Source organism: Lactococcus sp. S47 (assembly GCF_016517475.1).
Classification (GTDB): domain Bacteria; phylum Bacillota; class Bacilli; order Lactobacillales; family Streptococcaceae; genus Lactococcus; species Lactococcus lactis.
Map to the genome: position 1 here is coordinate 115,343 of NZ_JACVUB010000004.1, position 57,671 is coordinate 173,013.

The window sequence follows — 57,671 nt, forward strand, 5'->3', positions numbered from 1 at the left end:
TCAGTTTTCTGTAGAATTAGCAGAAAGTCAACCAGTCCAAATTGATGGAGAAATTCATGAGTTAGTTGCTGCTGACAGACTTTCAATCAGTACTGAAAGAAGAATGATTATTTACTGACAGAATAAAAAAACTCCAATTATGGAGTTTTTATTTATTTTCAATTAATTATTATACATTAATTGTTGTATTTTTATACTTTTTATATTATAATTATGCTATTGTTTTTTTATAAAAATAGAAATTATAAAACAGAAAAGAGAAAATATGAACTTTGATTTTTTACCGAAATATCTGCCCTATTTTAATGATGGGATGATTGTCACAATTTTGATTTCAGCTTTCGTGGTTTTGATTGGAACACTCTTAGGGATTGTCACAGCCCTTGCCAAGATTTCTAAAATTGCTCCATTGCGCTGGTTGGCAAATATCTATATTGAAATTTTCCGTGGAACACCAATGCTCGTTCAAATTATGCTTGGTTTTGGCTTAATGGGAAGTCTATCTTTACCAACCTTTCAAGTTGGGATTTTACAACAAGATTTGGGGCGCTTGATTCCAGGGATAATTGTAATCTCATTGAATTCGGGGGCTTATATGGCGGAAATTGTTCGGGCTGGAATTGAAGCTGTTCCTCTTGGTCAAAAAGAAGCCGCCTATTCATTAGGAATTCGGCCAAAACAAGCGATGGCAACCGTTATTTTACCTCAGGCTTTGAGAAACATTCTACCAGCCGTCGGCAATGAATTTGTGACAATTATCAAGGACAGCTCGCTTCTTTATACAATTGGGGTAATGGAAGTTTTCAATGGTGCACAAACAGTAGCAAATTTGACTTATCAAACCATTAGCCCGATGTTATTTGTAGCTCTCTACTATTTTGTAGTCACTTTTGTTGTCAGTCGCTTACTTGTTTTATTTGAAAAGAAACTCGGGAAAGGATATGCAAAATAATGAATGAATATTTAATCGAAATAAAAAATCTGCATAAATATTTTGGAAAAAATGAAGTCTTAAAAGGACTTGATATCCAAATAAAAAAAGGTGAAGTTGTTGTGATGATTGGCCCCTCTGGCTCTGGGAAATCAACTTTTTTAAGAACGATGAACTTATTAGAAAAGCCAACAGATGGTCAAGTCTATTTTGAAGGAGTTAATATTGCTGATAAATCAGTGGATGTCTTCAAACACCGAGAAAAAATGGGGATGGTTTTTCAACAATTTAATCTATTTCCTAATATGACAGTCCTTGAAAATCTATGTTTGGCTCCAGTTAAAACGGGTAAAATGACCAAAGAAGAAGCTAAAAAAACGGCGGAAGATTTACTTCAAAGAGTTGGACTCTCAGATAAAGCAGAGGCTTATCCACAAGCATTGTCAGGTGGGCAACAACAAAGGGTAGCTATTGCTCGTGCTTTAGCCATGAACCCAGATGTGATGCTTTTTGATGAACCAACATCAGCACTTGACCCTGAAATGGTTGGTGAAGTTTTAGCCGTGATGCAAGAACTTGCCAAAGAAGGAATGACAATGGTTGTTGTAACCCATGAAATGGGATTTGCTAAAACAGTTGCTGACAGAGTTTTGTTCATGGCTGATGGGACAATTGTTGAGCAAGGAAAACCTGCACAAGTTTTTGATTCTCCAAAAGAAAAAAGAACACAAGACTTTTTAGCAAAAGTCCTATAATTTAAAAGCTTATAGTTAAAGAGAATATCAAAAAAACGGCATGTCTGCTGTTTTTTTTCTGGTCTGTGGTATAATACTAATAAGACTGGTAAAGTGATAGAAGACAAATTATAGAAAAGAGAAAACAAAATGAAATATGAGGATATAAACGAAAATACTATAAAAATCACCTTGTCTTTTGATGATTTGACAGATTATGATATCAAATTATCAGACTTTTTCGGAAATCAAGAAGTCATTGAACAATTTTTCTATGAATTGGTTGATGAGCTTGGTTTAGAAAATCGCTTTGGAAATGTGGGAATGTTAACTTTCCAAATCCAACCTTTTCCTCAAGGTGTTCATATGATTGTTCATGAAGAAGCGATGCTAGGTGAAGGTGGAGAAATTCCAGATGACCCAGAAGAGTTTGAAGAATTGATGACTGGTTTTTATAATAAATTAAATGAAATAGGGGCAGATATGGCGCGCGAGCGAGGAATTACTGATTTTAAACCTGGGCTTGGTTTACCAGGAACAAAAAAAGACGAAGCTGAACAAGAGCCAGATTTTATTTATTACTCTATTCGTTATGAAGATATTATGTCTGTCTTAACAGGAATAAAAAATGTGAAGTTTGCTGATGAAGAATCAGAGTTTTATCGTTATGATGGCAATTTTTATCTTGTTGTTTTGGATAATCAAAAAGAAAAAGGCAAGATGCATGTTGAAAGTACCCGTTCACGAATGATGGAATATGGGGAAGCAACAAAAATGAGTCGAGAATTTTTGCAGGAGTATGGTGAATGTCTTATCGCGACACGTGCTTTAGATGTTCTTAGAAAAATCTAAATATGGTTGATACATTAAAAGAAATCCCCTTTGCACTTAAGTTTCTAATTGTTATTATTATCACTTTTGGTATCTCTGTGATTTTAACGCCAATTATGACTTTTGTGTCCAAAGCAATTGGTGCGGTGGACAAGCCTAACGAGCGTCGTGTGAATAAAAAACCAATGCCCTCTGCTGGAGGTCTGGTCATTTTCATTGCTTTTGCGATTGCGACCTTGTTTATTCTGCCACATATTGTTCATAATCAGCCTCCCATTCATTCGCAACCTCCAGTACATGGCGCAAGTCATCAGCCAATTCAGCTAGTCAGCTATTTTAGCTACATTTGGCCCTTTATTGTTGGTGCTGGAATTGTTGTTTTGACTGGTTTGATTGATGATATAAAAGAAATTTCACCTAAAATGAAACTTTTAGGATTGACAGTTGCGGCGAGTTTTATCTGGTTCTTTACCAACGCCCGCTTTGATAATTTAAAAATTCCTTTCGGGGGACCTTTACTAATCTTTCCTGCTTGGTTATCCTTTATTTTTACCGTTTTTTGGATACTTGCGATTACTAATGCAATAAATTTAATTGACGGATTGGACGGACTAGCAAGTGGAGTATCAATTATTTCACTGACAACAATGGGAATTGTTTCTTACTTTTTCTTACCAAGTCCAAATGTATTTTTACCGATTACCATTTTTATAATGGTGGCTGCAATTATGGGATTCTTTCCTTATAATTATCATCCAGCGATTATTTATCTGGGAGATACGGGAGCCCTATTCCTTGGTTTTATCATCTCGGTTGCTTCTTTGCAAGGATTAAAGAATGCAACGGCTGTAGCCGTTTTGACTCCTTTACTAATTTTAGGAGTACCAATTACGGATACAATTATGGCAATGGTTCGTCGGAAACTTAATCGTCAATCGATTGCAACGGCTGATAAACGACATCTTCACCATCGCCTAATGGCACTTGGTTTTACTCATCGTGGAGCTGTTCTAGTCATTTATGGAATTGCATCAATATTTGCATTTATCTCCATTCTTTTGCAATTTTCAAGTCGTATCGGTGGGATTCTCTTAGTGATTGCTTGTCTCTTTGGATTGGAAATATTTATTGAACTTGTTGGAATTCTAGGCGAAAATCGGCAGCCAGTCTTAAAAGCACTGAAATTTGTTGGAAATTCTAGTTATCGTGATAAAGTTCTCCATTCTGATGAAGATGCAGATATAGATGAAAATGAAGAAGATATTGAAAATCATTCAATGATAGATGAGGAAATTGATGAACCAACACAAGAATTCCCAATTCAAAATTATCGTAGAAGTCGAAATAAAAAATAAGAAAAACCTCTAATTTTAGAGGTTTTTTGATATATAAAAATGCCTGTTGTCATTTATTATTTATATTGCGATTAATAAAAATAATGTATGCGAAAATAACAAATTTTGTCAATTTTTTGTTAGAATAGAGACTATAAATGTCAAATACAATTGACAATTCAAAGGAGCGAAAAAATGGCTACACTTGAAATTAAAAATCTTCATGTGGCGATTGAAGATAAAGAGATTCTCAAAGGGGTCAATCTAGTCATCAACACCAATGAAATCCATGCGATTATGGGACCTAATGGGACTGGTAAATCAACATTATCTGCTGCAATTATGGGAAATCCTAATTATAGCGTGACACAAGGAGAAGTTCTTTTTGACGGTCAAAACGTTTTAGAAATGAGCGTTGATGAAAGAGCTCGTCTTGGACTTTTCCTTGCCATGCAATATCCATCTGAAATTCCAGGAATTACGAATGCAGAATTTTTGCGAGCAGCAATGAATGCTAAACGTGCTGAGGATGACAAAGTTTCTGTTATGGAATTTATCAAAAAATTGGATAAAAATATGGAAGTTTTGAGCATGAAAGAAGAAATGGCTGAGCGCTATCTCAATGAAGGCTTTTCTGGTGGTGAAAAGAAACGTAATGAAATCCTTCAACTTTTGATGTTAGAACCAACTTTTGCCATTCTTGATGAAATTGACTCAGGACTTGATATTGATGCTTTAAAAGTTGTTGCTAAAGGTGTTAATTCAATGCGTGGTGAGAAATTTGGGGCATTGATTATTACCCACTATCAACGTTTGCTTGATTATATTACACCAGATGTTGTCCACATTATGATGGATGGTCGTGTTGTGAAAACAGGTGGCGCAGAACTAGCTAAACGTCTAGAAACTGAAGGATATGTCAATATCGCTGAGGAACTTGGATTAGAATATAAAGAAGAAGTTTAAGGAAAGGAGATAGTAAGTTATTTTTGCTTACTGACAGAGCTGTCAGTAAGTCTAAAGTTCATTAATTTACTGACAGAATGTTTTGTCTGCAATTAGTGAACTCAGTTAAGAAAATGCAAACTTGCTAATATTAATTATGAATCAAGAAATCTTAAACTTTTCACAAATGCATGCTGAACCAGCTTGGTTATCAGATTTACGTCAAAAAGCTGCACTTGAATTTGAAAATCTAGAATTACCTAATATTGAACGAGTAAAAATTAATCGTTGGGGCTTAGACCATTTAACAATTTCTGAAAACGAAGAAATTGGATCTGTTCCTACTTTTACGGAAATTCCAAATCATCCTTTGCTTGTTCAAGTCGGAAGTCAAACAGTTATGGAACAAATGACACCAAATTTGGCTGAACAAGGCGTAATTTTCACAGATTTCAATTCAGCTTTAACCGAAATTCCCGAACTACTTGAGGAAAATTTTGGTTCTGTGGTTCCATTTAATGAAAGTCGTTTAACAGCAGCAAATACTGCGACATTTAATTCTGGATTAGTTCTTTATGTTCCAGATGGTGTGGAAGTTCTTGAACCCATTGAATCAATTTTGATGCAAGAGGGTTCATCAGAAGTTCCTTTTAATAAACGAATTTTAATTATCGTTGGAAAAAATGCCAAAGTTGACTACCTTGAACGTTTGGAAACAAGTGGCGAGCAAAGCTCAAAGGTAAAAGCAAATATTGTCGTTGAAGTAATTGCAAAAGCAGGGGCTCAAGTCAAATTTGCAGCCATTGACCGTTTAGGAGAAAATGTTACAGCTTCAGTTGTTCGTCGCGGATTGATTGGTGATAATGCAACAGTTGACTGGTCCGTTGGTGTCATGAATGACGGAAATGTTGTTGCTGACTTTGATAGTGACCTCAAAGGGAATGGTTCTCATTCACAAATTAAAGTGGTTGGGATTTCAACAGGTCATCAAACGCAAGGAATTGATACAAGAGTGACTAATTTTGGTCTAAATTCGGTTGGTCATATCTTGCAAAATGGTGTAATTCTTGATAAAGGAACTTTGACATTTAATGCCATTGGTCATATTATCAAAGGGGCGAAAAATGCGGATGCCCAACAATCTTCTCATGTTTTAATGCTTTCTGATAAAGGACGAGGAGATGCAAATCCAATTCTCTTGATTGATGAAAATGAAGTAACTGCGGGTCACGCAGCTTCTGTTGGTCAGGTAGATGAGGAAGATTTATTCTATCTTCAATCTCGTGGACTTGACGAAGAAACTGCTAAACGACTTGTTATTCGAGGATTTCTCGGTTCAGTTGTCAGTGAAATTCCTGTCAAATCAGTCCAAGCAGAATTTATTGAAACTATTGAAAGAAAGCTGGGCATGTAATGCTTGAAGGCATCAAAAAAGATTTTCCAGTATTGAATCAAATTGTTAATGATGAACCTTTGGTCTATTTGGACAATGCGGCAACGACTCAAAAACCTTTGAAGGTTTTGGCTGCGATAAAAGATTATTATGAAAATGATAATGCTAATGTCCACCGTGGTGTTCATACTTTGGCAGAACGAGCAACTGAAAAATACGAAGCGGCGCGTGAAAAAGTCCGTCAGTTTATCAATGCTAAATCAACAAAAGAGGTTTTGTTTACTAGAGGAACAACGACTTCAATCAACTGGGTTGCTCAATTTGCTGGGCAAATCTTAAAAACAGGGGATGAAATTGTCATTTCGATTATGGAACACCATTCTAATATTGTTCCCTGGCAAGAGGTTGCTAAGAAAACCGGAGTAATCTTAAAGTTTGTCTATCTTAAAGATGGTCAGCTAGATATGGATGATTTACGTAAAAAAATCACTAATCAAACTAAATTTGTATCGATTGCTCATGTTTCTAATGTATTAGGGACAATTAATCCAGTAGAAGAAATTACCAAAATTGCTCATGAACACGGTGCTTACATGGTGGTTGATGGTGCACAATCTACACCACATATGGCGATTGACCTTCAAAAAATGGATGTCGATTTCTTTGCTTTCTCAGGTCATAAAATGATGGGACCAACCGGAATTGGCGTTCTTTATGGCAAAGAAGAACTTCTAAATCAATTTGAACCTGTCGAATTTGGGGGAGAAATGATTGATTTTGTTTATGAAAGTCATTCAACATGGACAGAACTTCCTTGGAAATTTGAAGCTGGCACACCTAATATTGCGGGTGCTATTGCTTTAGGAGCTGCGATTGATTATATTCAAGAGCTTGGAATTGACCAAATTCATCAGCACGAAATTGAATTGATTGATTACCTAATGCCAAAACTTCAAGAAATTGAAGGCTTAAAGATTTATGGACCGAAAGATAATGTAAAAAGAGGCGGTCTAATTGCTTTTAATATTGAAGGACTTCATCCACATGACGTCGCAACTGCCCTTGATATGGAGGGGGTAGCTGTAAGAGCTGGTCACCATTGTGCTCAACCTTTATTGAATTATCTCGAAACTCCGGCAACTGCTAGAGCAAGCTTTTATCTTTATAATACAAAAGCAGATTGTGATAAATTAGTTGAAGCACTTAAAAAAACAAAGGAGTTTTTCAACCTTGATTAATATGCTTAATTGGGTCGCCTCCCTCCCACTTTGGTTGGCAACCACATTTCTATTTGTTGTTGTTTTCTTTAGAGCTCAATGTACTTTTTGGTTAGGAAAATTGAGTTATCATGGAATTTTGAAAACGAAGTGGGGCAAAAAACTTGAGAAAAATTCAGAGACTTCCGCTGGAATTTTAGCCATTCAAAAAATGGGTTGGCCAATTATTCCTCTGTCTTTTTTAACGGTCGGTTTTCAAACTGCTGTTCAATTTGGCGCTGGCCTAACAAATTGGTCTTGGTATAAATACACATTGGCTGCGATTCCAGGTTACTTAGCTTGGGGATTTATCTATGCCTCAGGAGGACTAAGCCTATTTCGTTCACTCGTTCAGGGTTCGATTGGCTTACTCATTCTATTTATCATCATCATTTTAGCTGTGGTAATTGCAGCAAACCTCGTCCTTCGTTATATTCGTAAAAATGGAATAAAAACGGATGATTAGAGAAAAAGAATAATCAAAAAGTTACTGACAGAAATTTTATAAGTCATTAAAGAAGGCTGTCAGTAACTTTTAGAATTTATTTTTATCAATATTAAAATAAAGAAAGTGTGAAAATGTGGCTTTATCTAAATTAGATAATCTATATCGTGCAGTAATTCTTGACCACTCATCAAATCCACGTCATGCTGGAGAATTACAGACAGGATGTATGGTTGACCTCAACAATCCAACCTGTGGTGATGTGATTCGCCTGACTGTTGAATTTGAAAATGATGTCATTTCAAACATTGCTTTTAGCGGTCATGGCTGCACAATCTCAACAGCTTCAGCTTCAATGATGACCGTTGCTGTTCTTGGAAAAACAAAAGAAGAAGCAAAAGAGTTGGCAACTATTTTTTCAGCAATGGTGACCGGTGAAACTGACGAACGACAAGAAAAACTTGGAGATGCTCAGTTTCTTGCAGGGGTTAGTAAATTTCCAGCTCGAGTAAAATGCTCCACTCTGGCTTGGAATGCCCTAAAAAAAGCCATTGATGTTGGTGAAGCACAAGAAACAGTAATTCATGGCGAATAGCTAAAAATTACTGACAGATTTTTTATCAGCAAATAAAAACTCGTCAGTAAAACTGATGAGCTTGTCAGTAGCGGCTCAAAAAAGCTTTTTATCAATGGATAAAGGACTTGTTAGTAAGGCTGACAAGTCTGTCAGTAAAAAGCGATTGAATTGAGCTTTTTATCAATGGATGAAGGATTTGTCAGCAAAGCTGACAAGTCTGTCAGTAATAAATATGCCAAAGAGGAAGAAAAATGACAGAAAATAGTACACAAGAAGTCGTCAAAGACCTCGAAGAATATAAATTTGGATTTCACGATAATGCAGAACTTGAATTCACAACAGGTTTAGGTTTGACCGAAGAAGTTATTCGCGAAATTTCTGAAACAAAAAATGAACCTGAGTGGATGTTAGAGTTTCGTCTGAAATCTTTTGAAGCTTTTAAAAAATTGGACATGCCAAAATGGGGCCCAGATCTTTCTGGTATTGATTTTAATGATATTGTTTATTATCAAAAACCATCAGCAAAAGCTGCGCGTTCTTGGGAAGACGTTCCTCAAGAAATCAAAGACACTTTTGAAAAAATTGGTATTCCAGAAGCGGAACGTTCATATTTGGCAGGAGCTTCTGCTCAATATGAATCAGAAGTTGTTTATCATAATATGAAAGATGAATTTGAAAAATTAGGAATTATTTTCACTGACACTGATTCAGGATTACGTGACTATCCAGAAATTTTCAAAAAATATTTCAGCAAACTCGTTCCACCAACGGATAACAAATTGGCAGCCTTAAATTCTGCCGTTTGGTCTGGTGGGTCATTTGTCTATGTTCCTAAAGGAGTCAAATGTGAGATTCCGATTCAAGCCTATTTCCGTATTAACAACGAAAAATCAGGACAGTTTGAGCGGACATTGATTATTGTTGAAGAAGGGGCATCTATTCAGTACGTTGAAGGATGTACTGCACCAACTTACTCCGCAAGTTCACTTCATGCAGCAGTGGTTGAAATCTTTGTTGAAGAGGGTGGTTATATGCGCTACTCTACTATTCAAAACTGGTCAGATAACGTCTATAATCTGGTTACCAAACGTGCTGCTGCAGAAAAAAATGCGACGGTTGAATGGATTGACGGAAACTTAGGGTCAAAAGTATCCATGAAATACCCAGCCGTTCATTTGAATGGACCAGGAGCGCGTGGAACAATGCTCTCAATCGCTTTTGCTGGAGCAAACCAAAATCAAGATACAGGTGCTAAAATGATTCATAACGCACCAAATACTTCAAGTTCAATCATTTCTAAGTCTATTGCCAAAAATGGTGGAGCAGTCAATTACCGTGGACAAGTTACTTTTGGAAAAAATTCTAAAAAATCTGCTTCTCATATTGAATGTGACACAATTTTAATGGATGATTTATCAAAATCAGATACCGTACCATTCAATGAAATTCATAATTCACAAGTTGCCTTGGAACACGAGGCGAAGGTGTCAAAAATTTCAGAAGAACAACTCTATTATTTGATGAGTCGTGGACTCACAGAAAAAGAAGCAACTGACATGATTGTCATGGGCTTCATTGAACCCTTTACCAAAGAATTGCCAATGGAATACGCTGTTGAATTAAATCGCTTGATTTCTTATTCAATGGAGGGTTCTATTGGGTAAGTTTCTCTAAAACTTTAGGAAAAGTCGAAATAAAAACGTTTCTGAATAAAGAAACGTTTTTTTGTTTATTAATGAGCATGAGAGCTCAATAAAATCGGGTAGAATAGGGCAAAATATTAGGTTTGTGAATACAAAGAAAAAAGCAAGTAATCAAAATGAAATTATTCTTTTGTTTTAATACTTATATTTTTCAATTATAGGTCAATTGAATTATTGACATAACAAAATCGTTGTGATAAAATATATTTGTAAAAAGTTAAGGTCTATATATTATAAAATTAAGGTAATAAGTTTCATTAATTACATATATATTAAAAATTTAAGGAGATTTAAAATGGGAGCTATTTCTGTAACGCCAGCTGAGCTAAAACAACAAGCACAAGTTTACATTCAATCTAAAGAGCAAATTGAACAAGCGATTCAACGTGTGAATTCTATGAATTCAACAATCGCTGAAGAGTGGAAAGGTCAAGCATTCCAAGCATACTTAGAACAATACAATCAATTAGAACAAAATGTTCGAAAATTTGAAGAATTGCTTGAAAGTATCAATCAACAGTTGAATAAATACGCAGATACTGTTGAAGAACGCGATGCACAAGATGCTCAAAGTTTTGGATTTTAATGATGAGCACCCTCTGCGGTGCTCTTTTATTTTGAGACTTTCTAAGGGTGAAGCGGAGAAATACAAGGAGTATAAGGAATCATAAGCCTTATTTTATGGAGATTAAATGAAAAAACAAAAAGTATTTTTTATTTTCAGTGGACTATTATTTCTATTTTATAGTCCTTTTGCTGTTTCTGCCGATAGTGACGGAAGCTTGCAACTTAATTCTGATATGATTACCACTCAGTCAGGAGCCGGTTCAAGCACTTCTGATTTCGCAATACGCTCTCAACTTTTCTCAAAAGATTTAGATAAAAAAGCACAAGAAAAAGTAAAAAGTGGCGAGGAAGCAACTAAACACATTGACGAAATAGATTTCAACAAAGAAAGTCAAAATAAATTATATAAGGCAAATTATCAAAGCCTTAAAACAGAATTATTTAAAAATTACAGTCAAACAAATGTTGCGTCAAATGATTCAAAGGAAACTTCCAAAAATAATGGAATGCTCATTCTTTTAATTATGGCACTACCATTAATGATTTTAACTGGAGTTGTTGCTAGAAGTTTGACACGTAGGAAGAGAAGGAAATAATGAAAGACCACATTGAAATTAGTTTGGAGTGGCTAGGAAAACAAGTGGATTTAGCTGTTCCCTCAAATGTTACATCAACACGTTTGATTGAATTATTAGCACAAGCCTTTAAAGTTAATGGGCAAAACTTGCCCGAACACTGGAATTTTATTGTTAAAGGAAAATCAGTTGCACTAGGGAGTGGATTGACTTTGAAAGAATTAGGGCTGGGAAATGGCGATATTTTACAGCTCATTGTAGGAGAAAAAGATGAAATTATTTGATGGACAGAACACCCTCACAGCTGAGAGAAAAGACGAACAATTTATTGTCTATTTAACAGGAACACAAGTCAATCAGCAAGAACTAGAATTTATCAAAAGTAAGACAAATCTTGTGAGTTCAGAAGATGAAGAGTATGCTTTTAAAATTTCTTATCCTTTATCAAATAAAGAAAAAAGTTTGAAATCGCTGATGCTTGAAATGAAATCAGAGCTTGAACGATTAGAATTAGTCTTAAAACTCAAAACTTTAAGCACTAAAAATTCAGGTTATAAAGTCCCTTTTGTTCATCCAGAAAATATCTTTTTCATTGATGGCGACCTGGCTTTTATTCATATTGGAATAAGAGATGGAATTGCTCCAATGAACATTGATGATACTCTTGCTCTTTCTCAATATAAAGCATTAACTTTAGCAATCTTGAATCCTAAAATATCATATGATAATTTCGTCAATGGCGAAATGAGCCTAAGAGATAAATTTAGTCAAGCGCTCTCTAATTGTGATTCTTTTGAAGAGGTCCTACATTTAGTAGAAACAAAGCTGACTAAAGAAAGACAAAAAGAAGAAGCAGCCTTAGTTAAAGTTTCTAAAGGCCGTTACAGATTTTTTAAATATGCTGGTTCAGTGGCAGTAGTAGCTGCAATTGCTATGGGAGTTTTGACAATTATTGACCAAAAAACAACTATTCCTAAACAAAAAGCGATTATGACTGCGCAAGCAGATTTCATTACTAGCCACTATGACAAAACTTTGGATGACTTGAAGTCTTATCAACCCAAACAACTTTCTAAGGATGCTCGTTTTGTTTTAGCTTCTTCATCAATTAATTTAGCAAATTTGAGTCAAACCCAAAAGGCGGCCGTTTTAAATAATATTTCATCCACAACGGATGATAATACTTTGAATTATTGGATTTATCAGGGACGTGGTGAATTTGAAAAAGCGCTAAACTTAGCCAAAAATATTGGAGATGACCAATTAACCTTGCTTGCTTATACAGATTTGTACCAAGCTACAAAATTGAATACTTCAATGAATGGTGATGAGAAACAGAAGAAACTTGAAGAATATAACAAACAAATTCAAGAGCTAAGTAAGAGTTTAGGAAAATAATATGAAAGAACTATTTGAATTAGAAAATTCCCAAAATGAGAATCAAAATTTCCTCTATGAAGTGCGCCACCCTGAAGAAATTCTCTATGTTATTTTCATTTTAAAAGACCAGTTAGAACGTGTAACTCTAACCGAATCACAAATGACTAGCGCTTATGAAAACTTGATGTTTGGGATTGTAAATGATCATGTTTTAGTAAATGGTGGCAGAGTTTCCACAGGGAAAAATGAAATTGATGGAATAACTTTTCTTGTTTTAGCGGCCCAAGATTTACATACTCACTTCTTAGTTTTGGATAATCAAGAACTAGTCATTAACAATAAAAATGAACATCGTGCAATTCAAACATTGGATGATTCTCTTGTAATTATTGATAACGAAGACGAAAATCATCCAAAAGCCCTTATCAAACCTCTTGGTGATTTTGCTTATTATAATAATGAAAGATTGACTCAGAGCGGTAGTCGAGAAATAAAAGTTGGAGATACTATTCTCACGCCTGATCTTATGGTGGAAAGACGTTCTGAACAATGGAAAGTGACCGCTTTTTCACAAGAAATTATTTTTAATCCCGAATTTTTCTTAGAACAACATCGTAAACTCGAAAAACCACAAGATTTTCCAGAGTATCGTCGTTCACCACGTTTAAATTTAGAAATTCCTGAAGAAAAATTTAAGTATGAAAAGATTGAAGATAAAGAACAAGCACCTAAAGGTGGATTATTAAAAGCAGTTTTGCCACCAGTGGGAATGTTGGCTGCTGGTAGTATCACTACTCTTATGTCTGGCCGTAATCCATTGATGATGATGGCAACCGCTCTTGCCAGTTTGATGACAGTAACCTTTACAGTTACACAATATCGGACCGAGAAAAAAGACCGTTTAGAAAGAGAAAGTCATCGGGAAGAAGACTACCAAGCTTATCTTGCCAAAACAACCTCTAAAATAGGTCAAGCTCATCGCCAAGAAAATGAAATTATTCATTATCAACAACCCTCTCCTCAAGAATTATTGGAGATGATTGAAAAATATGATTCTCGTCTTTATGAACGAATGGTTAATAATAAAGATTTTCTACAAGTTTCATTAGGAACTGGAACTCAACCCTCAGGATTGAAAGTTGAAACAGACTATACTTCGCGTGATGAAGATGAATGGGCAACCCACGTTAAAGCTTTAGTTGAGAAATACAGCCAACAGGAAGATGTTCCTGTCGCTTTGGATTTAAGAAATCAAACCCTAGGTTTAATCGGAAATTATGATGTTTTAAAAAATACGATTTCCAATCTCTATCTGCAAATGGCTTTCTTCCAATCTTATCGTGACCTCAATTTCATTACTCTAGTTCCTGAAAAATCTTACGCAAAAGATTGGCAACAATGGCGTTTCCTTCCACATTTTAAAGTACAAGGGATTAATACACGTGGAATTGTACACAATGCAAAATCACGAGATATTATTCTATCAAGTTTTTATCAAATTATTAACTCAAGAAAACAAGAATTAAATGCGGCTGGTCGTGAAAAACCAACTTTCCTCCCTCATTTCGTCTTTACAATATTTGATGATTCTTATCTTGCAGGTCATGGACTTAATGAATTCCTCGCTGAGGATATGTCTGATTTGGGTGTGACAGTAATTTGGGCTAAAGAGGATAAAAAACTATTACCTGAAACCATCACAGCTCTTGTTGAGGTCAAAAATCAACAAGCAGGTGTTTTGATTCAAGATAATGGACTTCATTTAGACAAAGTATATAAACCCTATCCTCAACTTGAAAGTAAAGAAAACTTTGAAGTCGTTCTTCGTCAAATGTCCAGTTTAGAGCATATGGAAGTAGAAAAAAATGCCATTCCTGAGCGCTTAAGTTTGCTTGAACAATATCTTGTCGAAACGGTTGAAGATTTAAATATCTCTGAGCGTTGGGCACAAGCGGAACCAAGTAAATCAATTGCATCTATGATAGGATGGAAAGGGAAAAAAGAATTCGCCTTTTGGGACTTACATGAGCAAGTGCATGGTCCACATGCGATTGTTGGGGGAACTTCTGGTTCTGGTAAATCTGAATTCTTAACAACTTTCTTAATGGGGCTTGCCATTAACTTTTCACCAGAAGACATCGGAATGTTGATTATCGACTGGAAAGGGGGAGGAATTGCGGATACTCTAGCTGACCTTCCTCATTTCATGGGTTCAATCACGAACTTAGACGGTGCCGGAACAGCAAGAGCCTTAGCCTCTATCAATGCCGAACTCAAAAAACGTCAACGTGAATTTAGAGAGTACGGAGTAAGTAATATTGCTGGCTATACCAAACTCTATCGTGAACGTAACAATCCACGCGAGGGTGTGAATTATCCACACAAACCACTGCCACACTTGATGCTTGTTTCCGACGAATTTGCGGAATTGAAAGAAAATGTTCCAGAATTCCTAGATGAATTGACCTCAGTTGCACGTATTGGACGTTCTCTTGGAGTTCACTTGATTCTTGCAACTCAAAAACCGGATGGTGTCGTCAATGACCAAATTGACGCCAATGCCAAATCTAAAGTTGCCCTCAAAATGTCAGACGAGGCCAATTCTAAAGCCTTGATTAAAACAGGCGATGCTGCTCACATTACTAATGCGGGGCGTGGTTATCTTCGAGTGGGGGAAAGTGAAGTTTATGAACTCTTCCAATCAGGTTATGGTGGTGTAGACTACAACCCTCATGCAACAACAGAAGAAATCAAAGATGAACGGATCTACCGCGTCAATGAATCTGGACAATGGGAATTGCTTTATGACCCACGTGAAGACCTTATTGACCAAGGAGCGGTCAAAGAAGATTTACCGACACAATTAGAAGCAACCATTGATGAAATCGTCAAAAACTTTGAGCATTCAAGTTATACGAAACCTGATAAACCATGGTTACCAAACCTTGGTGAAGCCATTATCACAACAAAACCAAAAGCTAAGAAAAAACGAAATCTTTCCATTCCTTTGGGATTATTGGATATTCCAAGTATGCAAGAACAAAAAGAGTATTTCTATGACCTAGAAAAGAGTTCTCATACGGTTATTTTCGCTAGTCCTGGATTTGGTAAATCGGTTACTCTTCAAACAACGGTGATGAACTTGGCTCGGCAAAACACACCTGAACAAGTACAATTCAATTTATTTGATTTCGGAACAAATGGCCTCTTACCACTTAAAAATCTCCCTCATGTCGCAGATATTGTAACTTTAGAAGAAAATGAAAAGTTACAAAAAATGCTCCATCGTTTAGAACAAAATTTAGCAGAACGTAAAGCACTCTTCAAAAAAGAAGGAGTGGCAAATCTCAATCAATATCAAGCTAAAGCAAAACGAGAACTTCCAATTCTTGTAAATGTTCTTGATTCATATGATGGATTGAGCCAAAACGACAATCGAAAAGACAATATTGACAATCTGTTGATGAAAGTCTTGCGTGAAGGTGCCGCCGTCGGAATTTATTTGGTTATTACTGCTGGACGTTACAATGCTATTCGTATGAATATGATGGCAAATATCCAAACTAAAATGGCGCTCTTTCTTAATGAAGATGGTGATTTAAGTAATTTATTTGGACGTGATAAGCTTGAGCAAGTAGAGCTTCCAGGACGTGCTCAAATTAAATTAGACCAACCACTTGCCCTCCAAATTTACTTGCCAGTAAAAGGGGAAAGCGAAGTAGAAGTTTTAGCTGCACTTGAGCAAGAAATCACAGCAATGAACAACTCTTGGACTGGAAGTTTGCCAGATGAAATTCCAATGGTGCCAGATGAGCTAACGCCAGAAGCTTATGCAGCTAATATAAATAAAGAAAAAGATTTGATGCCTCTAGGACTTAATAAATTGAGTGCTCAAGCAGAATTCTTTAAACTCTTTAATGCTAAGAGTTTAGGGATCTTCCCAGCTTCAGCTAAACAGTTTAAGCAAGTAATGCCTTTCTTAATGGAGCAACTCTTTGAATCTATTGAAAATGCGGAAGTAATATTAATCGATGCCTCAAAAAATATGGAGCAATATGCTTCAAAAGCATCAGTTTATATTTCAAAAGCATCAATTATTGAGCAAAATATGAATCTCCAAAAGGCCATTCAAGCATGGTTAAGTGAGGAATCAGATACACCACGTGTGTTAATTATGAATGGTTTGGCTGACCTAGTAACACAGCTTAATATTCAACAAGCTCAACTAATTTCTTTATTAACTCAGAATAATCCAAACAAACAGTTAATCGTTATGGACTACTTCACACGTGTAGGAAATAGTTTCAATATGCCTACAACAGTTGTTCGAGAAAATGCTTATCAAATTCTGTTTGGTGGAGATTTAAATGCTCAGCATTTCATTGAGACTCTTTCTCCAGAAACCAAAAAAGAAACCTTCAATAAAAATGTGTTACACATGGTAAAAGATGAAGAATTCTTTAATGTTGTTATCCCTATGGAAAGTGAGGAAGTTTAATTAATATGGCTCAAAAAGATGAGAAACTTCAATTCTTAGGATTAGGTTCAATGGTTGAAATTGACCATATGGACGCCTTAGCTGATACTTTATATACGATTGTGGCTCGAGCGGTAGGTAAAGACGGAGATGGAAAGACAATCTTACGTTACCAAGTTGCCCCTCATCCGCAAGGTGGTTCAGCAAAGCAGGCAGATGATATTATCACATTGGCTGAATCTAGTATTACAAAAGTTGTTCATGAAGGTTATCATGATGAAAAAGATGAGGTCTTTTTATCTAAGATGATAACTGGAATGGAAAATGCAATAAAAAATATGAGTTCAAATCCTAAAAAAGAAAAAACTGTCACTCTGAAGAAAGAACCAGAAAAAATTGAGGTTCCATTACCACCAAAAGTGGAAGATGAAAAGGAGTTACTCAAAAAAGACCCCTTCTACAAATTTAGATCATAAAGGAGATAAAAATGGCAGGAAAAATAAGTTCTGACTTAGGTTCAGCCAATGCAGCAGTTTCACAATTTAAAACAGGAAATTCCTCAAGTCAGCATTTTTCTCTTGGGGAAAGTAATATCACGGGAATGAAAAGTGCCGAAAAAATATCTAATTCGATTATTGGAGATCTATCCAAACTTGAATCGGGTATCAAAAAACAAGCGGATAAATTTCCTAAATTGGCGGAAATTATTGAAGAACGTGATAAGCAGGATGCCGCTGATTTGACGACAATGAACTGGGGATTTTAAGCGATGACTAGAGATAAAAATGCGGATAAGCGTTTAGAGTTCAATCGAAAAATAGCGTCAAAAGAGCAAGAAAGTGATGAGTTACATCTTGAAGAGCGGAAGACTCAAAATCGAATTGAGAATTTTGAAGCTGTGATGATGAAAAGTTTTAGGAATCTTCAAGCAATTGAGGAGGAACTCAACAGAAGAAGTCATATTCAGGCTGCTTACGATGAAACTGCTCAAAAACAAAAATATATGTCAAATGTTATTAGTCAACAAAAAGAGGGATTGAAACAAGTTTACCAGCAAAGAAGTTTGAAACTTGAAGATGAACGCGAACAACTCCAGAAAGAAAGGGATAGTCTATCATGGGATTAATTTATAACCCAACTGACTCGCAAGGTCTAGTGTCTGCACTTAATGCAAATATTAGAACAGCAGATGAAATGATTGAGAGTCTAAATCGAGCTAGCAAGCACTTAATTGATGCATTAGGCAATAAAACATTATCGGGAGCTGCTTTTACCGCGGGTAAGGGTATGTTCTCACAACTTGTTATTCCAACGATATCAAAGGCTTCACAAGCACTTGATAAATTGAAATCCGAAGCTAAACAATATGAAGGCTTTGCCTCGAATGCCGGTGAAGAGCTTTTAGATGAGGATAAACTCAATGAGCAACTTCAAAATCTTCAAACTCAACAAGCAGCTCTCAGTTCACAAATCAGTTTTTATAACCAGCTCGCAGCATCACACTCGGATGATAATGCTTTGAATACCAGTTATTCGGATTTTAGCAGACAACTTTCTTCATTTATGGGGACAACAGCGAGTGATATTCAGAAGATTCAAGATAAACTTAAGAAATTGCATGAGTTTAATACGAGTGTGAGCCCGCTTTTCACAACTTCAGACCAAGATTTTAAAGCAATTTTACAGGGAATATCACTTATTACTAGTGTCACATTTACTAAAGATGGAAAATTTAGCATTGATAAAATTAAAGATGGATATGAGTTGTTAAAGGGAGGTCTTCAATATAGGGATGGCAAACTATTTCTTGGAGGAGAAAAGATAGTTGAAACAGTCAATTCAAATGGAGAAAAAGTACTAAAGTTTGGAAATAAATTTCTCTCAAAATTAGAAAACGGCCACATCTATAAAAATGGTAAAGCTTTTGAAAATTTAACTAAAATTGATTTAGCAAATTATAAACAGTTTGGAAAGACTTTTAAATCTGAATTTAAAACAAGTATTAATATTACCGAAGATTTTAAAGCATGGAAAGGAGCAACTAAGTTTTCTAAACTTGGGAAAGCACTAGGAGGTCTTGGTACAGTATTAACTATAACTGATAATGCTACCGAAGATTTCAAGGGCGGAGTTAATGGTGAATCTGTAAAAAACTTTGTGGTTGATACAACAGTTGATGTAGGGTCTGGTGCAGCATCAACAGCCGCCGGGGCTGCCCTTGGTTCACTCATTCTTCCCCCTCTAGGTACTGTAGTTGGTGCAGGACTTGGTGTTGCTTTTAATTTTGGGTTAAATTATAAATATGGTAATCCACCTAAAAGTACGGTTGATCATATAAAGAGCGGTATTAAAGATGGAATTAATAAGGTAGGGAAACTGTTTTCTCATAAATTTTGGTGATTTTAATGGTAAAAGAAAAAACAATCGAAGAAAAAAATATATATTATTTCCAGTCTCTTGCAAACTCTAGGGCTTCACTAAAACAGCTCAAAATATCAACTGCTGCACTTCTCGTTATGGGAATTATTTTACCAATGTTTTATAACGAAATAGAGATTGGAAGAAAGATATATACTATCCCATTTTATATTTTCATTACTTTAACAATACTATTAGTTTTCATAGCTTTTTCTTCTTTATTTGAAAAAATGCTATATAAGTTTCAGATTTTCTTTTCATATATTTTGACTATATTCATTGGAATACTAATTTCTGGAATAATGGGGTTGGGATATTTTTTGGCAATTGCCAATTATACAGAGGGAGCGGGCTTTATAGCACCAGATAAGTATACAAAACTCATATTCTATATTGGTATTGTATCAATAACTGCATATTTGATTGTAAATATCGTTTTACTTTATTATAGATTAAGGATGGGTTATTCTGATAAACGTATTAACAAAAATTTTTTAGCTGCTTCATTTAGAAAAAAATCAGGGACTATCTGGATAATTTTTGGAGTTGTTATGATTGCTTCTCAAATATTTACACAAGGTAAATATATAATAAATATAATTGGGATAATTTCTCTCACAATTTTGGGACCTGCTTTTTCAAGTCCATTAGTAGAATTTTTTTATCTAGCATATCTTAAAACAAAAAGTGAAAAATATTTTGAAAAACGGCCAAAAATAATTCCTATAAAATTTGACGAAAAGCAAAAATTGAGAAATAGGATAATTATATGGGGATACATAGCATTATCAATATTATATTTTTACTTAATTGATAACATTTACGGTGATCGAACCTATCCAATAATAATTAGAATTTTTGGTTTATTAATTTTAATTAGTTATGTGATTTTACTAAGTGCATGGATTATAAAAAAAATAAAAGAGAGAAAAAATAAATGAAGCTAGAACATAGACTATTAAGTTTGCATAATGTGATTCAATTCTCTACAGATTTGGATAAATCAAAATCGTGGTTTGAACAAATTGATGAAGCAGGAGAATATTTCAAAAAAATATTGATGAGTAATGGTTATTATACAAGTGGTCCTGTTGTCTTTTCATACAATCCAGAAAATGTCGATAGTTCAGTAAATATTATGACAACTATAGGGAATAAAGTTGAGATATTAGAGGATAGTCTGGAACATTTTGGATTTATTGAAAATTTCATATTAGATACGAATTATTGGTATCGTCATTTTGATATTACTGAAGAAATTCCTTACAAGGCTATAGAAGAGCAGATAACTAGTCAAAATAAAAAAATTAATGCTATCTACCATGTCATCCTGAAATTTTATGGTGAAACTATGCTTGATTTATACTATGATGTGGAGGATATTTAATGAAAATTCCATTTCAAAACATTAAGTTAGAAGAAAAAATTGCATTTCAGAATGTGGTAAGTCAGAGAAAAAAATTTCATTATAAAAAAATGGGTGAAGAGTTTCAAAATTTTGTTTCTTCAATTGTTGATTCTGGTTATACATTAAAGGGGCCATATTTTTACAGCTTAAATAATACTCCAATGGATGAAATAGTAGATATTGAAATGTTTTTTCCTATCTACGAAAATATCTTTGATGTTTATAAACTTCCACAATTCAGTTATAATTCATATTTTGAAATTGGGCCTGTATTTAAAAATATTGCTACAGGAAACTTTGAAAAAAATACAGAACAAACGTATGCAGAATTAATTGCAACTTTAGAAATTAATAACTTGGAAATTAATACCCCTTTTTTCCATGTTTTATCTGAAGATGGAGCGAACTACACTTATATTTTCTTAGGATATTCTTCAAACCTTATATTTGAGGAGAATGAGGATGATGCGCAGGATAAAAGTATTAATTTTGGATTTTAATATGCAAATTTATAGCCATAGCAAGAAGAAATTGGTCAACTGTTAGATTAAGAGAGAAATAATGGGGATTTTCCTATAGTTTCGTTATTTTCTTCTAAATGAGTTTAAAAAATAATAATTGGTAGAATTTATTCTACTAATTACTAGTGGTGACTTGAATAGCCATTAGCAGTAATTAGTTGAAATAAAAAGGAAAATTTATGAATAAAAAACTAGAAAAAAAATTTAAGAAAACACGTTGGATTATCATCAGTTTACTTTCGGTAGTGACGATACTCCTTATTGCTGCGGTGGTTTATTTAAGCAGGAGTAATAAAACCCAGAAGACAGTCTCCAAGCCAACCATTGCCCTTGTCAACGAAGATAGCTCTTCAACTTTTAATAAAAAAGATTATCATTTTGGGAAGGACTTTGTTAGCTTAGTCTCAGGTGATACAAAATATAATTGGCAAGTCGTCTCACGTTCTGTCGCTGATCGTGCTTACGCAGATAAATCTGTGGATGCTGTCATTTATATTCCCCAAGCTTTTTCTCATGATATTTTGACTTTACAAGATATTAATCCAATTAAGTCGCAAGTCAACTATAAATTACAAGCGAGTCAGTCCGATTTATCTCAAAATATTCTTAATGATAAAATTACGAGTGTCTTAAAAGACTTTAATCAAAACATTGTTAAAATGTACTACGCTTCTGTGGCAGGGAATATTTCAGAAGCACAGAATAATATGAATGATGTAATTACGAATCAAGATAACGTCTTATCTACTTTATCTCATCAGGTCTATGGTCCTTTTCAATCCACTAACCAAAATTATTCTTCTGTGATTTCTTCTGCCAATGGATTGAAATCAGAAAATAGCGCGTGGATTTCATCTCAAAACAGTTTTACGAAATCAACCCAATCAATGCTTGATTCAACTAGTAAAACCTTCACAGGCCAATTAACAGGGCTACAACAATATTTTAATACTCAAAAACAAATCACTGATGTCAATCTTAAAAATGGAAATCAAGGAATCACTAATCAGTCAGAAGATGATCAAAAAGTGTATTTTAAACAATTTGATGATTCACATACTAATACACTTAATAACTTGTTTAATTTCTATAAAAAAGATGAGACTACTGAATCAGGAGTCCTAACTAATCTGCAAAATCAAGTGAAAGATTATAATACGGTAATTACTGGTGTTCATGATGATATCAGTGGTCAAATTGATAGTCTTACGGCTAACCGAGATCACTTAATTGACTTAGAAAATAAACTTTACACACAATTTTTTGCTAAAACTAGTCCAGGATTGAATAATTCAAATTTTGATGATGAACAGATAGCAAATGATTACCAAAAAGATGATAATGCTAGAGAAGCACTTGCTCAAAAATTAGGAAGCTCATTTGTTCAGACAGATAGCTTTGGTTCAACTGATTATATGAATAAATTGAACTATTCATTATCTAAAATCGCATGGACAAGTCAAGATTATTCATCTTTGTTTACTGCTATGCAAGCAAATGGAATCACTACAGCTAAGTATGAAAATGAACTAGATTTGATTAATCGTTATGGAAGTGTAATCCCTAATTTAAGTCCTGGACAAGCGAAATTTGGAGATGCTCCTGCAGTTGATAGGGATGAACAAAGCTTTACACAAAAATTAACAATAAAAGTACCAAAAGGAGAGAGCTATCGTCTTAAAACAAACTCACCAGCAAATGTTCAAGTGAATTATGATGATCAGTCTTCTAATGCAACAAATGATGGTCAGATCAAAGGTGATGGCACTAGTGGACTTTTACTTTATAATAAAGACCATGAAAAAACTAATTCTGATGGAAGCGTAACAAACGAGCCAAATGATTCTGATTCAACCTTTACCATTTATTATAATGTCTTATTAGATAAAATTTCTAATACCACAGTTGAGTTCTCATGGGGATTAAATGGTGGCGAAAACAATACTTCGGCAACTTATACTCTCTACCCAGCAAATGAAATTTCAGAATATCTAGGAGGAAATAAATTTGGAGAGATTGCTGACTTATTAGGCCAAATTGATGATACTGCTAATCTCATAACTTGGATTTATGGAAAGCCAAGTTATGACTTGTCTGACATGTTAACAAACCTTCCAAATCCTGCTAGTCTTGAGAACTTTAAGAATTTATCCAAAGAGTCTATTTATTATTTATATGGAAATATTGATATTGCTAAACGTAAAGATAAATTAAGCGATGAAGATGTTCAAAACTATAAAGAGAGTGGACATAATAATATTGATGATTTAATTAAATCCATTCAAGACTTGAATGCAAGTATTGGTGTATTAACTAAAAACAGAGATATTTTGGCTAAAAACTTACCAAATGATGTTTTCAATCAAAAAATCAAAGATTTGGAAGATTGGTATTCTACAACGATGACTTCAATTAATCAACAGTATGATTCATGGAAGAAAAACGGAAATCAAAGTTTAGCTTTAAAATCTTGGAAAGAATATAACTCTGATGATACGGCTCTTTATCAAGATACAGCAGCAAGTGATGATTTGTATAAAACTATTTCAGATTTATCAACTTCAACAGCTAAAAGTGCTGACGAAACTTCTAAAAGCGCTCAATTGATTAAAGATAATGGCAATGAGTTTACCCAAATGGTTACAACAACTCAAGAAACAAAAACCTCTGCTGAAAAGTTGTTAAAAAATACTGATAATCTTTTAAATATAGGAAATACGTCACTTAAAGACAGTAAAGATTATAATAAGAATTTCGGTAAGGTATTAGCTAATACTCACAGTCAGGAAGCTGATAAAAATCAATTATTTGATTTCTTTGCACAACCTTTGAGTATCAAAAATCTTACCAGTGCTTTCACTTCAGTCAAGAAAGGATTTGATTGGAGATGGCCACTTCTGTTAATTATTGGAGTGATGATTGGAATACTTGGAACAATGATTTCAAGAATGATATCAAATCGAAAACAGACAAATATCAATAATTGACATAATCAGTTAAAAAAAGATGCTATCTAAAATAATGGATAGCATTTTTTATTTTTGGTTGAAGCCTAAAAATCAATTATTTTTTCATAATTCGTTGAATAATAGTTTCAACAGGCTCAATTTTTTCAAGATAAGCAGAAGAGCTACCAGCCATAAATGCACCATTGATTAAATCACCTTTTTCTACTGCGGCTTTCAATGATTTATTTAAAGGATATTCTGATGAGATATTTAATAGTCTGGTCAGATGGCCATTCTTATCTGAGATTAAACTTGTTCCATTTTCTTCACTTTTGCAGATTAATTCTTGGTAAATTGGTGAAATTTGACATTCTTTTGCCAATAAAAAGGCGGTGCCAACTTGTACTCCATTTGCACCTAAAATATTAGCCAAAGAAGCAGTATGGTGATCATAAATTCCACCAGCAGCGATGAGCGGTAAGGGACAGATTGGAGCAATTTCTTTGAGAAGTGAGGCCAAGTTTTGGCTCCCCACGTGACCTCCTGCTTCATTTCCTTCTACAATGATTCCGAAGATAGGAAGTTTTAACATTTTTAGGGCAATTTCTTTATTGGGAACCACAGGGAAAAGTTTGATATTATTAGCAATTATAGTATCAATAATTTCTTTAGGGCTCCCTGCACCAGTTGTCACTACTGATATTTTTTCTTCACAAATCACTTCTAAAAGTTGCTTGATATTTTTATCGAGTAACATTAAATTAACACCAAAAGGCTGTGAAGTGAGACTTTTTGTTTTTCTTATCATTCTTCTCAGCTCATTTGCTGTCCGTCCGCCGCTACCAATAATTCCCAAAGCTCCATTGTTTGAAACAGTAGCTACTAATTCAGCATTAGAAGCCCAAGCCATTCCACCTTGAAAAAGAGGATATTTTATTCCTAATTCGTGATACCAAGTCATTTAATTCTCTTTCTATACCTTATTAAAGTTTATGAAATGTAGGTTCTTGCCAATAGCCAATCTCAGAGCCGTTAACGGAAAAAATTTTGCCTGTCATTTCTGTCTCAATTAAATCATTAATAATAAAATTAGCGACATCAGAGCTTGAGCCCATTTTCCATTCATCAGGGATATTCTGACCATAAGTTTCTTTTAAACTTTTTAATACTGGTAGAGTCATATCAGTTACGGCAGCAGGAGAAACAGAATTTACTCGTATCATACTTTTTTGCAATTCTTTAGCTAGTGTTTTCATAAAAGCAATGATGCCGGCTTTGGACGCCGCGTAGTTTGCTTGCCCAAAGTTACCAAATAAAGCTGATTTTGAAGTTAGTGTAATGATTTGTCCACCTTGATTGATTTTATCAAGCAAAGCGTGAGTACTATTAAATACACCAGTCAAATTGACAGAAATGACTTCATCCCAAATTTCTGGGCTCATTTTCTTAAAAGTACTATCAGCAGTAATTCCAGCATTATTAATTAGAATATCAATATCCTTTATTAATTTGGCTGCATTAGCAACGCTAGAGCGATTAGAAACATCTAGTGTAATAGCTTGGATTTCTGTTTTGGGAAATTTTTTTTTCAATTCTTCAGCTCTACTTTTTAAACTTAGTGGGTCACGGCCAGTTAAAATGACTTTGTGATTGGCTTGAGCAGCCTTCTGAGCAATTGCCCAGCCGATTCCCCTTGTTGCACCGGTAATCAAAATTGTTCGTTTGTTCATTGCTTCCATTCTCCTTTTAGGATTAATGTTTGATTTCTGTCAGTAATTTGAAAAGCGTTTTGATTAAATATAAAACAAAAGCGTTCATTCAAATAGGCTGGTGAGCAGAAATTTGCTTTTAAGTATGATAAAGGCACAGAATAGAACTCTTGATACATCTCTTCTAAAATAAATAATAAAAAATTTCCAGGTATAATGGGATTTTTACCGTAGTGTAAAGAATTGGTATCTTTAACTGATTGAAGATAATCAATTAAATCAGCCTTATTGATTTTTTTGTATAATTTCATTCCAGGAATCCTCAGATAATAGACTTAGGTTAATTTGTGCCAATAACTTTGTATTGCTAGTTATTTCAAGACTTAGATTGATTATATATTTTTTTGAATGACGAGTGATGTGTTCACTTAGTAAATAAAGTTTCAGTTTATCAAATGAATAATTAGAAGATGGATAGCGAATAATTTCTTCGAATAGTAACCAATTTTCTCCATTTTTAAGACTGTAGGGAATTCCTTCTAATTCTTGCCACAATTGTGGAAGTAAGGAGAGAAAATTTTTTTGGCCCTCTAATTTAAAATGTCTTGGAAGACTTGTTTGAGCGATTAAAATCATTTTTGATACCAGTGATTACCTATCAGTACACTGATTCCCATACCTCCAGCTACGCACAAAGTTGCGATGCCAAGACATGGTTCTTGCACTTGGTTTAGGCGATTTAAGAGTCGAGAAATTAGAATGCCACCAGTTGCACCGTAAGGATGACCAAATGCAAGGGCACCACCATAAGCATTTAATTTTATATCATCAAGCTTAAAATAATTTTGGAATAAAATGGCCTGACTGGCAAAGGCTTCATTTAATTCGATAGCCTCAATATCATTAAGTTTAAGGCTAAATTTCTGTAAAAGTTTTTCAGTTGCTTTTATTGGGCCTAATAAGAAATCTGATGGAGATAAAGCAATAGTTGTTTGTCCTAAATAATAGCCTTGAAAATCAAAAGGATTATTAGTGGATGACAATATGATTGAAGAAGCACCATCGTTTATTGGGCAAGAGTTTCCAGCAGTGGCTGTTCCGTTAGTAGTAAAAGCAGGGGTTAATTTGCTCAAAGCTTCCATTGAGGATTTAGGACGAACAGTTTGATCGCTACTTATTGTAAATCCTTCATCTTGATAGGGAAAAACTTCATTTTCTAAAAGTTTTCCTTCAATAGCTTGAGTCGCTTTTTTATGACTATTTAGAGCGTAAAGGTCTTGAACACTACGAGGAATATTGTATTTTAGGGCTGTCATATCGGCAATTGTTCCCATGTCGAAATCTTCATAGGGTTCAGGAGCCATTTTAAATCGCTTAATCGGCTGATAACTCTCTGAATCAAGCACAATATTGGCTTGAGATGTGCTTTCTACCCCTCCTGTACAAATAATGGAAGCTTCACCAGAAATAATGTAGTTTGCAGAGCTAATCATAGCTGTCAGTCCAGAACCGCACTGCTGGTCAATTGTAAAAGCTGGGACCTGGCTAGAAAATCCTGCTTTTAAGGCACAACGTCGAGCTAAATTTCCTCCTTGATTAGTCACATTTCCCAAAATAATATAGTCAATATCAGCTTTTTTGAGAAGTGGACTTTTATTAAACTGTTGTTTAATTAGATTTTGATATAAAGTTTCAGGAGAAATTTTTTTATAAAAACCATTGATTTTTCCTATAGGTAAACGGTTTGCTGCTATGATACCGACGGGATTTTTAAAGCTCATGATAGACACCTCTAAAATATTCTTTTTCTAATTCTTTTCTGGATATTTTTTGATTTTTAGTAAAATTAAGAGTGGGAGTTTCTAAATATATTTGAGGAAGTTTGTATTTAGGAAGTCTTTGAGCTAGTATTTTGATTAATTTCTCTTTCCCGATAGGATTTAAGAGTAGTAGAGCAATTTTTTGACTATATCTTTCATCAAAAACTCCAAAAGCGATGCAGTCTTCACATAAATCTTTTGCCATACGCTCAATTTCTTCTGGAAAAATTTTATTTGCACCATGTTCGATAATGTCAGACCGACGTCCAAATAAATAAAGATGATTATTTTTTAAGGTTCCTAAATCATCAGTTGTCCATGATTGTGGATAAGGTTGATTAAGATAGCCAGAAAATAAATAAGGACTTTTAACTGTAAGACGATATTTTGGTCCTAAAGTGAGCTCTACGTGTGGAAAGAGTTTTCCTACAGATGATGTTTTTTTACCCTCATTAACTGCTTGCCATGAAATAAAACTTGTTTCAGAGCTTCCATAAAACTCAATCATTTGAGTTTGCGGAAGTTTTTTTCTTACTTTATTAATCGCCTCTGGGCTCAGTGTTCCTCCACCTAAAAAAATAATCTCTGGAGAAGTTAAAGCAAATAATTCATTGAGGTTATTTAAGAGATAGGTTGGGACGGTAAAGAGAGCATAGTTTTCCGTAATATTTATAAATTGTGAAGGATTTGTAATTGCTAGGAAGGTTTTTCCTAGATATAAAGCACACATGAGTGTATGAAGTCCTAATGAAGTAGTGAGTGGGCTAGTAGCTGCAAGAGCTTGTGAGTTGCTCAAATGAAATAAATCATCACAAACTTCAAAACCCATTTTCCAAGATTCCCAGTTACGATAATAGATTTTGGGCGGTCCAGTTGTCCCAGATGTACTTGCTAAAAACAAAGTATCCTCAGGGATAAGTCCGAATTCAAAAGACTTTTTCTTAAAAGATTTATCCACGACAAGTGGGTAATTTCCACTTTCGATAATTGCGAGAAAATCAATAATAAAGTTCAAGGGACTATCATTTATTAGAGTAATAACAGTTTTGAAGGAGTGGCTATAATCTGTTAATTTTCTTTGTATTAAATCATTGATTTGTTGGTAGCTATATGAAATTTCGTCTATTTTAAGAGCTGGATAATCAGTAAAAAGTGCGGCCAGTTTTGAAAAATTAAATTTATTTTTTTCCATCTAAAATTTTCCTTTGTGTGAATAAAAAAGCAAATAATAAAATTAACAGTTAACCTAAATTTGATTTTAGGGTTACTGTTTGATATGATATCAGTATAATAAAAAATTCTTTTATTGTAAAATATAAAATCAGGAGTAGCAAATATGACTAAGAATCAAAAAGTCAAAACATTAACGTATTCAGCCTTTATGACTGCATTTATTATTATTCTAGGATTTTTACCAGGAATACCAATTGGTTTTATTCCTGTCCCAATTATCTTGCAAAATATGGGAATAATGATGGCTGGGGGACTTCTTGGCCCCAAATATGGTACAATTTCGGTAGGAGCATTTCTTACTTTAGCTTTAATTGGCTTACCTGTTTTAACGGGTGGAAATGGCGGAGCAGCGAGCTTTTTAGGGCCTTCGGGAGGCTACCGAGTGGCTTGGCTTTTTACACCATTTTTAATAGGTTTTTTCCTTAAGAAATTGCAAATTACAGCTTCAAAGAATTGGATTGGAGAATTAATCATTGTTTTAGTGTTTGGAGTTATTTTTGTTGATCTAGTCGGAGCAATCTGGCTATCTATTCAATCTAATATTCCATTAATTACTTCGTTGATTTCTAATTTAGTTTTTATTCCTGGTGATTGTATCAAAGCCATTTTGACTGTTCTTATCGTGCGACGTCTTAGAAAAGAAGGAGGCTTTGAAATGTATTTTAGAAAGTGATAATTATGCGAACAACAAAACAATTTGTCTTGTTAAAACTTCTTCAACAAAAAGGAAACTGGGTTTCGGGTGATGAATTAGCTGAGGAGCTAAAGCTTAGTCGAGAAAGTATCTGGAAAGCAATTAATACTTTAAAGCGCAAGGGCAATCAAATCGAAAGTCGTAAAAATTTGGGCTATAAGTATGTTGGAAATGATTCATTAGATGAAGATACGATAAATTTTTATAGTGGAATGAAATTTGAAGATAAAATTTTTGTTTTTGATGAGGTGACTTCTACGCAAGAGTTAGCGAAGCAATATTTGTCTTCACATGAGGTCAAACAACCTTTTATTTTTGTTGCAAATAATCAAACGGAGGGACACGGTCGGCGTGGCCGAAATTTTTATTCTCCAAGTGATACTGGATTATATTTTAGTCTCATTTTACCCAACCCCAGTCATGATATTTTGAAAATAGGATTATTGACGACTAGTACGGCTGTGGCCGTTGTCAAGGTCCTTGAACAATTTTATAAAGATAAAAACTTTCAACTCAAATGGGTTAATGATATTTATTTGGGAACCTATAAAGTTGGCGGAATTATCACTGAAGCTGCTTTAGATTTAGAATCAAGCTCTGCTGGAAATTTCATTATGGGAATTGGCTTAAATCTGTCAACAAAAGATTTTCCAGCAGATTTATCCGAAAAGGCTCAGGGAATAAATCCTGAGTTTAAGATAGACAGAAATCAGCTTTTAGCAGAAATGGCTAAAGAAGTGATAAATAATTTCGCAAATTATAGACAGCCAGATTTAATTGATGAGTATCGCAAGAGGTCATTGTTGTTTGGTAAAAATGTGACTTTGAAATTGGGAACAAAAGCTGTTAATGGACAAGTAGAAGGAATTTCTGATGACGGAAGCTTGATTTTAAAAGCAAAATCAGGAGAATTACAAACTTTTAAAAGTGGCGAAGTTGTGAAAGTTGATTGGTAATGAAAGGTGAATTTTATTGCGAGAAAAAATCTGGGGGAAAGTGATAGATGAGGAAGGCAGGTGTACTCATTATCATCAAGAAAATGATATTGTCGCCCTAAAATGTTCAGACTGTGAAAAGTATTTTTCTTGTTATCATTGTCACGATGAATTAGAGAATCATTTATTTAGGGCTACTGATAAAGAAGACTTTCCAGTACTTTGTGGCCATTGTGGAACAAAATTAAATTTTAATGATTATTCGCGAGGAGAGTGTATCAAGTGCAGCTCCGCTTTTAATCCAAATTGTCATCGACATTGGCAAGTTTATTTTAATGAATAGGCATATGTTTTTAATATTATGAAGGAAGAAATGAAATGTTATTTACTGAATTAGCAAGAGAAAAATCATCAATATTTTGGGAAAGAAGTTTTGAGCATCCTTTTATTCAAGGATTAGTGAGTGGAGAATTAGCTCCTGAGGTTTTTCGCTATTATTTGTTGCAAGACCGTTATTATCTTGAACATTTTAGTAAGTTATATTTTCTTATTGCCAAGAAATCTGCTAGTGAAGAGATTCAAGCACATTTAAGATTAAATGCCGAAGAACTAAAAAATGGAGAGATTTTTGTTCGAGAGGGATTTTTTAAAGAATTAGAGATTGGTGAACAAGAAATTTTAGAAACGCCGGTTGCTCCCACTGCTTATCATTATGTTTCTCATATGTATCGTCAGCTTATTGATGGCTCTGTTAATAGTGCAATTGCGGGAATGTTGCCTTGTGCTTGGCTATATCATGAAATTGGTTTACGATTAATTGAGGTGGGGTCGCCCAATCCTTTGTATCAAAAATGGATTGAAACCTATGCGAGTGAAGAAGCTACCGTCCAAATCGCAAAAGAGTGTGATATTATTAATCGGCTTTATCAAGAAAGTGATGAACAAGAGCAAGAACAGATGCTTGAGGCTTTTTTGATTAGTAGTAAAATGGAGGCTGATTTTTGGGAAATGGCTTTGGTCTTAGAAAAATGGTAGTTGAAATTTTTCTGTAAAAGTTAAAAAGTCTTATATGACTTCTAATATAAAAAAAGATTAAATCTATTTCAGTTAATTCTTGCAAACGGATACACAAAATGATAAAATATATTTATCCTTATAGGAAAGCGTTTACCTAAAAGTCATGGTTACGTAAATAAGCTATAGCGAGTAGCTTAATTTCTTTCAAATCCCTCCTAGTCAGGGGGATTTTTTTGATGAAATTTTATATCGAATCTATGGATAATAAATGTATTTTCTACTTGAAAAAGTCCCTTTGAAATTAATTTACTTTTATATGAGAAAAAGCTTGTCACTGTCATCTTTAGATGGTATAATTTATTGTGGTGCAAAATTTTATATGCTAGTTAGGAGAAGTAGTGGAACATTCAGCTACTCAGCGCGAATCCCAAAAAGTATGGACGGCCATTAAAAATTGGTTTCTAGTGGACAAAGTTTTTCTGATTTCGTTTATTATTGCAATTATTGCCATTAGTTTGGGTGGAGTGACAACGCGTTTCTTTAATTATCACGTCATCGTTACGGTTTCAGGTTTGATGCTTGTAATTGGTGGTTTTAAAGAAACAGGTTTGTTACAGTATTTGGGACAATCCTTAGTCAAAAGAAGTACAACAACGCGTCAGCTCGTTCGATTTACGACGCTACTTACCTTCTTTTTAGCCGTTTTTTTTACAAATGATTTAACAATTTTGACGGTTTTACCGCTCTATTTAGCGATTACTAAAGAAATTAAAAACCGAAAGTCAGTTTATATTGGAGCAGCATTGATTGTTCCAGCCTGTCACATTGGTTCTGCCTTACTTCCGCAAGGTAATCCGCATAATCTTTATTTGTATTCTTTTTATAAAGTAGCAGCACATCATGGTGGTGCCGCTTTAACTAATTTGGACTTTTTTAAAGGAACAGGCGCTTTATGGATTTTGGGTTTATTGATTTTGATGATTGCTTGTCAATTCATTGATAATGAGCCTTTGGTGATTGAAACTAAAGTGACGCAATTTAATAAAGTTGAAACTTCTATTTTTGTTGTTTTGATGTTATTGATGGCAGCTTCTGTTTTTGGCTATGTGAATTTTTATCTTGCTGGAGCAATTGTTGCTTTGGTTGTATTAATCTATCGTCCGAGACTTTTTAAAGGAATTGATTATCATCTTTTATTTACATTTATCTTTTTCTTTTTGATTGTAGGAAATATTGCTAATATCAGTGTGTTGACTGATTTTATCAGTAATACTTTAGTTGGACCGCAGGCTTCTTTTTTAGGAACTGTGATTATGAGTCAATTTATCTCTAATATCGCGGCCCCAATTTTGATTTCTCCGTTCACTCCTCATGCTGTTTCTTTGGTGCTTGGAGCTGATATTGGGGGAATTGGTACAATTGTTTCGTCAATGGCAACGCTGATTGCTTACAAGGTTATTAGAATGAATGCGCGTGGTGAAACGCGAGGATTTGTAAAATATTTTACAATTGTAAATGCAGGATTTGTTGTGATTCTAACTTTGATTGGTTTAGTCATTGTGACAATTGTTGGTTAAGATGTAAAAGTTGGAGCATCCAGCTTTTTTATTATGGAAAATTTTTACTGACAGAGCTGTCAGTAATTTTTTATTTATCTCTGATAAAAAAATGTTAAATAAAAATGTGTAGAAATTTCTGTCAGTAATTAATAAATGGTGTATAATAGTAAAAAATGTAAAGGAGAAGGAAATGGAGTTTAGATTAGCGAAAAAGTCTGATGCTAAAAGACTTTTAGAAATTTATAAACCTTATGTTGAAAAAACTGCCATTACTTTTGAGTATGAAGTCCCAACGATTGCAGAATTTGAAAAGCGAATTGAAAAAATAGGAAGTCGCTATCCTTATATTGTGGCGATTGAAAATGACAAAATCATTGGTTATGCTTATGCTGGCGCTTATCGAGAACGGGCGGCTTATGATTGGGTGGTTGAATTATCAATTTATTTAGATGAAAATGAACGGCAACATGGCGCTGGTAGTGCCCTTTATCAAGAGTTACTGACAGCTTTATCGGTACTTAATTATCAGCGTGCTTATGCTTGTATTACCTATCCAAATCCGGCAAGTGTTGCATTTCATAAAAAATTTGGTTTTGAACAAATTGGACTTTTTCCAAAAGCGGGTTATAAGTTTGAACAATGGTATGGTATTGTTTGGTTAGAACGCTCTCTCCAAACTACTGATAAAGTTACTGCGATAAAATTACTGACAGATTTGTCAGAGAATGAACTAGAAAAAATCTTGGCTAATTAGTCAAGATTTTTTATTATTTTATTGAAAAAGTAAAACATTTTGTGTTTGGTAAGAAAAATATTAAAATAAAATTAAATAAATTAAAATTAGAAAGGAAGAAAAAATGAACAAATTTATCTGGTCCATTTTTATCCCCGTCCTGATTTTTGCAGGACTATTGACAGTTATTGGTTTTAGCCTTGAGAGTCGGCATTTTTACTGGCTTCAATCCGTTGAGCTCATTTATCTTTTTGGAAGTTTAATCTTTACTTTTGCTGCTTTTTGGATTTGGCATCTGGGGATAAAATCTCGGAAAATGAAAAGCTTAAAAGTTTTGTGGCTCATTCTGAGTTTAGTTTTTCTAATTGACTTAATCAACACAGGAGTTTATTTAGCTCAGGGGCAAGGATGGCTGTGGGGTATGAGTAGTTTTAGTTCTGCTGGACCTGCTTTTTTTGCAAGCATGCTCCTTTTGAGCTTAAGTTTTTTAGGATTTAGAGGTCAAATGAAGAAAGAAAATTAAAATGACAAAATTAAGACATTTTTTGTCTTACCTAAGAGGGAAAAGGAGGTTAAAAGTGAAAATAAAATGATATAATTAGAAAAAAAGGAAGAGTAAGGAAAATTATGACATTAAAGATTGACAAAGTTCGAAAAAGCTTTGGTGATAAAATCGCTGTTGATAATCTCAATATGGTTGTTAAACCAGGTGAAGTTATGGGCTTAATTGGTCAAAATGGTGCTGGGAAAACAACGACTTTTCGGATGATTCTTAATTTTATATCAGCTGACCAAGGGAAAATTACTTGGCAAGATGGACCGATTACGCAAGAAATCAAGCAAAAAATTGGTTTCTTACCCGAAGAACGTGGTCTTTATCAAAAGATGACAGTTGAAGACCAAATTCTTTATTTTGCGGAACTCCATGGAATGAAACGAGCAGATGCCCGGATAAAGCTACAAGACTGGATGAAACGTTTAGAGGTCGTTGGTAAACCAACTGACAAAGTTCAAACCCTCTCTAAAGGTAATGCCCAAAAAATTCAATTCATTGCCACTTTGATTCATGAGCCTGAATTTTTGATTTTGGATGAGCCATTTACAGGGCTTGATCCAGTGAATACAGAACTCTTGCGAAATGAGATTAAACGGAGTCGTGATAAGGGAGCGGCGGTTATTTTCTCCAACCATAATATGAGTGATGTTGAGCTTTTATCTGACCATTTGTTAATGCTAAAAGGCGGTCAAACAATTTTAAATGGAACGGTTGAAGCCATTCGAGCTTCTTATGGCCGTACCCGTATTTATTTGGAGTCTGATCTGCCCAATGAAGAGCTCTCTGTGATTACAGGAGTTGAATCAATTGAAAAAAGAGGAAGTGGTCGTTCAATAAAAATATCTGAGGCAGAAGTTGGACGTGAAATTTTCCAAAAAGTGGCTAAAGATGGCTATGTTCAAGCATTTGTTCAGTCTCCACCGTCACTAGATGAAATTTTCCGAATGGAAGCAGCTGAGAACAATCAAGAAAATTTAAGTGCAAGAAGTGAGGAAATAAAATGAAAAATCAAACTTGGCTTGTTGCAAAAAATATTTACCGAAGTCGTGTCAAAGGAGTGGGCTTTTGGGCACTTGTCCTTTCACCATTTTTGCTAGGCGCGATTTATTTAATTATCGGTTTAGTCATCAGTAGCGGGGCTAATCAAAGTCCAAAAATGGCTGTTGTCGATAATCCTGCACTAACTCAGATTCTTTCTAAAAATGACACTTTAAAAGCAGATATTCGTAACGAGTCTTCTTTAGATGACGCTAAAAAAGACCTTTCTTCCGGAAAAATTGATGGATTTTTAACCGAAGATAATGGAGCTTATACCATTGTCACTGATAATAAATCAAGTGTCAAATTTGACCAATCAAGTTTTCAAACTGCGCTGACTCAAGTTAATATTTCAAAAACAGCACAACGTCTCAATCTGTCAGCCGCCGATGTTCAAGAACTTCTTAGTCCAGCTAAGTTTACAATGAAAACACAAACAAGTTCTGGACAAAAGTCAACAGGTGATGGACAGACTGGCGCGAATATTGCAATTGGCTCCATTGCCTCGATTTTAATTTTCACATTGATGATGATGTATGTGGGAATCATCGGACAGGAAATTGGTAATGAAAAATCTAGTCGAATTATGGAGACGTTACTCGCGGCCACTAGCTCAAACGTACAGTATTATGGGAAAATTATTGGTGTAATTCTACTATTAGCGACTCAGCTTGGAATTTATGTGCTTGGTTTTGGGATTGCTTATCCTTTTATCAAAAATTTAGATCAGATTAAAGCAATTGGTGCCATGCTTTCAGGGATTACTTTCGGTTTCGGAATTTATTTGGTAGCCATGTCTTTAATTGGGATTTTAGGTTATTTAATTCTCGCATCAATTGTAGCATCTCTGGTTAATGAACAAGCTCAGGTACAACAAGCTACTCAGCCAATTGCTTTTTTAGCGATGATTGGTTATATTGGGGGAATTGCTGGCTCGACTGTTCCGGGGAATATTGTTTTGAAAGTTCTTAGTTTTATTCCATTTATCAGTCCAACATTGATGACTAGCCGACTGGCTATTCAATATTCAACAACGACAGAAGCCTGGATTGCTCTTGGATTACAACTTTTAGCAACGCTTGCCATAGCAAAAGCGGGTGAGAAAATTTATGCGCGAAATGTTCTTTCTTACAGCGACGAAAAAATTATGAGTCAACTTTTTAAAGGACTGACAGGTCGAAATTCAAAGAAAAAAACAACTGACAGACTGGTCAGTGAAAATGGTGAAAAGAAAAATCCATGGCGGAGAAATTCTCCATTGCGTCTGGCTCTTGTCATCATTATCATTCTAATAATTTTGGCTTATCGATTCATCTTTAAATAAAAAATATTTTATAATTCAACTCTTGGAAACTTTCCAAGAGTTTTTTCGTATATAAAAGTATGGATAAGATTTTAGAAAAAGTAAAAGAATATTGGAAAATGATTGTTTTAGTTGTTTGTGGGCTCATTGCTGGTGGGGTTTTTTACGTTTTAACCAACGGTCAAAAGCCAACTACAAATCTGTCAGTAGAAAATTTAAGTTCTGTCAGCAGGCAAAGCTCTGTCAGTAAATTTAGTGAACCTAATGAAAAATCTGTCAGTAAAATTATGGTTGATTTAAAAGGTGCGGTAACAAAGCCTAATGTCTATCAAATTTCGTCAGATGAACGTCTAGTTGATCTAATTAAGGAAGCTGGTGGTTTTACTGACCAAGCTGACCAGAAATCAATTAATCTGTCAGCAAAATTAAAAGATGAAGAAGTAATTTATGTCCCAAAAATTGGTGAAAATTCAAGCACAGAAAATACTGATAGCTCTGCTAATTCGGTCACTAGTCAAGTCTCAACAACCACTGAAAAAATAAATATCAATCAAGCAGATTTGATTGAACTACAAAAATTAACAGGTGTTGGTCAGAAAAAAGCTTAAGACATCATTGATTTTCGGACGAAAAATGGTGATTTCAAATCACTTGAAGACTTGGGAAAAGTTTCTGGTTTTGGAGATAAAACACTAGAAAAATTGAAAGATGAGTTGTGTTTTGAATAAAATTCCTTTGATATTTTTAGCTTATCTTTCTGTTATCTTGTATTTTTTAATCTTCAATTTTAATTTAATTTGTCTCATTTTGTTCATTTTTTCAAGTTTACTTGCCTTATATAGAAAATATTATTTAGTCATCCCATTTTTATTAGTTATGGGAAGTTTTTTCTTAGTAGTAAAAATGGATACGATTAAGAATAGTGAAAATCAGCCAACCACTCTTTCCAAAATTACAATGATCCCCGACACTATCCAAGTTAATGGTGATTTACTAAGTTTTCAAGGAAAAGAAAGAGGCCAAAATTATCAAGTTTACGAGACTCTAAAAAGTAAAAAAGAACAAAAATTTTATCAAAATCTAAGTCAAAATTGTCAGCTGAGTTTCACAGGAAACCTTCAAATTCCAGAAAAACAAAGAAATTTTAATGGATTCGATAATCAAAAGTATTTAGCGAGCCAGAATATTTATCGGCAAATTACGATTGATAAAATTAATAAAATAGTTTTAAACGACACTTTTGACCTCCATGTTTTAAGACGAAAAGCAATTGTCTGGTCACAAACTCATTTTCCAAAACCAATGAATGATTATATGACTGGCTTACTTTTTGGCTTTTTAAGTAAAGATTTTAATCAAATGGGAGACATTTACAGTTCATTAGGAATTATTCATCTTTTTGCCTTATCGGGAATGCAAGTTAATTTTTTCATTGATTGGTTTCGTAGAATCATTCTTCGACTAGGAATAACGAGAGAAAAATTAAATATTTGGCAAATTCCCTTTTCAATTTTTTATGCATTTATGACAGGATTTTCGGTTTCAGTATTACGAGCTTTATTTCAAAAAAATATTCGTCTAAATCCTTTAGATAACCTAGCAGTGACAACCTTTCTTCTGATGATTGTCAGTCCTAAATTTTTAATGACAACAGGAGGACAACTAACTTTATTTTATTCTTTTGTCATTTCAATGATTAATCATAAATTTTCAGAACTAAAAGGAATAAGAAAATTACTGACAGAATCATCAGTGATTTCTTTGAGTGTTTTACCTTTACTCATTTTGGATTTTCATATCTTTCAGCCTTTTTCAATTTTACTGACGATTGGCTTTGGCTTTTTATTTGATGTAATCTTATTGCCTTTACTATTAGGCACTTTTCTCTTGTCTCTAATTGGCTATAATTTTAATATAAATCATATTTTTCAAATTCTAGAATGGCTAATTCATGAGGTTGATTTACCCTTACATTATCCTTTGGTTTTAGGGAATCCCCGGCCAATTGAATTATTAATCTTATTTTTCCTAATCGGTTTGTTAATTGATAATCTCTTTAAGAAAAGAAGACAAATAATTTTTGCTGGCCTAATTGTTTGTAGTTTTTTTATTTGTAAAAATCCAATTTACCCCAGTATCACAGCAGTTGATATTGGTCAAGGAGATAGTATTTTTTTGCAAGATAAATTTAATAAAGAAACAATTTTGATTGATACAGGCGGACGATTAGCCCTTCCGCAAGAAAGTTGGCAAAAACCTCAAAGTCAAACAAATGCCGAAAAAACACTCATTCCATATCTTGAATCTGTTGGAGTAAGTCAAATCGACCAGCTCATTTTGACGCATACGGACGCTGACCATGTTGGAGATTTTTTGAATTTAGCTGATAAAATAAAAATAAAAGAAATTTGGGTTAGCCCCGGTGAACTGACAAATAATCATTTTGTAGAAAAATTGAAGAAAGCAAATATTGCGATTCACATCAGTAAAGTTGGAGATAAAATTCCAATCTTTGATAGTGCTTTACAAGTTTTATCAAATGGTTATACAGGAAAAGGGGATAATAATGATTCTATCGTGACTTATGGAAATTTTTATCATACAAAATTTCTATTTACAGGGGATTTAGAACAAGAAGGAGAAAAAGAACTGCTCAAGAATTATCCTAAATTGAAAGTTGATGTCTTAAAAGTAGGTCATCATGGCAGTAAAACAAGTTCAAACTCTGACTTTATTAAAGAAATTAATCCCAAACTTGCCCTCATTTCGGTTGGAGAGAAAAATCGATATGGACATCCCAATCAAGAAACTTTAGAAACATTAAAAAAAAACCAAATCAGAATACTGAGAACCGATCAAAAGGGAGCGCTTAAACTAATGCAAATCAATCAACATTGGCGAATCCAAACAGTTAGATAAATGAAAGGAAAAAGTGAGCAAAAGACATCTATAAAATGTTACAATAAAGAAGACGTTGAAGGCCTGTAGAAACGTAAAAATACTACCATTATTTGATTTCTAATGTACCCCAAAAATAAAATGGAGTAATGACTTCACAGCGCACACTTTGAAAAAAAGTGAAAGAAGGTCAGAATAAAAGAGAAAGGAAATTTCAAAATTAAGGGATTGAAGAAAATCCACTTTTAATAGGTAGAGAGTTGTCAACAAATGACAACAACATAAATTTATTAAGGAGATATTTTATGGCAGTAATTAATATCGAATACTATTCAGAAGTTCTTGGGATGAATCGAAAAGTTAATGTTATTTATCCTGAATCAAGTAAAGTGGAAGATTTTACCCAAACAGATATTCCGGTGCTTTATCTTTTGCATGGAATGAGCGGAAACGAGAATTCTTGGATAATTCGTTCAGGAATTGAACGATTGATTCGGCATACTAATTTAGCAATTGTCATGCCCTCAACGGATCTTGGTTTTTATGTGAACACCACATATGGTATGAATTATTTTGATGCGATTGCTCATGAACTTCCCAAAGTAATTAACAATTTTTTCCCAAATCTATCCACAAAAAGAGAAAAAAACTTTATCGCTGGTTTATCAATGGGAGGATATGGAGCTTATCGTCTCGCATTAGGAACTGACTATTTTAGTTATGCGGCTAGTTTGTCTGGCGTTTTGACTTTTGACGGAATGGAAGAAAATTTCAAAGAAAATCCAGCTTACTGGGGAGGAATTTTTGGAAATTGGGAAACTTTTAAAGGGTCAGATAATGAAATTTTATCTTTGGCAGACAGAAAACAAGAAAACAAACCCAAACTTTACGCTTGGTGTGGTAAACAAGATTTTCTTTTTCCGGGAAATGAATACGCGACAGCTGAGTTGAAAAAGTTAGGTTTCGATATTACTTATGAAAGCTCAGACGGCGTTCATGAATGGTATTATTGGACCAAAAAAATCGAATCTGTATTAAAATGGCTCCCAATAAATTATAAACAAGAAGAACGCTTGAGCTAATCTAAAAAATTTTCTCTGTTTATTCAGTACAAAATTTAAAAATTTTGTCTATCAAACGCTTACAAAGACAAAAATGAGAGAAATGATGAAATTCTCATGCTTGTCTTTGACAAAAACTACGAATAGTAGTAGAATTTCTTAGTAAAATAAATTTGCGAAATCGCAATATAGAAAGAGGTCTATAATGACAATTACACTTGCCGCTCTTGGAGCAATTGCTATCGGTCTTGCAGCACTCGGAGCCGCTATCGGTGATGGACTTATCGTTTCAAACTTCCTCCAAGCCGTTGCACGCCAACCAGAACTTGAAGGAAAACTTCGTGGTTCAATGTTCATGGGTATCGCCTTCGTCGAAGGTACATTCTTCATCGCCCTTGCTATGGCATTCCTTTTCCGTTAAAATTTTTCTCAACAAAATTTTAAAAACAGAAAGGAAGAACAGGTATGGAATCAACATGGACCTTTAATATTGGGCCAATTCCATTTGATGGAACAATCACAGTAATGACTTTTGTGACTGTCCTCATTGTGTTCGGTCTGGTATTCTGGGCGAGCCGCAATATGCAGCTCAAACCCAAAGGTAAACAAAATGTTCTTGAGTGGGTTGTTGATTTTGTCAATGGAGTTTCCAAAGATAACGTCGGCCCTCATGAAGCACCACGCTTTGCGCTCATGAACTTTACCCTCTTTTCTTTCCTTCTTATTGCCAACTGCATTGGGCTAGTAACCAAAATTAGTACGCCAGGTGATGTTTCACTTTGGAAATCACCAACTGCAAATCCAACAGTCGATTTGACTCTTGCACTACTTGTTGTTGTAATGTCAAATACACTAGGTGTACAAAAATTCGGTTTTAAAGGTTACCTCAAAGTTGCCTTCTGGAAAGATCCGAAAGGTCTTCTTCCAATGAATATTCTGGAAGAATTTACAAATGCACTTTCACTTGGTTTACGGCTTTATGGGAATATCTTCGCGGGTGAAATCATGCTTGGTCTTATCGCCGGTATGATTCAATCAACCATGTGGATGCTTCCAGTTGCGTGGATTCTTGAAGTTGCATGGATTGGCTTTTCACTTTTCATTTCAGCCCTCCAAGCTTATGTCTTTGTCCTTTTGACAAACTTGTACATTAGCCACAAAATTATAGCAGAACATTAAGAAAGGAGTAGAAATTGTCAACATTATTATTAGAAGCTGCTCCGAATACCGTTCTCGGTAACATCATCGTTGTATCTGGTGCATTTATTATCTTATTGGTATTGTTGCGCCTCTTTGCATGGAATGCAATTACTAGTGTTTTTGCAAGTCGTGCGAAGAAAATATCTGATGATATCGATGCAGCAGAAGCGAACAACAAACAAGCTGCTGACTTGGTTAAACAACGTCAAGCAGAACTTGCAGGTTCAAAAGAAGAAGCTGCTAACATCATTCAAGTTGCAAACGATACTGCCTCACAAAACCGTGCGAAAGTACTTGCAACAGCAAATGAAGAAGCAACTAGTTTGAAAAAACGTGCGCAAGAAGATATCGAGCAAGAACGCAAAGAAGCTCTTAACACAGTTAAAGGCGATGTTGCGGACATCTCAGTTCAAATTGCTGAAAAGCTTATTGGACAATCATTAGATGCTTCTGCACAACAGGAATTAATCGACTCTTATCTCGCTAAGTTAGGAGAATAAGATGACAAAAGTAAATTCACAAAAATACAGTAAAGCTTTACTAGAAGTTGCCCAAGAAAAAGGACAACTTGAAGCAATTCTTTCTGAAGTTAGCGAAATGATTCAACTTTTCAAAGAAGATAACTTGGCTGCTTTTTTAAGTAGCGAAGTTTATTCATTCTCTGCAAAATCTGAATTGATTGATACTTTACTTCAAACTTCTTCAGAAGTAATGTCAAATTTCCTTAATACCGTTCGTTCAAATGGTCGTTTAGGAGATTTGGGTGAAATACTTGATGAAACTAAAAATGCAGCAGATGATATGTTTAAGATTGCTGACGTTGAGGTGGTTTCAAGCATTGCTTTGACAAATGCTCAGATTGAAAAATTTACAGCTATGGCGAAAGCAAAATTTGACCTAAATGAAGTAACAGTAATTAACACAGTCAATGAAAAAATTCTCGGTGGATTCATTGTGAATTCTCGTGGAAAAATTATTGACGCCTCACTAAAAACACAATTGGCTAAAATCGCCGCTGAAATCCTCTAATCAGGATAGAAAAATTTTCTTTCTCTGCTCAAAACTCAGTGGAAAATTTTTCAAAATCATACTGTTAAACTTTTGAGAACATATAAAGGTAATTTCAAATCTTACCTATCATGCTCAAACGGTATAACTGCAGTTTAAAGCTAAATAGCCTTGAACTAGTAAAAATTTCTAGAAGGGAGCATATTTTTGGCAATTAAAGCTAATGAAATCAGCTCACTGATTAAAAAACAAATTGAAAATTTCACACCAGATTTTGAAGTTGCTGAAACTGGTGTCGTTACCTATGTTGGTGACGGTATCGCCCGTGCCTATGGCCTTGAAAATGCGATGAGCGGTGAGCTTGTTGAGTTTTCAAATGGTGTCCTTGGTATGGCGCAAAACTTGGATGCGACAGACGTTGGTATTATCGTACTTGGTGATTTCCTCTCAATTCGTGAAGGTGACACTGTAAAACGTACAGGTAAAATCATGGAAATCCAAGTTGGTGAAGAACTCATCGGACGTGTTGTAAATCCACTTGGACAACCTGTTGATGGACTTGGAGAACTTAATACTGGTAAGACTCGTCCTGTTGAAGCAAAAGCTCCTGGTGTTATGCAACGTAAATCAGTCTCTGAACCATTGCAAACTGGTCTTAAAGCGATTGATGCCCTCGTTCCAATTGGGCGCGGACAACGTGAATTGATTATCGGAGACCGTCAAACAGGTAAAACATCAGTCGCTATTGATGCAATCTTGAACCAAAAGGGTCAAGATATGATCTGTATCTACGTTGCGATTGGACAAAAAGAATCAACTGTTCGTACACAAGTTGAAACGCTCCGCAAACTCGGTGCGATGGATTATACAATCGTCGTAACTGCGTCAGCTTCTCAACCTTCACCACTTCTTTACATCGCTCCTTATGCTGGAGCTGCAATGGGTGAAGAATTCATGTACAACGGTAAACACGTCTTAGTTGTTTATGATGATTTATCAAAACAAGCGGTTGCTTATCGTGAACTTTCACTCTTGCTCCGCCGTCCACCAGGTCGTGAAGCATACCCAGGTGACGTATTCTACTTACATTCACGTCTTTTGGAACGTGCTGCCAAATTATCTGACGATCTTGGTGGTGGTTCAATGACTGCACTGCCATTCATTGAAACACAAGCCGGAGATATCTCAGCTTATATTGCAACAAACGTTATCTCTATTACTGACGGTCAAATTTTCCTTGAAAATGACTTATTCTATTCAGGTGTACGTCCTGCCATCGATGCTGGTTCTTCAGTTTCTCGGGTTGGTGGTGCTGCACAAATCAAAGCCATGAAGAAAGTTGCTGGTACTTTGCGTCTTGACCTTGCGTCATTCCGTGAACTTGAAGCCTTTACTCAATTTGGTTCTGATCTTGATGAAGCGACTCAAGCAAAATTGAATCGTGGTCGTCGTACCGTTGAAGTTTTGAAACAACCATTGCACAAACCACTGGCTGTTGAAAAACAAGTTTTAATTCTTTATGCATTGACTCATGGTCATCTTGATGATGTTCCAGTTGATGACGTTCTTGATTTTGAAACAAAAATGTTCGATTTCTTCGATGCAAATTATGCAGAACTCTTGAACGTGATTACTGAAACTAAAGATTTGCCAGAAGAAGCAAAACTCGACGAAGCAATTAAAGCATTCAAAAATACAACGAATTATTAATAAGGAGGCTAACTAATGGGAGCTTCACTTAATGAAATAAAAACTAAGATTGCCTCAACGAAGAAAACAAGTCAAATAACTGGAGCCATGCAAATGGTTTCCGCTGCGAAACTTCAAAAAGCTGAATCTCATGCCAAAGCATTTCAAATTTATGCTGAAAAAGTTCGTAAAATTACAACTGATTTAGTTTCCTCAGACAAAGAGCCAGCAAAGAATCCAATGATGATAAAAAGAAAAGTCAAAAAAACTGGCTATCTTGTAATTACTTCGGATCGTGGACTTGTCGGTGGCTATAATTCAAATATTTTGAAATCTGTCATGAATACTATCCGTAAACGTCATGCTAATGAAAGTGAATATACTATTCTTGCACTTGGCGGTACTGGAGCAGATTTCTTCAAAGCACGCAATGTTAAAGTTTCTTATGTCCTTCGTGGTCTTTCAGACCAACCAACTTTTGAAGAAGTTAGAGCGATTGTTACAGAAGCGGTAACTGAATATCAAGCAGAAGAATTCGATGAACTCTATGTTTGCTATAATCATCATGTGAACTCATTGGTAAGTGATGCACGTATGGAAAAAATGTTGCCTATTTCTTTTGAAGAATCAGGTCAACAAAAGCCATCTCTTGAAACATTTGAATTAGAACCAGATCGTGAAACAATCTTAAACCAATTGTTGCCACAATACGCTGAAAGTATGATTTATGGTTCAATCGTTGATGCTAAGACAGCAGAACATGCTGCAGGTATGACAGCAATGCGTACTGCAACTGATAATGCTCACTCTGTTATCAATGATTTGACTATTCAATACAACCGTGCTCGTCAAGCATCGATTACGCAAGAAATTACGGAAATCGTTGCAGGAGCCTCAGCGCTTTAATTTACTGATAGGAATTCTGTCAGTGATGGCTTTGAATCTTAATTGTTTTTGTCAGTAAAATTTTTACTGACAAACATAAAAATGAATAGAAATTCTGTTCTTTGACAGAAAATAAAAACAGGAGGAAAAACATTGAGTTCTGGTAAAATTACTCAGATTATCGGTCCCGTCGTTGACGTGGAATTTGGTTCTGATGCCAAATTGCCTGAGATTAACAATGCCTTGATTGTCTACAAAGATGTCAATGGCCTAAAAACAAAAATTACTCTTGAAGTTGCTTTGGAACTTGGTGATGGTGCAGTTCGTACAATCGCTATGGAATCTACTGATGGCTTGACTCGTGGACTTGAAGTCCTTGATACAGGTAAAGCAGTCAGCGTTCCTGTTGGGGAAGCCACTCTTGGTCGTGTTTTTAACGTCCTTGGTGATGTTATTGACGGTGGGGAAGAATTTGCTGCTGATGCAGAACGTAATCCTATCCATAAAAAAGCTCCAACATTTGACGAATTGTCAACTGCAAACGAAGTTCTCGTAACTGGGATTAAAGTTGTCGATTTGCTTGCACCTTACCTTAAAGGTGGTAAAGTCGGACTTTTCGGTGGTGCCGGAGTTGGTAAAACCGTCCTTATTCAAGAATTGATTCACAACATCGCCCAAGAACACGGAGGTATTTCTGTGTTTACTGGTGTTGGGGAACGTACTCGTGAAGGGAATGACCTTTACTGGGAAATGAAAGAATCAGGCGTTATTGAAAAAACTGCCATGGTCTTTGGTCAAATGAATGAACCACCAGGAGCACGTATGCGTGTTGCCCTTACTGGTTTGACAATTGCGGAATATTTCCGTGATGTTCAAGGTCAAGACGTATTGCTTTTCATTGACAACATCTTCCGTTTCACACAAGCTGGTTCAGAAGTTTCTGCCCTTTTGGGACGTATGCCTTCTGCCGTTGGTTACCAACCAACACTTGCTACTGAAATGGGGCAATTGCAAGAACGTATCACTTCTACTAAGAAGGGTTCTGTTACATCTATCCAAGCGATTTATGTCCCTGCCGATGACTATACTGACCCAGCGCCAGCTACAGCCTTCGCTCACTTGGATGCAACAACTAACTTGGAACGTCGTTTGACACAAATGGGTATTTATCCAGCCGTTGACCCACTTGCTTCATCATCACGTGCGCTTACACCTGAAATTGTTGGTGAAGAACACTATGAAGTGGCAATGGAAGTTCAACGTGTCCTCCAACGTTATAAAGAATTGCAAGATATTATTGCCATTCTTGGTATGGATGAATTGTCTGACGATGAAAAAATTCTCGTTGGACGTGCACGTCGTATCCAATTCTTCCTTTCACAAAACTTCCACGTTGCGGAACAATTTACTGGTCAACCTGGTTCATATGTACCAATTGACAAAACTGTTCATGACTTCAAAGAAATTTTGGAAGGTAAATATGACGAAGTCCCTGAAGATGCTTTCCGTGGTGTAGGTCCAATTGAAGATGTACTCGAAAAAGCAAAATCAATGGGTTATTAATTCGATTTCTGATGAATTGAGAAAGTGAAAATACTCTATTGACTAAAAAAATTACTGACAAAAAATTCTGTCAGTAAAAGTTGATTGAATTGTAAAATTTGAGTGACTATTAGAGTTTTGCTTTTAGAAAAGTATTTTTTATCTTTGTAATTTAAATTTTCATAGAAAAAATTGGAGGAATCGAATGTCTGAAAACGTCATGACACTTCAAGTAATTACCCCTGCTGGTATGATTTACGATCACCATGCAAATTACATTACTGCTCGAACTACGAATGGTGAAATTGGTATTTTGCCAAATATGATTTCAACGATTGCTGGACTTGAAATTGATGAACTTAAAGTTCGTCGTCCAGATGATGAAACACATGTTGATTATATTGCAGTAAATGGTGGAATTATCGAAATAAAAGATAGTCTTGTAACAATTGTTGCAGACTCTGCAGAACGTAATCGTGATATTGATGTATCACGTGCGGAACGTGCAAAAATTCGAGCTGAAAAAGCACTTGAAGTTGCTAAAGCTGAGAAGAAATCAGATGAAATAAATAGAGCGGAAGTAGCACTCCACCGAGCGCTTAACCGGTTGAATGTTTCGTCTCATAGATAAAAAGCACCTACGGGTGTTTTTTTATTTTAAGGGAATAAGATTGCAAAATAAAGACAAACATGTTAAAATTGATGGAGTTCTTTAAATAAAATACTGCAAATTAGAGAGGGGCAACGTGATTCTTGATTATTGTCATCAGCTATTGGATGTACTAACAAAGCTAGAAGAACTTTTGCAAAGTTCAGATGAGCTGAAACAAAATTATGAACGACGAGTCGCCCGTCAGGTTGAGTGGCAAGCAATTTTTCTAGGATTTCTCATTTCTTCGATTTTAATTGTTTGGTTTATGACCGAAAAATCTGGTATGTTTGGGAGAGTAGCAGCAAAAACAGGTGCCACAGAAGTTTTTGTAAGAATGTTCTCAATCAGTTTTGTTGCCCTGGTGTTAGGTAATGGTATACGTATAGGCTCCCAATGGTTATGGATGAGAGACTATTTTCCTTTAGGGAAAAGAATGGTTAAAAAATTATTTTTGAAAAAATATCAAAAAAAAGAAAATGAAATTATAAAAAAAATAAACCAGATTCTAAAAGAAGAAATTTTAGAGGTGCCTCAACTACCAGAAAAATATCTTAATTCGCGAAGCTTGAATTATATCATCGGATGTATAGAAGATAAAGAAGTTAAGAATTTATCAGAAGCGATTAACTTATTAGAATTAGAATCTCAAGATTTGCAAGTTCGTGATTTAATTATGAATGAAAAGAGTGCTCTTCTTAAATCAAGGCAGTTAGTGAGTGAAAGTCAATTACAGTAATTTATAAGAAAGGAATTAAGTTTGAACAATAACGACAAATATTTTAAGTTAACAACTTCTTATTTAATAAAGAAAATTAATTTTTGTTCAAAATTGATTCTTTTTATAATAATTTTCACTTATACACTGTCATTCCATTTTTTAAATGATGCTTTCTACAAGAGTGTTCAGGCAGATACTACAATTTCTCAGCTAGTTCCAGATCAGAGTTTTGATACTGGAAACCATATCTATCCTCCGCAGTCGAATCAGAATTCGGCGTTATGGACAAATATAGGGTCAGCTGAGACTGTAGAAACGTCTACCTTTTCAGTGAATTTAGTAAATAATAAGTCTAAATCTGCTGGATATGCTTTATTTAATGGTGCGATTGATATGACTCAGAAAGTCAGCTTTTCGGGTAATTTTTCATTACAAGCTAATTCTAGTACAGACCCTTTTGCTGCTGGTGATTCTCTAGGATTTATCTTAACACCAAAATCTACAGATTTTATTGCAAATAATTTGAAATCAAATTTAGCTGCCGATGGGACTTCAAATGTTGTTGGAAAGTATTTGGGTATTGGTGGCCTGTCAGATTCAATCTTCATGGGTAGAGATCTATATCAAAACTCTGATGTAGATTTAGACGGATCTGGTACAGAAAACGCGGCATCCAACAATGTTTCAATTCGTCAGACAAATAATTTGGGGGAGTTAATTAAACAGGCTTATCCAACCACTTCAGTTCCAAATACTGGAAGTACAATTACTGAAAATATGAAAATAGATTGGCAGCCAAGTAGCACACTTACTAATGATAAGAATGTAACAGGGGAATTAACATATACAATCTCGTCAGAAAATGGGGGGAAAGCTACAACTCTTTCGGAAAAAATAACAGTTGCTCGTTCAATGTCACTGGGAATAATTGGCTCGACTGGAGGTAATTTTGGACGTTTGACCTATTCGAGTACAGAAGATGAGTTTAATGCTTATAAAGGAACGCAGAGTGTTCAGGTTAACTATCTTGATCAAGATACCAACCAACCAATAACAAATTTTTCCCCTTCCATTATAAAAGCTAATGTGGGAGATACAATTAAGGTGTTAGGTAAACAGCTCAGGGATATTGTTGATATAAATACCTTTTCTTTCCTTACGCCAGAAATACCCGGGTATATTTTTGTGTCTGCCCCTCCTTTAGTTGTGGCAAATAATGATGCGGAAAATAATGTAATTAATGTTACTTATAAGAAGCTTCCTATTGGAAAAGCATATTTTAATTATCAATATAGTTCTGATGTGGTAGACCAGTCGATTTTACTGCCAACAATTAATGATACTGAAGGTGAGATAAATGAAGCAGTTATTATGCCTGAACTCCCTAATTTACCGGACAATTACTATATTTCGAAAGTAGTGACAACTGATGGTCAGCAATATGCTACTTTAAAAGATGCAATCTCAGGTGAGAAATATAAAAATCAAGAGTTGCACTTTACACTCATTGTTTCAAAAGTTGTTGTACCTACCACAAGTGATAACAATTCAAGTAAGCAGAGTTCTACAGCAGAAAGAAAAAATGAACAAGGTAAACAAACTAGCAAGGATTCAACAACAGTAGATCAACCGCAGGAACAAGAAACTATAAAAAAAGAAGCAATTCATAAAAACGAGAAACCTAATAGTGAATCAAATGATACCTTCAAAGAAGTAAACAAAGAGATTGATTCACCACTTAAACTGCCTTTAAAAATGCCTACAGAGATTTCCCAAATACCTCAATCATCTGTTGTAGCAATAAATAACGAGCAGTCTAAATATCCAAACGTGTCAGCTCATAATTTGGAAATACAAGTGGCAGGAACAGCTGGAATATTTGCTGGCGGTGTAGTTGCTATTGGAACAATTACAGGATTTAATAAGTTTTATAAATTTTTGAAAATAGTAAAAAAATAAAAACCAGAGCTCTGGTTTTTATTTTTTCAAAAACACTTGTATTTATAATAAAATAGAGAATGAATAAATAAAAAAATCCCATTTAAATTTTAATGGGATTTTTCTATTTTATGCATTCAAAACTTTTGATAAGAAGTCTTGTAAACGGGGATGTTTTGGGCTATCAAAGAGTTCTTCTGGTGTACCATCTTCCAAGATAACTCCACCATCCGTAAAGATTACGCGGTTAGCAACTTTACGTGCAAAGCCCATTTCGTGAGTAACAATAAGCATTGTCATTCCTTCTTCGGCCAATTTTTGCATAACGGCTAGAACGTCACCAACCATTTCAGGGTCAAGTGCTGAGGTTGGCTCGTCAAAGAGCATAACGTCAGGATTCATTGCGAGGGCACGGGCGATAGCAACACGTTGTTTTTGACCTCCTGAAAGCATTTCAGGCATTGCATCTTTTTTATCTAACAAGCCAACTGTTTCAAGAAGTTGAATTGCTTTTTTATCTGCATCATCTTTTGACATCTTTTTCAGTTCAACTGGAGCATAAGTAATATTTTGCATCACAGTCATATTTGGGAAAAGATTGAAATGTTGGAAAACCATTCCAACGTTTTGACGAACAAGATTAAGATTTGTATTTTTATCAGTAAGGTTAAATCCGTCAATAATAATATCGCCAGAAGTAGCTGTTTCAAGCCCATTTAAAGCTCTAAGAAAAGTTGATTTTCCAGAACCTGAAGGGCCAATGATGCAGACTACATCACCTTTTTCAAATTTTGTTGTAATTCCTTTTAGAACTTCGTTTTTTCCAAAAGATTTGTGAAGATCAGTGACTTCGATTTGAGTATTGATTCCCATATTAGTATGTTCTCCTTATTTCATTCTTTTTTCTACGCGACGTCCAATCCACATCAAGAAGAGGAGGACAATCATGTAAACTAAACCAATTAATCCATAAACACGGAAGGCTTGGAAGTTACGTGCCACGATAATTTGACCTGTTTGGAGCAATTCAACAAGTCCGATAACTGAAACTAATGTTGTATCTTTCAATGTGATGATGAATTGGTTAATCAAACTAGGGATTGTAATTTTAATGGCTTGAGGTAAGATAACCTTGCGCATTGATGTCAGGTAAGTCACACCGAGCGAACGACTGGCTTCCATTTGTCCAGAAGGTACAGCTTGAACACCAGAGCGAACGATTTCTGCAATATAAGCAGAAGAGTTCAAAGTAAGGGCGATAACACCCGCTGTAAATTCATTAAGTGGTGATTGATGACCCGTAATGATTTGTAACAGGTTAGGAATTCCGTAGAAGATAAAGATTGTTAACACTAAAAGCGGAATTGAACGGTTAAGGTCAACATAGATGCGTGCAATTGTACGTAGAATCTTGCTTGGAGCTACTGAGAAGAGTCCAAAGATAATTCCGACGATCATTGCTAAGATAAATGAGAGAATGGCAAGTTCAAGAGTAACGAGTAGACCACGGCCAATTTGTTCCCAGTTATTTTGTAAAATACCAAAGAAAGTATTTTCTTTTGCGCTTGATTGGATTGTTTTAGCATCACTCGCTAAATATTTATCAATGATTTTATCATATTCACCATTGGCACGGAGATTTGCTAAACCATTGTTAAACATTTCAATCAACTCTGGATTGCTTCCTTTTTTAACAGCAAATCCATATTGTCCGTCAGGAATTGGTTTAATTGGAGTGGCAAATTTTTGCCCTTGTTTAATGGCGTATTTAATGACGGGTTCGTCATCCATTAGAGCATTGATAGAACCGTTATTCAATGATGAATACATGGTTGTTGCATCAGTGAAAGTTTTTACAGTGTAGCCATATTCTTTTGCATGGGCATTAAGATAATCAAAAGAAGCAGTTCCGTTTTTAGCACCAAGAGTTTTACCTTTAAGGTCTTTCCATGACTTGATAGAGTCATCTGTACTTGATGTGGCAATGGTTAAGTTTGAAGAATAGTAAGGACTACCATAATCGAAAACTTGTTTACGAGCATCAGTGATTGACATTCCTGACATCATTCCGTCAGCATGTCCAGATTGAACAGAGTCAACAGCTGCTTGGAAACCGATGAAATTCCATTTTAGTTTGAAACCTTGGTTTTTAGCAATAGCGTTAAGCAAGTCAACGTCGATACCAGTGAATTGTTTATCATCATTTTGGAATTCAAATGGAGCGAAGCTATTATCTGAAGCAATGGTGTAAACATCTTTTTTAGGTGTTGCTTTTTTAGTGGCAGTAATCCCATATTTTTTGAGGATTTTATCATAATCTCCGTTTGATTTCATTTCAGCGAGTGCTTTATTGAAACCATCGACGAGCGTTGAATTTTTGCCTTTCATTACGGCAAAACCATAGCCTCCTGGAAGGGAGATTGATGGGAGGTTCATTGCTAAATCTTGCCCTTGTTTCATAGCGTAAGAAATAACTGGAACTTCGTCCATTGCTCCAGCAATATTACCAGAGCTTAGAGCGGCAAACATATGAACACCGTCAGAATAGGTTTTGATTGTGTAACCATATTTCTTTTGATTTTCTTGAAGCCATGTTTGTGCAGCAGTCCCATTTTTTGCTCCAACTGCTTTACCTTTAAGATCACTGTAATCAGAAAGTTTAGAGTCTTTAGTTGTAGCAATGGTTAATGCTGATGTATAGTAAGGATTTGAAAAATCAAAAGTTTCTTTACGTTCGTCAGTGATTGTCATTCCTGCAATTACACCATCTACTTGTCCAGCTTTAAGGTTTTGGAGAGCTGCATCAAAACCAGGATATGACATTTCTAATTTCCAGTCATTGATTTTAGCAACTTCTTGCATGATATCAACATCAATCCCTACCCATTTTTTCTGACCATTTTGAAATTCAAATGGAGCGTATGAGCTATCGGATGCAATTTTTACAGTTGTCTCGGCCTTAACCGAAGGTGCGACTAGGAAAGCTGTAACAGTGGCAAGCATCATTGCCAGAGCGAAAAATAATTTCTTCATTTTGTCTCCTCGAATATGAGATTTGAGCTTGTCTTCTTTTAAATATAAAAAAATGAAAATTAAAAAAATGTTCTTCTAAATAAGTGTTGGAATAACATTCTTTTAGTTTCCTATATTTATTAGTAGCTAAGCTCAGTTTATTTTATTCTGGAAAAATTATACCACAAAAGTTGCTTATAAGCAAGCTGATGTTAGGTTTTCTGACATTGTTTGACCATTAGTTTTGAGATTTCTCTGATAAATTATAAGAAAGTTGTTATTGTCAAAAGGCCCTTTTTGTTGTAAAATTGAACGAGTGCTTGAATGAATTCTTTATGGATGTATTCTATTTAAGTAAACAAAACTATTGTAAGAATTTTTAACTTTTGAAAAGGAATATTATGTTTGTACAACTTTCGATTTTTGGTTTCTTTAATGACTGGATGGCTAATTTTGCCCAGATGCCTAATGGTCATATTTGGATATATGTTGTTTTAGGGGCGATTATTTTTATTGAAACAGGATTAGTGATTTTCCCCTTCTTGCCTGGGGATTCCATTTTATTTTTTGTTGGTTCTTTGGCAGCAATGTCAAACGGAAAATTATCTATTGGCTTATTGATTTTGGTGATGGGGATTATTGCCTTCATTGCTAATCTGTTGAATTATGAAATTGGTCGAAGATTTGGGGATGTCATTCCAAAACATAAATGGCTTTCTCGCTTCTTAAAACCAGAATATATGGAAGAAGCTCATCAATTTTTTGAAAAATGGGGTTCTTGGGCCATTTTCTTAGGGCGATTCATGCCAATCATTCGGACGATTGTTCCATTTACAGCTGGTGCTGGTAAAATGCCACATAAAAAGTTTATTTTCTTTAACTTCATCGGTGGTTTTGCTTGGGTTATTGTTGCCTTAGGTGCAGGCTATTTATTTGGTGGAATTCCTTTTGTTAAAAAACATTTTGAAATCATCATGATTGCCATTGTCTTTGTGTCACTACTACCGGCAATTATTGGCATTTTGAAACGCGTTCTTGGAAGTCGCAAGGAAGCTTAACTTTATGATAAAATAGGACTTACAAAACTGTCAGTCCTTTTTTTTATCGATTGATATGTCAATGACAATAGAATTTACTGACAAAGACACTAGCATAGTTGAGCCTTTTGCGTCTTGCGCAATTATGGATATATTAGTAGTTTCATCAGTAATTTTGGAGAATTTTTATGAACATTAACGGCTACACTCGTATGGCTGCTGTTGTAGCAAACCCAATTAAACACAGCTTGTCACCATTTATTCATAATCTGGCTTTTGATTTAACGAATGAAAATGGTGTTTATTTAGCATGGGAAGTTGAGGCTGAAAAATTGCCAGCTATTGTGGATAATGTTCGTACTTTGGACATGTATGGACTTAATATTTCAATGCCTTATAAAACAGAAATTATTCCATTTATGGATGAATTGAGTCCGGCAGCTGAATTAATTGGAGCTGTTAATACAGTTGTCAATCAATCAGGGAAATTAATTGGACACAATACAGATGGTATAGGATTTTTCAATAGTTTAGAAAAATATCATTTCAATATCCAAAATAAACAAATGCTTATTCTTGGTGGAGGGGGTGCAGCAATTGCAATTATTGCTCAGGCAGCTTTGTCTGGAGCTAAAAAAATTGTGGTCGCAGCAAGAAAATCGGCCTCATATATTCCGCTAAAAGAAAAATTGGAAAAGCTGTCAGTAAAAACAGGGATTGAAATTTTACTGACAGACTTATCTGAAGCTGATAGATTACAAAAAGAGTTGAAACAGACCGACTTATTAGTAAATGCAACCTCAGTTGGAATGGACGGAGAATCTTTGCCGCTGGAAAAGAGCTTAGTTCTTCCTGAAAAACTTTTGGTGGTAGATGCTATTTATAAAGTTAGAGAAACACCATTTTTACGTTGGGCAAAAGGGCAAGGAGCTCAAACTGAAAATGGACTTGGCATGCTCATTGGACAGGCGGCGGAAAGCTTTTATTTATGGACAGGTAAAAAAATGCCTGTTGCAGAAATTACATTAGAAATGGAGAAAGAAGCATGAAATTAAATGTGAATTTACCAGAATATCCCTATGATGTCATCATCGAAAATGGGGCCTTGGCTAATATTGGAACTTGGGTTTCTTCATTGTGGAAGAAGCAAAAAATTGTTTTGATTTCTGATAATCATGTCAATGGACTTTATGGTCAAAAAGTTGTTGACCAACTTGAAAAAGTAGGTTTTGAAGTGGCAACTTTTGAATTTCCGGAAGGAGAAGCCAGTAAAAATTTACTGACAGCCGAAAATGCTTGGAACTTTTGTGCCGAATTTGGATTGACTCGTTCTGACGGAATTATTGCACTCGGTGGTGGAGTAACAGGTGATTTAGCTGGTTTTGTAGCTTCTACTTACATGCGTGGCATCCATTTCTTACAAATTCCAACAAGTTTGACCGCCCAAGTGGATAGTTCTATTGGTGGGAAAACAGGAATTAATTCCAAAATGGCTAAAAATATGATTGGGACTTTTACACAGCCTGACGGGGTGTTAATTGACCCAGAAGTTCTGCAAACGCTCGGTCAAAGAGAATTCCGTGAAGGACTGGGGGAGGTCATCAAGTGCGCCCTAATTGCTGACAAAGACCTCTGGAATTTACTGACAGACTTGTCAGCGGATGATTTGGTAAAAAAGCTTGATAAGATTGAAGAAATTATCTATCGGTCTTGTGAAGTAAAACGAAAAGTGGTTGTTGATGATGAATTAGACAATGGTGTACGGCTCTATTTGAACTTTGGTCATACAATTGGACATGCTGTTGAAAATACTGCAGGCTATGGCAAAGTGATGCATGGAGAAGCAGTTGCTATTGGAATGGTTCAAATCAGTAAAATTGCCGAACTCAAAGGTCTTATGCCCAAAGGAATTACTGACCAGATCCGAAAAATGGTCAAAAAATTTGGTTTACCTGACGAATATCAACCTTGGGATGAAGAGCTTTTGTTTAAAGCATTAACTCATGATAAAAAAGCACGAGGAAGAATCATCAAAACCGTTATTGTTCCTGAAATTGGTACCGCTAAAATTAATGAAGTGACTTTTGAAGAAATGAAAGACTATCTCAAAAAATAACTTGAGTTATTCGGAGAGGAACCCTATCTAAAAATTACAAAAATGTGGTAGCATTAAAAAACTCCCAGCTTTTATAAAAGCTGTAAAAACACTTATTTAAAGGAGAAACGATGTATATTTACCTAGCTTTTGCTTTAGTTGGCGGTTTTTTACTTGCTAATCAAAATCCAATCAATGCGGATTTACGAAAAATTGTTGGCTCACCATTTTTAGCCTCTGGAATTTCCAACTTTGTTGGTTCGATTTTTTTAGGAATCATCACTTTAGTGACAAGTCAAACACTTTTTCCTAGTTTTCAATTTGTTGGCTCACACCCAGCATGGATATGGATTGGTGGGGTTCTTGGTGGGATTTTCCTAACGTCTAATGTTTTACTTTTTCCAAGATTAGGAGCTGTCCAAACAGTGATTTTACCTATTTTGGGTCAAATATTGATGGGGACACTTATTGATTCATTTGGCTGGTTTCATGCCATGCAACTTCCGATGACTCTGATGCGCTTTTTGGGAATTATTATTACTTTAGCTGGTGTTATTGTCGCGGTTGTTCTTCCTAATTTAAAAGAAAAAGAAGCAGAAACGCACCAAACTAACTTACTAGGCTGGCGAATTTGGGCGGTCATCGTTGGGGCAATGTCAGCTGCTCAACAAGCAATTAATGGCCGATTGGGAGTTTTACTTGAAAATACTGCACAAGCAGCCTTTGTTTCGTTCTTCATTGGATTTTTAGCTATTTTTATCGTTTCTCTTTTTATTGACCACCGTTTGCCAAAAATTTCAGAATTAAAAAAAGCAAAACCTTGGAATGGAATTGGTGGATTTTTAGGAGCCTCATTCGTTTTTGCAACAGTCGTTGCTGTTCCGCAAATTGGTGCA

59 protein-coding genes (2 of these 59 running past the window's edge) are annotated in these 57,671 nt (G+C 35.0%); 51 read left to right on the forward strand and 8 right to left on the reverse strand.

Going from position 1 to position 57,671, the window contains the following annotated elements; genetic code table 11:
- From IAE52_RS05520 to esaA, 24 genes are all read left to right on the forward strand, one after another.
- Positions 1–118, forward strand: partial view of a diacylglycerol kinase family protein gene (locus IAE52_RS05520; RefSeq protein WP_033899919.1) — the 3' end only. 791 nt of this gene lie to the left of the window's left edge; only the last 118 of its 909 coding nucleotides appear in the window; its start codon lies beyond the left edge, outside the window; its stop codon occupies positions 116–118.
- A gap of 147 nt (positions 119–265) precedes the next feature.
- Positions 266–952, forward strand: a complete 687-nt coding sequence (locus IAE52_RS05525; RefSeq protein WP_033899921.1) for an amino acid ABC transporter permease — start codon at positions 266–268, stop codon at positions 950–952.
- Positions 952–1,686 (forward strand): amino acid ABC transporter ATP-binding protein, encoded by a 735-nt coding sequence (locus IAE52_RS05530; protein ID WP_004255171.1) that lies wholly within the window; start codon positions 952–954, stop codon positions 1,684–1,686. The genes IAE52_RS05525 and IAE52_RS05530 overlap by 1 nt, the downstream gene beginning before the upstream one ends.
- Positions 1,687–1,815: 129 nt before the next feature.
- Complete coding sequence (locus IAE52_RS05535; RefSeq protein WP_004255173.1) at positions 1,816–2,517, forward strand: adaptor protein MecA; 702 nt, start codon at positions 1,816–1,818, stop codon at positions 2,515–2,517.
- Positions 2,518–2,519: 2 nt separating this feature from the next.
- The gene (locus IAE52_RS05540; protein WP_021722251.1) at positions 2,520–3,851 is read left to right on the forward strand and encodes a glycosyltransferase family 4 protein; all 1,332 of its coding nucleotides are present in this window, start codon (positions 2,520–2,522) and stop codon (positions 3,849–3,851) included.
- 174 nt (positions 3,852–4,025) lie between these two features.
- Positions 4,026–4,796: a Fe-S cluster assembly ATPase SufC gene (sufC, locus tag IAE52_RS05545; RefSeq protein WP_004255181.1), complete on the forward strand. Its 771-nt coding sequence runs from the start codon at positions 4,026–4,028 to the stop codon at positions 4,794–4,796.
- 136 nt (positions 4,797–4,932) lie between these two features.
- Positions 4,933–6,189 carry a Fe-S cluster assembly protein SufD gene (gene sufD / locus IAE52_RS05550; protein WP_017864923.1) on the forward strand — a complete coding sequence of 419 codons (1,257 nt, stop codon included), beginning with the start codon at positions 4,933–4,935 and terminating at the stop codon, positions 6,187–6,189.
- A complete protein-coding gene (locus IAE52_RS05555; protein ID WP_109991144.1) occupies positions 6,189–7,406 on the forward strand; it encodes a cysteine desulfurase in 1,218 nt (405 codons plus the stop codon). The genes sufD and IAE52_RS05555 overlap by 1 nt, the downstream gene beginning before the upstream one ends.
- 1 nt (position 7,407) lies before the next feature.
- Positions 7,408–7,890, forward strand: coding sequence for a hypothetical protein (locus IAE52_RS05560; RefSeq protein WP_010906139.1), 483 nt, complete (start codon positions 7,408–7,410; stop codon positions 7,888–7,890).
- Between the two features lie 115 nt (positions 7,891–8,005).
- Positions 8,006–8,464 (forward strand): Fe-S cluster assembly sulfur transfer protein SufU, encoded by a 459-nt coding sequence (gene sufU, locus IAE52_RS05565; protein WP_004255197.1) that lies wholly within the window; start codon positions 8,006–8,008, stop codon positions 8,462–8,464.
- Positions 8,465–8,697: 233 nt separating this feature from the next.
- Entirely contained in the window at positions 8,698–10,110 is a 1,413-nt protein-coding gene (gene sufB, locus IAE52_RS05570; RefSeq protein WP_004255207.1) for a Fe-S cluster assembly protein SufB, read from the forward strand.
- A gap of 334 nt (positions 10,111–10,444) precedes the next feature.
- Positions 10,445–10,735: a WXG100 family type VII secretion target gene (locus tag IAE52_RS05575; protein WP_011835708.1), complete on the forward strand. Its 291-nt coding sequence runs from the start codon at positions 10,445–10,447 to the stop codon at positions 10,733–10,735.
- Between the two features lie 106 nt (positions 10,736–10,841).
- The gene (gene essA, locus IAE52_RS05580) at positions 10,842–11,312 is read left to right on the forward strand and encodes a type VII secretion protein EssA (protein ID WP_058211683.1); all 471 of its coding nucleotides are present in this window, start codon (positions 10,842–10,844) and stop codon (positions 11,310–11,312) included.
- A complete protein-coding gene (locus IAE52_RS05585) occupies positions 11,312–11,575 on the forward strand; it encodes an EsaB/YukD family protein (protein ID WP_058211682.1) in 264 nt (87 codons plus the stop codon). Before essA ends, IAE52_RS05585 begins: the two co-directional genes overlap by 1 nt.
- Entirely contained in the window at positions 11,562–12,689 is a 1,128-nt protein-coding gene (gene essB, locus IAE52_RS05590) for a type VII secretion protein EssB (protein ID WP_109991143.1), read from the forward strand. The genes IAE52_RS05585 and essB overlap by 14 nt, the downstream gene beginning before the upstream one ends.
- 1 nt (position 12,690) lies before the next feature.
- Positions 12,691–17,169, forward strand: a complete 4,479-nt coding sequence (gene essC / locus IAE52_RS05595) for a type VII secretion protein EssC (RefSeq protein ID WP_200136732.1) — start codon at positions 12,691–12,693, stop codon at positions 17,167–17,169.
- A 5-nt stretch (positions 17,170–17,174) separates the two neighbouring features.
- Positions 17,175–17,624: a DUF4176 domain-containing protein gene (locus IAE52_RS05600; protein WP_109991141.1), complete on the forward strand. Its 450-nt coding sequence runs from the start codon at positions 17,175–17,177 to the stop codon at positions 17,622–17,624.
- An 11-nt stretch (positions 17,625–17,635) separates the two neighbouring features.
- On the forward strand, positions 17,636–17,914 hold the full coding sequence (locus IAE52_RS05605; RefSeq protein WP_109991140.1) for a hypothetical protein: 279 nt from the start codon (positions 17,636–17,638) through the stop codon (positions 17,912–17,914).
- A 3-nt stretch (positions 17,915–17,917) separates the two neighbouring features.
- On the forward strand, positions 17,918–18,274 hold the full coding sequence (locus IAE52_RS05610) for a hypothetical protein (RefSeq protein WP_109991139.1): 357 nt from the start codon (positions 17,918–17,920) through the stop codon (positions 18,272–18,274).
- Complete coding sequence (locus tag IAE52_RS05615; protein WP_109991138.1) at positions 18,265–19,548, forward strand: T7SS effector LXG polymorphic toxin; 1,284 nt, start codon at positions 18,265–18,267, stop codon at positions 19,546–19,548. Before IAE52_RS05610 ends, IAE52_RS05615 begins: the two co-directional genes overlap by 10 nt.
- 5 nt (positions 19,549–19,553) lie before the next feature.
- Positions 19,554–20,507, forward strand: a complete 954-nt coding sequence (locus IAE52_RS05620) for a hypothetical protein (protein WP_109991137.1) — start codon at positions 19,554–19,556, stop codon at positions 20,505–20,507.
- Entirely contained in the window at positions 20,504–20,953 is a 450-nt protein-coding gene (locus tag IAE52_RS05625; protein WP_109991136.1) for a hypothetical protein, read from the forward strand. The genes IAE52_RS05620 and IAE52_RS05625 overlap by 4 nt, the downstream gene beginning before the upstream one ends.
- A complete protein-coding gene (locus tag IAE52_RS05630) occupies positions 20,953–21,474 on the forward strand; it encodes a DUF5085 family protein (RefSeq protein WP_109991135.1) in 522 nt (173 codons plus the stop codon). The genes IAE52_RS05625 and IAE52_RS05630 overlap by 1 nt, the downstream gene beginning before the upstream one ends.
- A gap of 200 nt (positions 21,475–21,674) precedes the next feature.
- Positions 21,675–24,482 carry a type VII secretion protein EsaA gene (gene esaA / locus IAE52_RS05635; RefSeq protein ID WP_200136733.1) on the forward strand — a complete coding sequence of 936 codons (2,808 nt, stop codon included), beginning with the start codon at positions 21,675–21,677 and terminating at the stop codon, positions 24,480–24,482.
- A gap of 76 nt (positions 24,483–24,558) precedes the next feature.
- Here esaA and IAE52_RS05640 read toward each other — a convergent pair whose 3' ends face one another.
- From IAE52_RS05640 to IAE52_RS05665, 6 genes are read right to left on the reverse strand one after another with little or no spacing between them, the layout of a single operon-like run.
- On the reverse strand, positions 24,559–25,404 hold the full coding sequence (locus tag IAE52_RS05640) for a nitronate monooxygenase family protein (protein WP_109991132.1): 846 nt from the start codon (positions 25,402–25,404) through the stop codon (positions 24,559–24,561).
- Positions 25,405–25,426: 22 nt separating this feature from the next.
- Positions 25,427–26,173, reverse strand: coding sequence for an SDR family NAD(P)-dependent oxidoreductase (locus IAE52_RS05645; protein WP_109991131.1), 747 nt, complete (start codon positions 26,171–26,173; stop codon positions 25,427–25,429).
- A complete protein-coding gene (locus IAE52_RS05650) occupies positions 26,170–26,463 on the reverse strand; it encodes a hypothetical protein (protein WP_015426950.1) in 294 nt (97 codons plus the stop codon). The genes IAE52_RS05645 and IAE52_RS05650 overlap by 4 nt, the downstream gene beginning before the upstream one ends.
- Entirely contained in the window at positions 26,438–26,788 is a 351-nt protein-coding gene (locus IAE52_RS05655) for a hypothetical protein (protein ID WP_162551465.1), read from the reverse strand. Before IAE52_RS05655 ends, IAE52_RS05650 begins: the two co-directional genes overlap by 26 nt.
- Complete coding sequence (locus tag IAE52_RS05660) at positions 26,785–27,933, reverse strand: acetyl-CoA C-acyltransferase (protein WP_109991129.1); 1,149 nt, start codon at positions 27,931–27,933, stop codon at positions 26,785–26,787. Before IAE52_RS05660 ends, IAE52_RS05655 begins: the two co-directional genes overlap by 4 nt.
- Positions 27,923–29,164, reverse strand: coding sequence for an AMP-binding protein (locus IAE52_RS05665; RefSeq protein ID WP_109991128.1), 1,242 nt, complete (start codon positions 29,162–29,164; stop codon positions 27,923–27,925). The genes IAE52_RS05660 and IAE52_RS05665 overlap by 11 nt, the downstream gene beginning before the upstream one ends.
- 144 nt (positions 29,165–29,308) lie before the next feature.
- On the opposite strand from IAE52_RS05665, the gene IAE52_RS05670 reads away from it, so the two are divergent.
- The 23 genes from IAE52_RS05670 to IAE52_RS05775 all read left to right on the forward strand — a co-directional run bounded on the left by IAE52_RS05670 (position 29,309) and on the right by IAE52_RS05775 (position 50,652).
- On the forward strand, positions 29,309–29,878 hold the full coding sequence (locus IAE52_RS05670) for a biotin transporter BioY (RefSeq protein ID WP_109991127.1): 570 nt from the start codon (positions 29,309–29,311) through the stop codon (positions 29,876–29,878).
- Positions 29,879–29,883: 5 nt separating this feature from the next.
- Entirely contained in the window at positions 29,884–30,855 is a 972-nt protein-coding gene (locus tag IAE52_RS05675) for a biotin--[acetyl-CoA-carboxylase] ligase (protein WP_109991126.1), read from the forward strand.
- Positions 30,856–30,871: 16 nt separating this feature from the next.
- Positions 30,872–31,177 (forward strand): CHY zinc finger protein, encoded by a 306-nt coding sequence (locus tag IAE52_RS05680; protein ID WP_012898347.1) that lies wholly within the window; start codon positions 30,872–30,874, stop codon positions 31,175–31,177.
- Positions 31,178–31,212: 35 nt separating this feature from the next.
- On the forward strand, positions 31,213–31,869 hold the full coding sequence (gene tenA / locus IAE52_RS05685; RefSeq protein WP_004255229.1) for a thiaminase II: 657 nt from the start codon (positions 31,213–31,215) through the stop codon (positions 31,867–31,869).
- 380 nt (positions 31,870–32,249) lie between these two features.
- Entirely contained in the window at positions 32,250–33,428 is a 1,179-nt protein-coding gene (locus tag IAE52_RS05690) for an SLC13 family permease (RefSeq protein ID WP_012898345.1), read from the forward strand.
- A gap of 172 nt (positions 33,429–33,600) precedes the next feature.
- Positions 33,601–34,164, forward strand: a complete 564-nt coding sequence (locus IAE52_RS05695) for a GNAT family N-acetyltransferase (RefSeq protein ID WP_109991125.1) — start codon at positions 33,601–33,603, stop codon at positions 34,162–34,164.
- Between the two features lie 103 nt (positions 34,165–34,267).
- On the forward strand, positions 34,268–34,666 hold the full coding sequence (locus IAE52_RS05700; protein WP_023188528.1) for a hypothetical protein: 399 nt from the start codon (positions 34,268–34,270) through the stop codon (positions 34,664–34,666).
- Positions 34,667–34,770: 104 nt separating this feature from the next.
- Positions 34,771–35,703, forward strand: coding sequence for an ABC transporter ATP-binding protein (locus IAE52_RS05705; protein WP_004255238.1), 933 nt, complete (start codon positions 34,771–34,773; stop codon positions 35,701–35,703).
- Positions 35,700–37,061, forward strand: a complete 1,362-nt coding sequence (locus IAE52_RS05710; protein WP_029344292.1) for an ABC transporter permease — start codon at positions 35,700–35,702, stop codon at positions 37,059–37,061. The genes IAE52_RS05705 and IAE52_RS05710 overlap by 4 nt, the downstream gene beginning before the upstream one ends.
- Positions 37,062–37,120: 59 nt before the next feature.
- A complete protein-coding gene (locus IAE52_RS05715) occupies positions 37,121–37,648 on the forward strand; it encodes a ComEA family DNA-binding protein (protein ID WP_233610954.1) in 528 nt (175 codons plus the stop codon).
- Between the two features lie 51 nt (positions 37,649–37,699).
- Positions 37,700–37,768 (forward strand): hypothetical protein, encoded by a 69-nt coding sequence (locus tag IAE52_RS11520; protein WP_233610958.1) that lies wholly within the window; start codon positions 37,700–37,702, stop codon positions 37,766–37,768.
- Entirely contained in the window at positions 37,749–39,959 is a 2,211-nt protein-coding gene (locus IAE52_RS05720) for a DNA internalization-related competence protein ComEC/Rec2 (RefSeq protein WP_109991124.1), read from the forward strand. The genes IAE52_RS11520 and IAE52_RS05720 overlap by 20 nt, the downstream gene beginning before the upstream one ends.
- 284 nt (positions 39,960–40,243) lie before the next feature.
- The gene (locus IAE52_RS05725; RefSeq protein ID WP_058206315.1) at positions 40,244–41,020 is read left to right on the forward strand and encodes an alpha/beta hydrolase family protein; all 777 of its coding nucleotides are present in this window, start codon (positions 40,244–40,246) and stop codon (positions 41,018–41,020) included.
- Positions 41,021–41,204: 184 nt separating this feature from the next.
- Entirely contained in the window at positions 41,205–41,420 is a 216-nt protein-coding gene (locus IAE52_RS05730) for a F0F1 ATP synthase subunit C (protein ID WP_004255250.1), read from the forward strand.
- Positions 41,421–41,464: 44 nt separating this feature from the next.
- Positions 41,465–42,178, forward strand: a complete 714-nt coding sequence (gene atpB / locus IAE52_RS05735) for a F0F1 ATP synthase subunit A (RefSeq protein WP_004255255.1) — start codon at positions 41,465–41,467, stop codon at positions 42,176–42,178.
- Positions 42,179–42,192: 14 nt separating this feature from the next.
- Entirely contained in the window at positions 42,193–42,699 is a 507-nt protein-coding gene (gene atpF, locus IAE52_RS05740; RefSeq protein ID WP_010906128.1) for a F0F1 ATP synthase subunit B, read from the forward strand.
- A 1-nt stretch (position 42,700) separates the two neighbouring features.
- The gene (locus tag IAE52_RS05745; RefSeq protein ID WP_012898339.1) at positions 42,701–43,228 is read left to right on the forward strand and encodes a F0F1 ATP synthase subunit delta; all 528 of its coding nucleotides are present in this window, start codon (positions 42,701–42,703) and stop codon (positions 43,226–43,228) included.
- Positions 43,229–43,414: 186 nt separating this feature from the next.
- Positions 43,415–44,917 carry a F0F1 ATP synthase subunit alpha gene (gene atpA / locus IAE52_RS05750; protein WP_004255265.1) on the forward strand — a complete coding sequence of 501 codons (1,503 nt, stop codon included), beginning with the start codon at positions 43,415–43,417 and terminating at the stop codon, positions 44,915–44,917.
- Positions 44,918–44,932: 15 nt separating this feature from the next.
- The gene (locus IAE52_RS05755) at positions 44,933–45,802 is read left to right on the forward strand and encodes a F0F1 ATP synthase subunit gamma (protein ID WP_017864910.1); all 870 of its coding nucleotides are present in this window, start codon (positions 44,933–44,935) and stop codon (positions 45,800–45,802) included.
- A gap of 132 nt (positions 45,803–45,934) precedes the next feature.
- Positions 45,935–47,344 (forward strand): F0F1 ATP synthase subunit beta, encoded by a 1,410-nt coding sequence (gene atpD / locus IAE52_RS05760; RefSeq protein ID WP_010906126.1) that lies wholly within the window; start codon positions 45,935–45,937, stop codon positions 47,342–47,344.
- A gap of 184 nt (positions 47,345–47,528) precedes the next feature.
- On the forward strand, positions 47,529–47,954 hold the full coding sequence (locus IAE52_RS05765; protein ID WP_004255278.1) for a F0F1 ATP synthase subunit epsilon: 426 nt from the start codon (positions 47,529–47,531) through the stop codon (positions 47,952–47,954).
- Between the two features lie 115 nt (positions 47,955–48,069).
- Positions 48,070–48,711: a hypothetical protein gene (locus tag IAE52_RS05770; RefSeq protein WP_033899954.1), complete on the forward strand. Its 642-nt coding sequence runs from the start codon at positions 48,070–48,072 to the stop codon at positions 48,709–48,711.
- A gap of 21 nt (positions 48,712–48,732) precedes the next feature.
- Positions 48,733–50,652, forward strand: coding sequence for a hypothetical protein (locus tag IAE52_RS05775; RefSeq protein ID WP_109991123.1), 1,920 nt, complete (start codon positions 48,733–48,735; stop codon positions 50,650–50,652).
- 108 nt (positions 50,653–50,760) lie between these two features.
- Here the strand turns inward: IAE52_RS05775 and IAE52_RS05780 are convergent, their stop codons facing one another.
- Positions 50,761–51,504 (reverse strand): amino acid ABC transporter ATP-binding protein, encoded by a 744-nt coding sequence (locus IAE52_RS05780; protein ID WP_003132766.1) that lies wholly within the window; start codon positions 51,502–51,504, stop codon positions 50,761–50,763.
- Positions 51,505–51,519: 15 nt separating this feature from the next.
- A complete protein-coding gene (locus tag IAE52_RS05785) occupies positions 51,520–53,664 on the reverse strand; it encodes an amino acid ABC transporter substrate-binding protein/permease (protein ID WP_033899958.1) in 2,145 nt (714 codons plus the stop codon).
- Positions 53,665–54,044: 380 nt separating this feature from the next.
- Between IAE52_RS05785 and IAE52_RS05790 the strand changes: the two genes are divergently transcribed.
- The 4 genes from IAE52_RS05790 to IAE52_RS05805 all read left to right on the forward strand — a co-directional run.
- Positions 54,045–54,701 (forward strand): VTT domain-containing protein, encoded by a 657-nt coding sequence (locus IAE52_RS05790; RefSeq protein WP_003132768.1) that lies wholly within the window; start codon positions 54,045–54,047, stop codon positions 54,699–54,701.
- 167 nt (positions 54,702–54,868) lie between these two features.
- Entirely contained in the window at positions 54,869–55,729 is an 861-nt protein-coding gene (locus IAE52_RS05795; RefSeq protein WP_012898335.1) for a shikimate dehydrogenase, read from the forward strand.
- The gene (gene aroB, locus IAE52_RS05800; protein WP_058203548.1) at positions 55,726–56,796 is read left to right on the forward strand and encodes a 3-dehydroquinate synthase; all 1,071 of its coding nucleotides are present in this window, start codon (positions 55,726–55,728) and stop codon (positions 56,794–56,796) included. Before IAE52_RS05795 ends, aroB begins: the two co-directional genes overlap by 4 nt.
- Before the next feature lie 110 nt (positions 56,797–56,906).
- A protein-coding gene (locus IAE52_RS05805) for a DMT family transporter (protein WP_003132772.1) crosses the window boundary here: on the forward strand, positions 56,907–57,671 show its 5' portion. The gene runs 159 nt beyond the window's last position; only the first 765 of its 924 coding nucleotides appear in the window; it begins with the start codon at positions 56,907–56,909; its stop codon lies off the right edge, out of view.

Coding starts and splice junctions, on each gene's coding strand:
- tenA (WP_004255229.1), top strand. CDS start 31,213: ATGTTATTTACTGAATTAGCAAGAGAAAAATCATCAATATTTTGGGAA.
- IAE52_RS05710 (WP_029344292.1), top strand. CDS start 35,700: ATGAAAAATCAAACTTGGCTTGTTGCAAAAAATATTTACCGAAGTCGT.
- IAE52_RS05525 (WP_033899921.1), top strand. CDS start 266: ATGAACTTTGATTTTTTACCGAAATATCTGCCCTATTTTAATGATGGG.
- IAE52_RS05625 (WP_109991136.1), top strand. CDS start 20,504: ATGAAGCTAGAACATAGACTATTAAGTTTGCATAATGTGATTCAATTC.
- IAE52_RS05785 (WP_033899958.1), bottom strand. CDS start 53,664: ATGAAGAAATTATTTTTCGCTCTGGCAATGATGCTTGCCACTGTTACA.
- IAE52_RS05695 (WP_109991125.1), top strand. CDS start 33,601: ATGGAGTTTAGATTAGCGAAAAAGTCTGATGCTAAAAGACTTTTAGAA.
- IAE52_RS05535 (WP_004255173.1), top strand. CDS start 1,816: ATGAAATATGAGGATATAAACGAAAATACTATAAAAATCACCTTGTCT.
- IAE52_RS05650 (WP_015426950.1), bottom strand. CDS start 26,463: ATGAAATTATACAAAAAAATCAATAAGGCTGATTTAATTGATTATCTT.
- sufD (WP_017864923.1), top strand. CDS start 4,933: ATGAATCAAGAAATCTTAAACTTTTCACAAATGCATGCTGAACCAGCT.
- IAE52_RS05675 (WP_109991126.1), top strand. CDS start 29,884: ATGCGAACAACAAAACAATTTGTCTTGTTAAAACTTCTTCAACAAAAA.
- sufB (WP_004255207.1), top strand. CDS start 8,698: ATGACAGAAAATAGTACACAAGAAGTCGTCAAAGACCTCGAAGAATAT.
- IAE52_RS05720 (WP_109991124.1), top strand. CDS start 37,749: ATGAGTTGTGTTTTGAATAAAATTCCTTTGATATTTTTAGCTTATCTT.
- IAE52_RS05670 (WP_109991127.1), top strand. CDS start 29,309: ATGACTAAGAATCAAAAAGTCAAAACATTAACGTATTCAGCCTTTATG.
- IAE52_RS05630 (WP_109991135.1), top strand. CDS start 20,953: ATGAAAATTCCATTTCAAAACATTAAGTTAGAAGAAAAAATTGCATTT.
- IAE52_RS05620 (WP_109991137.1), top strand. CDS start 19,554: ATGGTAAAAGAAAAAACAATCGAAGAAAAAAATATATATTATTTCCAG.
- esaA (WP_200136733.1), top strand. CDS start 21,675: ATGAATAAAAAACTAGAAAAAAAATTTAAGAAAACACGTTGGATTATC.
- essC (WP_200136732.1), top strand. CDS start 12,691: ATGAAAGAACTATTTGAATTAGAAAATTCCCAAAATGAGAATCAAAAT.
- IAE52_RS05585 (WP_058211682.1), top strand. CDS start 11,312: ATGAAAGACCACATTGAAATTAGTTTGGAGTGGCTAGGAAAACAAGTG.
- IAE52_RS05605 (WP_109991140.1), top strand. CDS start 17,636: ATGGCAGGAAAAATAAGTTCTGACTTAGGTTCAGCCAATGCAGCAGTT.
- IAE52_RS05725 (WP_058206315.1), top strand. CDS start 40,244: ATGGCAGTAATTAATATCGAATACTATTCAGAAGTTCTTGGGATGAAT.
- IAE52_RS05715 (WP_233610954.1), top strand. CDS start 37,121: ATGGATAAGATTTTAGAAAAAGTAAAAGAATATTGGAAAATGATTGTT.
- IAE52_RS05660 (WP_109991129.1), bottom strand. CDS start 27,933: ATGAGCTTTAAAAATCCCGTCGGTATCATAGCAGCAAACCGTTTACCT.
- IAE52_RS05560 (WP_010906139.1), top strand. CDS start 7,408: ATGCTTAATTGGGTCGCCTCCCTCCCACTTTGGTTGGCAACCACATTT.
- IAE52_RS05745 (WP_012898339.1), top strand. CDS start 42,701: ATGACAAAAGTAAATTCACAAAAATACAGTAAAGCTTTACTAGAAGTT.
- essA (WP_058211683.1), top strand. CDS start 10,842: ATGAAAAAACAAAAAGTATTTTTTATTTTCAGTGGACTATTATTTCTA.
- IAE52_RS05780 (WP_003132766.1), bottom strand. CDS start 51,504: ATGGGAATCAATACTCAAATCGAAGTCACTGATCTTCACAAATCTTTT.
- IAE52_RS05795 (WP_012898335.1), top strand. CDS start 54,869: ATGAACATTAACGGCTACACTCGTATGGCTGCTGTTGTAGCAAACCCA.
- IAE52_RS05645 (WP_109991131.1), bottom strand. CDS start 26,173: ATGAACAAACGAACAATTTTGATTACCGGTGCAACAAGGGGAATCGGC.
- IAE52_RS05540 (WP_021722251.1), top strand. CDS start 2,520: ATGGTTGATACATTAAAAGAAATCCCCTTTGCACTTAAGTTTCTAATT.
- IAE52_RS05665 (WP_109991128.1), bottom strand. CDS start 29,164: ATGGAAAAAAATAAATTTAATTTTTCAAAACTGGCCGCACTTTTTACT.
- atpB (WP_004255255.1), top strand. CDS start 41,465: ATGGAATCAACATGGACCTTTAATATTGGGCCAATTCCATTTGATGGA.
- IAE52_RS05640 (WP_109991132.1), bottom strand. CDS start 25,404: ATGACTTGGTATCACGAATTAGGAATAAAATATCCTCTTTTTCAAGGT.
- IAE52_RS05615 (WP_109991138.1), top strand. CDS start 18,265: ATGGGATTAATTTATAACCCAACTGACTCGCAAGGTCTAGTGTCTGCA.
- IAE52_RS05790 (WP_003132768.1), top strand. CDS start 54,045: ATGTTTGTACAACTTTCGATTTTTGGTTTCTTTAATGACTGGATGGCT.
- IAE52_RS05575 (WP_011835708.1), top strand. CDS start 10,445: ATGGGAGCTATTTCTGTAACGCCAGCTGAGCTAAAACAACAAGCACAA.
- IAE52_RS05705 (WP_004255238.1), top strand. CDS start 34,771: ATGACATTAAAGATTGACAAAGTTCGAAAAAGCTTTGGTGATAAAATC.
- IAE52_RS05600 (WP_109991141.1), top strand. CDS start 17,175: ATGGCTCAAAAAGATGAGAAACTTCAATTCTTAGGATTAGGTTCAATG.
- IAE52_RS05655 (WP_162551465.1), bottom strand. CDS start 26,788: ATGATTTTAATCGCTCAAACAAGTCTTCCAAGACATTTTAAATTAGAG.
- essB (WP_109991143.1), top strand. CDS start 11,562: ATGAAATTATTTGATGGACAGAACACCCTCACAGCTGAGAGAAAAGAC.
- IAE52_RS05765 (WP_004255278.1), top strand. CDS start 47,529: ATGTCTGAAAACGTCATGACACTTCAAGTAATTACCCCTGCTGGTATG.
- IAE52_RS05700 (WP_023188528.1), top strand. CDS start 34,268: ATGAACAAATTTATCTGGTCCATTTTTATCCCCGTCCTGATTTTTGCA.
- aroB (WP_058203548.1), top strand. CDS start 55,726: ATGAAATTAAATGTGAATTTACCAGAATATCCCTATGATGTCATCATC.
- sufC (WP_004255181.1), top strand. CDS start 4,026: ATGGCTACACTTGAAATTAAAAATCTTCATGTGGCGATTGAAGATAAA.
- IAE52_RS05755 (WP_017864910.1), top strand. CDS start 44,933: ATGGGAGCTTCACTTAATGAAATAAAAACTAAGATTGCCTCAACGAAG.
- IAE52_RS05730 (WP_004255250.1), top strand. CDS start 41,205: ATGACAATTACACTTGCCGCTCTTGGAGCAATTGCTATCGGTCTTGCA.
- IAE52_RS05610 (WP_109991139.1), top strand. CDS start 17,918: ATGACTAGAGATAAAAATGCGGATAAGCGTTTAGAGTTCAATCGAAAA.
- IAE52_RS05530 (WP_004255171.1), top strand. CDS start 952: ATGAATGAATATTTAATCGAAATAAAAAATCTGCATAAATATTTTGGA.
- IAE52_RS05555 (WP_109991144.1), top strand. CDS start 6,189: ATGCTTGAAGGCATCAAAAAAGATTTTCCAGTATTGAATCAAATTGTT.